Annotated in this window: 55 protein-coding genes, 2 tRNA genes and 2 pseudogenes (1 of these 59 cut by a window edge); 25 read left to right on the plus strand and 34 right to left on the minus strand. The window is 60.0% G+C overall.

Annotated features, from left to right (window positions below; genetic code table 11):
- Positions 1-232 precede the first annotated feature (232 nt).
- From QRN41_RS23050 to QRN41_RS23060, 3 genes are read left to right on the plus strand one after another with little or no spacing between them, the layout of a single operon-like run.
- The gene (locus QRN41_RS23050) at positions 233-892 is read left to right on the plus strand and encodes a paraquat-inducible protein A (protein ID WP_167417804.1); all 660 of its coding nucleotides are present in this window, start codon (positions 233-235) and stop codon (positions 890-892) included.
- Positions 879-1,502, plus strand: a complete 624-nt coding sequence (locus tag QRN41_RS23055; RefSeq protein WP_034095740.1) for a paraquat-inducible protein A — start codon at positions 879-881, stop codon at positions 1,500-1,502. Before QRN41_RS23050 ends, QRN41_RS23055 begins: the two co-directional genes overlap by 14 nt.
- Positions 1,495-3,798, plus strand: coding sequence for a PqiB family protein (locus QRN41_RS23060; RefSeq protein WP_167417803.1), 2,304 nt, complete (start codon positions 1,495-1,497; stop codon positions 3,796-3,798). Before QRN41_RS23055 ends, QRN41_RS23060 begins: the two co-directional genes overlap by 8 nt.
- Before the next feature lie 144 nt (positions 3,799-3,942).
- On the opposite strand, the gene mksF is transcribed toward QRN41_RS23060, so the two are convergent.
- From mksF to mksB, 3 genes are read right to left on the minus strand one after another with little or no spacing between them, the layout of a single operon-like run.
- A complete protein-coding gene (gene mksF, locus QRN41_RS23065; RefSeq protein WP_034095742.1) occupies positions 3,943-6,783 on the minus strand; it encodes an Mks condensin complex protein MksF in 2,841 nt (946 codons plus the stop codon).
- Positions 6,780-7,487, minus strand: coding sequence for an Mks condensin complex protein MksE (gene mksE, locus QRN41_RS23070; RefSeq protein WP_034095743.1), 708 nt, complete (start codon positions 7,485-7,487; stop codon positions 6,780-6,782). The genes mksF and mksE overlap by 4 nt, the downstream gene beginning before the upstream one ends.
- Positions 7,477-8,754 (minus strand): Mks condensin complex protein MksB, encoded by a 1,278-nt coding sequence (mksB, locus tag QRN41_RS23075; protein WP_167417802.1) that lies wholly within the window; start codon positions 8,752-8,754, stop codon positions 7,477-7,479. The genes mksE and mksB overlap by 11 nt, the downstream gene beginning before the upstream one ends.
- Positions 8,755-8,940: 186 nt before the next feature.
- On the opposite strand from mksB, the gene QRN41_RS23080 reads away from it, so the two are divergent.
- Together QRN41_RS23080 and rimI are read left to right on the plus strand one after the other, a co-directional pair.
- Positions 8,941-9,684, plus strand: a complete 744-nt coding sequence (locus QRN41_RS23080) for an energy transducer TonB (RefSeq protein ID WP_167417806.1) — start codon at positions 8,941-8,943, stop codon at positions 9,682-9,684.
- Positions 9,677-10,129, plus strand: a complete 453-nt coding sequence (gene rimI / locus QRN41_RS23085; protein WP_034095746.1) for a ribosomal protein S18-alanine N-acetyltransferase — start codon at positions 9,677-9,679, stop codon at positions 10,127-10,129. Before QRN41_RS23080 ends, rimI begins: the two co-directional genes overlap by 8 nt.
- 56 nt (positions 10,130-10,185) lie before the next feature.
- On the opposite strand, the gene QRN41_RS23090 is transcribed toward rimI, so the two are convergent.
- Positions 10,186-10,590, minus strand: a complete 405-nt coding sequence (locus QRN41_RS23090) for a serine kinase/phosphatase (protein ID WP_167417801.1) — start codon at positions 10,588-10,590, stop codon at positions 10,186-10,188.
- Positions 10,591-10,728: 138 nt separating this feature from the next.
- Here QRN41_RS23090 and can point away from each other — a divergent pair, with 138 nt between their 5' ends.
- Positions 10,729-11,373 (plus strand): carbonate dehydratase, encoded by a 645-nt coding sequence (gene can, locus QRN41_RS23095; protein ID WP_010213394.1) that lies wholly within the window; start codon positions 10,729-10,731, stop codon positions 11,371-11,373.
- Here can and QRN41_RS23100 read toward each other — a convergent pair.
- The 4 genes from QRN41_RS23100 to QRN41_RS23115 form a co-directional block, all read right to left on the minus strand.
- Positions 11,370-11,891 carry an SET domain-containing protein gene (locus QRN41_RS23100; protein ID WP_167417800.1) on the minus strand — a complete coding sequence of 174 codons (522 nt, stop codon included), beginning with the start codon at positions 11,889-11,891 and terminating at the stop codon, positions 11,370-11,372. The two genes, can and QRN41_RS23100, sit on opposite strands and share 4 nt — an antisense overlap.
- A gap of 145 nt (positions 11,892-12,036) precedes the next feature.
- Positions 12,037-13,206: a hypothetical protein gene (locus QRN41_RS23105; protein ID WP_123480750.1), complete on the minus strand. Its 1,170-nt coding sequence runs from the start codon at positions 13,204-13,206 to the stop codon at positions 12,037-12,039.
- Positions 13,207-13,311: 105 nt separating this feature from the next.
- Positions 13,312-15,015: an acid phosphatase gene (locus QRN41_RS23110; protein WP_167417799.1), complete on the minus strand. Its 1,704-nt coding sequence runs from the start codon at positions 15,013-15,015 to the stop codon at positions 13,312-13,314.
- Positions 15,016-15,251: 236 nt separating this feature from the next.
- Positions 15,252-16,670, minus strand: a complete 1,419-nt coding sequence (locus QRN41_RS23115; RefSeq protein ID WP_034095752.1) for a short-chain fatty acid transporter — start codon at positions 16,668-16,670, stop codon at positions 15,252-15,254.
- Positions 16,671-16,855: 185 nt separating this feature from the next.
- Here QRN41_RS23115 and QRN41_RS23120 point away from each other — a divergent pair, with 185 nt between their 5' ends.
- Positions 16,856-18,145, plus strand: a complete 1,290-nt coding sequence (locus QRN41_RS23120) for an MFS transporter (RefSeq protein ID WP_094065216.1) — start codon at positions 16,856-16,858, stop codon at positions 18,143-18,145.
- Positions 18,146-18,148: 3 nt separating this feature from the next.
- Here the strand turns inward: QRN41_RS23120 and QRN41_RS23125 are convergent, their stop codons facing one another.
- A complete protein-coding gene (locus QRN41_RS23125; protein ID WP_034111653.1) occupies positions 18,149-19,519 on the minus strand; it encodes a GntT/GntP/DsdX family permease in 1,371 nt (456 codons plus the stop codon).
- 311 nt (positions 19,520-19,830) lie between these two features.
- On the opposite strand from QRN41_RS23125, the pseudogene QRN41_RS26390 reads away from it, so the two are divergent.
- The 3 genes and pseudogenes from QRN41_RS26390 to QRN41_RS23135 all read left to right on the plus strand — a co-directional run.
- A pseudogene (locus tag QRN41_RS26390) lies at positions 19,831-20,517 on the plus strand (PAS domain-containing protein); the annotation flags it as partial.
- A 105-nt stretch (positions 20,518-20,622) separates the two neighbouring features.
- Positions 20,623-21,057: pseudogene (locus tag QRN41_RS26395) on the plus strand (methyl-accepting chemotaxis protein); the annotation flags it as partial.
- Positions 21,058-21,114: 57 nt separating this feature from the next.
- Positions 21,115-21,690 carry a flavin reductase family protein gene (locus QRN41_RS23135; RefSeq protein WP_034136775.1) on the plus strand — a complete coding sequence of 192 codons (576 nt, stop codon included), beginning with the start codon at positions 21,115-21,117 and terminating at the stop codon, positions 21,688-21,690.
- A gap of 15 nt (positions 21,691-21,705) precedes the next feature.
- Here the strand turns inward: QRN41_RS23135 and QRN41_RS23140 are convergent, their stop codons facing one another.
- Positions 21,706-22,515 (minus strand): AraC family transcriptional regulator, encoded by an 810-nt coding sequence (locus tag QRN41_RS23140; RefSeq protein WP_034136776.1) that lies wholly within the window; start codon positions 22,513-22,515, stop codon positions 21,706-21,708.
- A gap of 159 nt (positions 22,516-22,674) precedes the next feature.
- On the opposite strand from QRN41_RS23140, the gene ddlA reads away from it, so the two are divergent.
- Complete coding sequence (gene ddlA, locus QRN41_RS23145) at positions 22,675-23,769, plus strand: D-alanine--D-alanine ligase (protein WP_285422172.1); 1,095 nt, start codon at positions 22,675-22,677, stop codon at positions 23,767-23,769.
- A gap of 39 nt (positions 23,770-23,808) precedes the next feature.
- On the opposite strand, the gene ggt is transcribed toward ddlA, so the two are convergent.
- The 5 genes from ggt to QRN41_RS23170 all read right to left on the minus strand — a co-directional run bounded on the left by ggt (position 23,809) and on the right by QRN41_RS23170 (position 27,843).
- A complete protein-coding gene (gene ggt, locus QRN41_RS23150) occupies positions 23,809-25,638 on the minus strand; it encodes a gamma-glutamyltransferase (protein ID WP_285422173.1) in 1,830 nt (609 codons plus the stop codon).
- Between the two features lie 37 nt (positions 25,639-25,675).
- Positions 25,676-26,455, minus strand: coding sequence for a PhzF family phenazine biosynthesis protein (locus tag QRN41_RS23155; RefSeq protein WP_034111662.1), 780 nt, complete (start codon positions 26,453-26,455; stop codon positions 25,676-25,678).
- A 101-nt stretch (positions 26,456-26,556) separates the two neighbouring features.
- On the minus strand, positions 26,557-26,883 hold the full coding sequence (locus QRN41_RS23160; RefSeq protein ID WP_167417794.1) for a DUF2388 domain-containing protein: 327 nt from the start codon (positions 26,881-26,883) through the stop codon (positions 26,557-26,559).
- A gap of 105 nt (positions 26,884-26,988) precedes the next feature.
- Positions 26,989-27,065, minus strand: a tRNA-Met gene (locus tag QRN41_RS23165).
- A 226-nt stretch (positions 27,066-27,291) separates the two neighbouring features.
- A complete protein-coding gene (locus QRN41_RS23170) occupies positions 27,292-27,843 on the minus strand; it encodes an RNA polymerase sigma factor (protein ID WP_034136779.1) in 552 nt (183 codons plus the stop codon).
- Between the two features lie 261 nt (positions 27,844-28,104).
- Between QRN41_RS23170 and sctW the strand changes: the two genes are divergently transcribed.
- From sctW to sctU, 11 genes are read left to right on the plus strand one after another with little or no spacing between them, the layout of a single operon-like run.
- Positions 28,105-29,169 (plus strand): type III secretion system gatekeeper subunit SctW, encoded by a 1,065-nt coding sequence (gene sctW, locus QRN41_RS23175; protein WP_285422174.1) that lies wholly within the window; start codon positions 28,105-28,107, stop codon positions 29,167-29,169.
- Positions 29,166-31,259, plus strand: a complete 2,094-nt coding sequence (gene sctV, locus QRN41_RS23180; protein ID WP_285422175.1) for a type III secretion system export apparatus subunit SctV — start codon at positions 29,166-29,168, stop codon at positions 31,257-31,259. The genes sctW and sctV overlap by 4 nt, the downstream gene beginning before the upstream one ends.
- Positions 31,260-31,293: 34 nt before the next feature.
- Complete coding sequence (locus QRN41_RS23185) at positions 31,294-32,193, plus strand: FHA domain-containing protein (RefSeq protein ID WP_285422195.1); 900 nt, start codon at positions 31,294-31,296, stop codon at positions 32,191-32,193.
- On the plus strand, positions 32,190-33,548 hold the full coding sequence (locus QRN41_RS23190; protein WP_276574139.1) for a FliI/YscN family ATPase: 1,359 nt from the start codon (positions 32,190-32,192) through the stop codon (positions 33,546-33,548). The genes QRN41_RS23185 and QRN41_RS23190 overlap by 4 nt, the downstream gene beginning before the upstream one ends.
- Positions 33,535-33,963, plus strand: coding sequence for a type III secretion system stalk subunit SctO (gene sctO / locus QRN41_RS23195; protein ID WP_034136783.1), 429 nt, complete (start codon positions 33,535-33,537; stop codon positions 33,961-33,963). Before QRN41_RS23190 ends, sctO begins: the two co-directional genes overlap by 14 nt.
- Positions 33,960-34,418: a type III secretion system HrpP C-terminal domain-containing protein gene (locus QRN41_RS23200; RefSeq protein ID WP_285422176.1), complete on the plus strand. Its 459-nt coding sequence runs from the start codon at positions 33,960-33,962 to the stop codon at positions 34,416-34,418. The genes sctO and QRN41_RS23200 overlap by 4 nt, the downstream gene beginning before the upstream one ends.
- Entirely contained in the window at positions 34,415-35,428 is a 1,014-nt protein-coding gene (locus QRN41_RS23205) for a FliM/FliN family flagellar motor switch protein (RefSeq protein WP_167417789.1), read from the plus strand. The genes QRN41_RS23200 and QRN41_RS23205 overlap by 4 nt, the downstream gene beginning before the upstream one ends.
- Positions 35,425-36,078: a type III secretion system export apparatus subunit SctR gene (gene sctR / locus QRN41_RS23210; protein ID WP_123480738.1), complete on the plus strand. Its 654-nt coding sequence runs from the start codon at positions 35,425-35,427 to the stop codon at positions 36,076-36,078. The genes QRN41_RS23205 and sctR overlap by 4 nt, the downstream gene beginning before the upstream one ends.
- Positions 36,079-36,085: 7 nt before the next feature.
- Complete coding sequence (sctS, locus tag QRN41_RS23215) at positions 36,086-36,349, plus strand: type III secretion system export apparatus subunit SctS (protein ID WP_034095768.1); 264 nt, start codon at positions 36,086-36,088, stop codon at positions 36,347-36,349.
- 10 nt (positions 36,350-36,359) lie between these two features.
- Complete coding sequence (gene sctT / locus QRN41_RS23220; RefSeq protein WP_034136787.1) at positions 36,360-37,148, plus strand: type III secretion system export apparatus subunit SctT; 789 nt, start codon at positions 36,360-36,362, stop codon at positions 37,146-37,148.
- Complete coding sequence (sctU, locus tag QRN41_RS23225; RefSeq protein ID WP_285422177.1) at positions 37,145-38,242, plus strand: type III secretion system export apparatus subunit SctU; 1,098 nt, start codon at positions 37,145-37,147, stop codon at positions 38,240-38,242. Before sctT ends, sctU begins: the two co-directional genes overlap by 4 nt.
- On the opposite strand, the gene QRN41_RS23230 is transcribed toward sctU, so the two are convergent.
- The 19 genes from QRN41_RS23230 to QRN41_RS23320 form a co-directional block, all read right to left on the minus strand.
- Complete coding sequence (locus QRN41_RS23230; RefSeq protein ID WP_034136816.1) at positions 38,243-38,593, minus strand: hypothetical protein; 351 nt, start codon at positions 38,591-38,593, stop codon at positions 38,243-38,245.
- Positions 38,594-38,604: 11 nt separating this feature from the next.
- Entirely contained in the window at positions 38,605-38,808 is a 204-nt protein-coding gene (gene hrpT / locus QRN41_RS23235; RefSeq protein ID WP_034136789.1) for an HrpT family type III secretion system protein, read from the minus strand.
- Positions 38,805-40,919 (minus strand): type III secretion system outer membrane ring subunit SctC, encoded by a 2,115-nt coding sequence (gene sctC, locus QRN41_RS23240; protein ID WP_376782716.1) that lies wholly within the window; start codon positions 40,917-40,919, stop codon positions 38,805-38,807. The genes hrpT and sctC overlap by 4 nt, the downstream gene beginning before the upstream one ends.
- Before the next feature lie 42 nt (positions 40,920-40,961).
- The gene (locus tag QRN41_RS23245; protein WP_034136791.1) at positions 40,962-41,354 is read right to left on the minus strand and encodes a type III secretion protein; all 393 of its coding nucleotides are present in this window, start codon (positions 41,352-41,354) and stop codon (positions 40,962-40,964) included.
- A 1-nt stretch (position 41,355) separates the two neighbouring features.
- Positions 41,356-41,574 carry a hypothetical protein gene (locus QRN41_RS23250; RefSeq protein ID WP_167417785.1) on the minus strand — a complete coding sequence of 73 codons (219 nt, stop codon included), beginning with the start codon at positions 41,572-41,574 and terminating at the stop codon, positions 41,356-41,358.
- A 45-nt stretch (positions 41,575-41,619) separates the two neighbouring features.
- Entirely contained in the window at positions 41,620-42,234 is a 615-nt protein-coding gene (sctL, locus tag QRN41_RS23255) for a type III secretion system stator protein SctL (protein WP_167417784.1), read from the minus strand.
- 2 nt (positions 42,235-42,236) lie between these two features.
- Positions 42,237-42,794: a type III secretion protein gene (locus tag QRN41_RS23260; protein WP_123480736.1), complete on the minus strand. Its 558-nt coding sequence runs from the start codon at positions 42,792-42,794 to the stop codon at positions 42,237-42,239.
- Complete coding sequence (gene sctJ, locus QRN41_RS23265) at positions 42,791-43,588, minus strand: type III secretion system inner membrane ring lipoprotein SctJ (protein ID WP_034136818.1); 798 nt, start codon at positions 43,586-43,588, stop codon at positions 42,791-42,793. Before sctJ ends, QRN41_RS23260 begins: the two co-directional genes overlap by 4 nt.
- Positions 43,589-43,594: 6 nt before the next feature.
- Positions 43,595-43,963: a hypothetical protein gene (locus tag QRN41_RS23270; RefSeq protein ID WP_285422179.1), complete on the minus strand. Its 369-nt coding sequence runs from the start codon at positions 43,961-43,963 to the stop codon at positions 43,595-43,597.
- Between the two features lie 101 nt (positions 43,964-44,064).
- The gene (locus QRN41_RS23275; protein ID WP_134743006.1) at positions 44,065-44,304 is read right to left on the minus strand and encodes a hypothetical protein; all 240 of its coding nucleotides are present in this window, start codon (positions 44,302-44,304) and stop codon (positions 44,065-44,067) included.
- Positions 44,305-44,409: 105 nt separating this feature from the next.
- A complete protein-coding gene (locus tag QRN41_RS23280; protein ID WP_285422180.1) occupies positions 44,410-45,333 on the minus strand; it encodes a sigma 54-interacting transcriptional regulator in 924 nt (307 codons plus the stop codon).
- A 316-nt stretch (positions 45,334-45,649) separates the two neighbouring features.
- A complete protein-coding gene (ychF, locus tag QRN41_RS23285; protein WP_034095779.1) occupies positions 45,650-46,750 on the minus strand; it encodes a redox-regulated ATPase YchF in 1,101 nt (366 codons plus the stop codon).
- 21 nt (positions 46,751-46,771) lie between these two features.
- Positions 46,772-47,356, minus strand: coding sequence for an aminoacyl-tRNA hydrolase (pth, locus tag QRN41_RS23290; protein WP_034095780.1), 585 nt, complete (start codon positions 47,354-47,356; stop codon positions 46,772-46,774).
- 167 nt (positions 47,357-47,523) lie between these two features.
- Positions 47,524-48,120 (minus strand): 50S ribosomal protein L25/general stress protein Ctc, encoded by a 597-nt coding sequence (locus QRN41_RS23295; protein ID WP_034136795.1) that lies wholly within the window; start codon positions 48,118-48,120, stop codon positions 47,524-47,526.
- Between the two features lie 137 nt (positions 48,121-48,257).
- Positions 48,258-49,199, minus strand: a complete 942-nt coding sequence (locus QRN41_RS23300; RefSeq protein ID WP_003171603.1) for a ribose-phosphate pyrophosphokinase — start codon at positions 49,197-49,199, stop codon at positions 48,258-48,260.
- A gap of 46 nt (positions 49,200-49,245) precedes the next feature.
- Positions 49,246-49,320: transfer RNA gene (locus tag QRN41_RS23305), tRNA-Gln, on the minus strand.
- 37 nt (positions 49,321-49,357) lie between these two features.
- Positions 49,358-50,161 carry a 4-(cytidine 5'-diphospho)-2-C-methyl-D-erythritol kinase gene (gene ispE / locus QRN41_RS23310; RefSeq protein ID WP_231980936.1) on the minus strand — a complete coding sequence of 268 codons (804 nt, stop codon included), beginning with the start codon at positions 50,159-50,161 and terminating at the stop codon, positions 49,358-49,360.
- Between the two features lie 49 nt (positions 50,162-50,210).
- Positions 50,211-50,828: a lipoprotein insertase outer membrane protein LolB gene (lolB, locus tag QRN41_RS23315; RefSeq protein ID WP_123480734.1), complete on the minus strand. Its 618-nt coding sequence runs from the start codon at positions 50,826-50,828 to the stop codon at positions 50,211-50,213.
- Positions 50,829-50,832: 4 nt separating this feature from the next.
- Entirely contained in the window at positions 50,833-52,557 is a 1,725-nt protein-coding gene (locus QRN41_RS23320; RefSeq protein ID WP_034095784.1) for a tetratricopeptide repeat protein, read from the minus strand.
- A 183-nt stretch (positions 52,558-52,740) separates the two neighbouring features.
- Between QRN41_RS23320 and hemA the strand changes: the two genes are divergently transcribed.
- The 3 genes in view from hemA to prmC are tightly spaced (each overlapping or abutting the next) and all read left to right on the plus strand, a layout consistent with a single transcriptional unit that may run on beyond the window.
- Positions 52,741-54,030 carry a glutamyl-tRNA reductase gene (gene hemA / locus QRN41_RS23325; RefSeq protein WP_034136798.1) on the plus strand — a complete coding sequence of 430 codons (1,290 nt, stop codon included), beginning with the start codon at positions 52,741-52,743 and terminating at the stop codon, positions 54,028-54,030.
- A complete protein-coding gene (gene prfA, locus QRN41_RS23330; RefSeq protein WP_034136799.1) occupies positions 54,027-55,109 on the plus strand; it encodes a peptide chain release factor 1 in 1,083 nt (360 codons plus the stop codon). Before hemA ends, prfA begins: the two co-directional genes overlap by 4 nt.
- Positions 55,110-55,717, plus strand: partial view of a peptide chain release factor N(5)-glutamine methyltransferase gene (gene prmC / locus QRN41_RS23335; RefSeq protein ID WP_034095787.1) — the 5' portion only. Its footprint extends 223 nt past the window's final position; 608 of the gene's 831 nt are visible here — the first part of the coding sequence; it begins with the start codon at positions 55,110-55,112; its stop codon lies off the right edge, out of view.

Below are 55,717 nucleotides of genomic sequence, written 5' to 3' on the forward strand. Positions count from 1 at the left end.
CGTCAAGATTAAATTCCGAAACCCCAATTGCGAAAGCAGTTGGGGTTTTGTTTTGCGCGCTCGAAAAGCCGTGGGCATCATCAGCGCCGACTTCGGTGCTAGGAAGCTCTATTAGACATATCTTTTAATCAGCCCAAGAGCACCGCCAAATCGCCCGACAAATTTGCACAGTTATTTCTGAACCAGACCACTAGAATAGGCACCTAACCATTTTTAGAGTCAGAGCCCTACTATGCCTGATCCGGTTGATGCCACAGAGGTGTCGGATTTACCGCTGGACGACCTGGTGGCCTGCCATGAGTGCGACCTGCTGATGCGCAAACCCGTGCTCGCTCTTGGCGAAAAAGCCCAGTGCCCACGTTGCGGTTACGAGCTGTACGCTCACCGACATAACGTGGTTGAGCGAAGCCTTGCCTTGGTACTTGCTGCACTGTTGTTGTACATCCCCGCGAACTTTCTGCCGATCATGCAGCTCAATCTACTGGGTCAGTCTTCAGAGGACACCGTGTGGAGCGGCGTTGTCGGTCTCTTCGACACGGGCATGCAGGGTGTAGCCATCGTGGTGTTCCTGTGCAGCATGGGCATTCCCTTGCTCAAGTTGCTGTGTCAGTTAGCCGTGCTGCTGAGCATACGGTGGAACATCGGCCGCAGCTATGGCCTGCTGCTCTATCGTATTTACCACCACTTGAGAGATTGGGGGATGCTGGAGGTCTACTTGATGGGCGTACTGGTGGCGATCGTCAAGCTCGCTGACATGGCGTCCATCACGATTGGCCTGGGCCTTGGCTGTTTTGTCAGTTTGTTGATGGTTCAGGTCCTTCTTGAGGTGGTGATGTCGCCCCACCAGATCTGGCAAGCGCTGTCAGGGGAGGATGATCATGCGGGCGATTGATGCGGGCATTCTGATTTGCACCGAATGCCATGAGTTGAATAAGCAAGAGCCAGATGTCGATGAGCAAGTGTGCAGCCGCTGTGGCGCGCTGGTTCATGCTCGCCGCCCTGATAGCCTTACTCGTACTTGGGCGTTGTTGATCACCGCCGCTTTGCTCTACATCCCTGCCAATATGCTGCCCATCATGACGGTCAACTCCTTGGGGCAAGGCGATCCCAGTACCATCATGGCCGGTGTTATCCAGCTGGTGCAGCACGGTATGTACCCGATTGCGGCAGTGGTATTCATTGCCAGTATTCTTGTGCCGACATTCAAGCTGGTGGGTATCGGTCTGCTACTGTTCTCGGTGCAGCGCCATCAACCACTCTCGGCGCAACAACGTATCGTGATGTACCGTTTTATTGAATTCATTGGCCGCTGGTCCATGTTGGATATCTTCGTGATCGCCATCCTCGTGGCGGTCGTAAACTTTGGACGACTTGCCAGCGTCGAGGCCAACCTCGGCGCTGCGGCGTTCGCCAGTGTGGTGATCTTGACGATGCTTGCCGCTGTAACTTTCGATCCCCGACTGATTTGGGATAACACGGAGTCGGACGACGACCATGAGTGACTTGCCTAAAGCTAAAACCCGCCCTGCTTCCAACTGGTCAGCCATATGGGTGTTGCCTCTGATTGCCCTGATTATCGGCGGATGGCTGGGGTGGCGTGCTTACTCCCAGCAGGGCATCGAAATCCAGGTGCGCTTTGAAAGCGGCGAGGGCATCCAGGTCAACAAAACCGAAGTGGTTTATAAAGGCATGCCCGTGGGCAAGGTCAAAGCCTTGGCACTTGATGACGAAGGCAACAATCGCGGTGTGATCGCCACCATCGAGATGGGTAAGGACGTCGAGCAATACCTCAAAACCAACACGCGCTTCTGGCTGGTCAAGCCCAGCGTCAGCCTCGCGGGCATCACCGGTCTGGAAACCCTGGTATCTGGCAACTACATCGCTGCCAGCCCTGGTGATGGCGAACCCACTCGCAAATTCAAGGCGCTCTCCGAAGAACCGCCTCTGTCCGACGCCAAGCCCGGCCTGCACCTGACCGTCAAAGCCGACCGCCTCGGCTCACTCAACCGGGGCAGCCCGGTGTTCTACAAGCAGATCCAGGTGGGTCAGGTCAAAAGCTATCTGCTGTCCGAAGACCAAAGCACCGTTGAGATCAAACTCTACATCGAGCCGACTTACGCGCACCTGGTGCGCAAACACACGCGTTTTTGGAATGCCAGCGGTATCAGCATCGACGCTAACCTCTCCGGCGTCAAAGTGCGCAGCGAGTCGCTTTCCAGCATCGTGGCCGGTGGTATCGCCTTCGCCACGCCAGAAAATCGCAAAGACAGTCCACCCACCGATCCAAGCCTGCCGTTCCGCTTGTACGAAGATTTCGACGCGGCCGCCGCCGGTATTCGTGTGAAGGTCAAGCTGGCTGACTTCGAAGGCCTGCAAGCGGGGCGCACGCCGGTCATGTACAAGGGCATCCAGGTCGGTAGCCTGAAAACTCTGAAGATCGATCCGGATCTGTCCAGCGCCAATGCGGAATTGACCCTCGACCCCTTGGCTGAAGATTACCTGGTGCAGGACACGCAGTTCTGGGTCGTGAAACCTTCCATCTCCCTTGCCGGCATCACTGGTCTGGAAGCCTTGGTCAAAGGTAACTACATTGCCATCCGCCCTGGTGACAAAGGCAGTGCCCCGCAACGTGAGTTTGTCGCGCGGGCCAAAGCGCCGCCGTTGGACCTGCGTTCTCCGGGCCTGCATATGGTGTTGTTCACCGACAACCTGGGCTCCCTGGATGTCGGCAGCCCGATACTCTACAAGCAGGTCAAAGTCGGTTCGGTGCAGAGCTATCAATTCTCGCGCAAGAGCAAGCAACTGGTGATTGGCGTTCACATCGAGAAGGAATACGAGAACCTCGTCAACGGTTCGACGCGGTTCTGGAATGCCAGCGGCGTGACCCTGACCGGCGGCCTGACCGGCGGTATCCAAGTAAAAAGTGAGTCCCTGGCGAGCCTGATGGCCGGCGGTATCGCTTTCGAAACCCCGCAAGCAAACGTTCCGCTGAAAAAACGTATCCCTCGCTTCCGTCTGTTTGCTGACCGTGAGGCCGCCAATCAACATGGGACCCTCGTCACCATCAAGGTCGACCGCGCCGATGGCCTGCGCCCAGGAACCCCGGTGCGTTTCAAGGGCTTGGATGTGGGCAAGATCGAGAGTGTCGAACTGAGTGCCGATATGCAGTCGGTCATGCTCAGTGCGCGTATCACCCAAGTGGCCGATCGCGTCGCGCGCGTCGGCAGTCAGTTCTGGGTGGTCAAGCCTGAGTTGGGCCTGATGAAAACGTCCAACCTCGACACCCTGGTCACCGGTCAGTACATCGAGGTGCAACCGGCGGCGAAAAATGCCGGCCCGCAGAAAAATTTCGTCGCGCTGAATCAACCGCCGGAAGTCGTGAACCAAGAAGCTGGTTTGAGACTGGTCCTGAGCGCAGCGCGTCGCGGTTCGCTTAAGGAAGGCGTGCCGGTTACCTACCGTGAAGTCACCGTGGGTAAAGTCACCGGTTACGAGCTGGGCCAGACCGCCGACCGTGTGTTGATCCATATCCTGATTGAACCCAAGTACGCGCCGTTGGTGCGCAGTGGCAGCCGTTTCTGGAACACCAGTGGGTTCGGGCTCGACTTCGGCCTGTTCAAAGGCGCAACGGTACGCACCGAGTCCCTGGAGACTCTAGTGGCGGGTGGTATTGCATTCGCCACGCCGGAGGGTGAGCGCATGGGTAACGCCGCGCGTGCCCAACAAACCTTTCCGCTGTTCGACAAGTTCGAAGATGAATGGCTGACCTGGGCGCCCAAAATTCCACTGGGCAAATAAACCGAGGCGCGGCAATCGGGGGCAAGCCCCCTCCCACATAAATCAGGATGTGGGAGGGCTTGCTCCCGACAAGAGCCTCAACATCACCACAAAAAAGGCCGCGATCCATAAGATCGCGGCCTTTTTGCATTTCAGTGCAACCGGTCAGACTTCATCCAGCTCCGGTTCATCCGCCTGCACGTTTACCGTGGCCTTCACCACATCACGACGACGGATGTACTTCCAGTCCGCCTCGTCGATGTAGATACCATTCGGTCCGCTACCGCCTTCCAAGTCGATAGCCACCTGGGCGGAAACCTGGGGTTTCACACTCGCCAGGATCGGCACGAAGCCCAGCTGCAAACTGGTTTCCAGCAGCGCGGCCTGGTTCTTCTCATCAATATCCGCCGCTTCATCCAGGTAGTACGGCAAACGCACGCGACCGGCCTGGTCGCGGTCCATCAAGTGCAGCAACAGATACATGTTGGTCAGAGCCTTGATCGTCATGGTGGTGCCGTTGGACGCCGCGCCATCGATATCGGTGTGAATCACCGGCTGGCCGTTGACCTTAGTGATTTCGAAGGCCAGCTCGAACAGATCCTTGAGGCCCAACTGGTTATGGTTGGCGGCCACCAGGCGAGCCAGGTATTCCTTGGCTTCTTCGTTCTTGTTGTCCTGCTCGGCGCTCTGGCTGAGATCGAACACCGACAGGGTTTCGCCTTCTTCGTATTGACCGGCGCTGTGGATTATCTGGTCGATATGCTTGAGCGCTTCCTTGTTCGGTGCCAGTACGATGCGGAAGCTCTGCAGGTTGGACACCTGACGCTTGTTGATCTCGCGGTTGAACAGCGCCAGTTGGTGTTCCAGGCTGTCGTAGTCGCTGCGGATATTGCGCAAGGTGCGCGCGATATCGGTGACCGCCGCACGGCGTGCCTTGCCCAGGGTCAGGGCTTCATCGGTGCGGTGGGCATAGGCGTTGATCAGCAGTTGCAGGCGACGTTCCACATCATCCTCGCTGTCGAATTTGGCCACACCCTTGAGGCGCACCTGAGCGTACAGCGCTTCGATCTGACCATCGGCGCGCAGCAGGCCCTGCCAACTGTCCTGATAGTCATTGAGCAGCGGCAGCAGGTTGTCCATGGAATCGTCGATAGGGTCCATGAACGGCGTGCCGAACGGCAAGTCCGCAGGCAGTAACTGACGACGACGCAACGCGTCATCCAATGTGCGTTGCTTGGCTTCCATGTCGCCGATTTGACGCCCGACCAGTTGCAGCTTGGCCGACAGTTGCTGGACCCGTTCGGTAAACGCGTCGCTGGAGCGCTTCAACTCGTCCTGAGCCGCTTCCATCTGCGCCAGGCTTTCCAGCTTCTCACCTTCTTCAGCGCTCAAGGTCTGCGCGCGGCGGAAATCTTCCAAGGCTTTCTGTGCGTCCAGCACCTGCTGGTACAGCGCTTCGGTCTGGGTTTTGCTCGCGGCGCGGTCAGCCGCCACGGCTTGCTGGGTTTTGAGCTGCTTGAGTTCTTTTTCCAGGCGCTCTTTCTGGTCGCGCAACGCCGCACGGTCTGCCAAAGCCTGCAATGCCGGCGGTTCGATGTGGGAAATGTCGATAGACAACCCCGGCACTTCAAAGCGCTCGCCCTTGAAGCCATCAAGGATCTGCTCCAGGGATTTAACCCACAGGCCATCCTCATCCAGCGTGATGCCATGCTCGCCCAACGGCAGGCTGAACAGCGCACTGTTGAACAGTCGCATCAGACGCTCGACATCCTGCTGTGAGAATTCTTCCCGCAGCTTGGCGTAGCTGTTGTTGTCCGCATGGTCTAGCTGCTGCTTGACCGACTTCAAGCGCTTTTCCAGGTCACGCAAGCGCTCGTCCAAGTCTTCGGCGCTGAACTGTCGCGACTGCGCCAGCGCGCCCGCGAGTTCGTCGTGAGCATCCTTGGCCGCGAGCAATTGCTGCTCCAGCACTTTCACATCGTCCACCAACGCGAAGCGATGTTTGAGCACCGACAATTCACCCAGCCAACGCTGGATGCCGCTGATTTCCCGCTCCAGGCGCATCAGCTCTTGAGTGCCGCCGCGCTGGTCGTTCTGCAGCGCGTCCTGTTCGTTGCGGTAATGCTCGGCCTGGATGGTCAGCTCTTCCTTGCGTGCACTGGCGTAGTCCGACCAGGTGCCCAGCAACGAATCCAACAGTGGCGACAGGCGATGCAGTTTGCCGCGCAGGATGTCGCGGTGCTTCACGCCATTGGCCAGGGCTTCGACCAGCGGCCCGGCGGCCACCAGGGAGTTGTAGTCCTGTTCCATGCGTCGCACATCGCGGAAGGCTTCTTCGCACGCGGCGATGTAATCCACACTGCCGGAACGCAGGCTGTGTTCAAACGCATCGAGGAACAGCTGCTTGAGCTTGGCCGCGGTGATTTCGCGCATGTGCAGCAGGTTGATAAACAGCGCGCGGAAGGTTTTCAGGCTCTGCTCGCTGGTGGAGCGCAGCGGGATCAATGTCAGGTCCAGCGGGATCGATGTGTGACCGCCGACCAGCAAACGCCGCAGTTCATCCGGCTTGAGTTCGTAAGCCTTGAGGCCCTCGCGCTCAAGGTTGGTGAACAGTTCTTTCTGACGCAGGCAGGTGTCGTTTTTCTGGTAGTGGGCCAGGTCGAGCTTGCCGGCATAGGCAAAGAATTGGTGGCCGAAACCACCGCCCGGCCCGCGACCGACCACACCGATCACATGCGGGCCGTGGGGCAGGGAGACTTCCACGAGGATGTAGCTGGTGTCGCTGGCAAAGTAGAAACGTCGCGATTGTTCCAGGGTGTACTTGCCGAAACTCATGTCCGACATGCGTGCCAGGATCGGGAACTGCAGGGCGTTGATCGAGGCGGACTTACCCAGGTTGTTCGCGCCGTACACCGACAGCGGCTCTTCCAGCGGAAACAAGCCCAGGCTGTAACCGGCGGTGTTCAATAGGGCGAAGCGGCGGATGCCGTAGCGTTCCTTACTCATGCGTCGGTCTCCTGTTCTTCGGCAATGGCGCGGGCCAGGGCGTCTTCTTCGCTCTCGTTGTCAAACTCGCTGAGGTCCAGCGGGTCATCGGTCTGCAGCAGTTTCTCATCGCTGTCTTCGTCGATGATCACCGGCGCCGGCAGTGGCAAGACGCTGTGCACACTGGCTGCCAGGTCGCGGTCCTGCTGCACCGACAGGCACACGTCGAGGAACCGGTGCATTGGCGGCAGGAAGCGGTACACGCCGTTGTCTTCGCTGGCGAATCCGAGCTGGGTCATGCGACGCATGATTTTTTCTTCGAGTTCTTCCTGGGTCTGCACTTCGGCCTGGATAAACAGGTCGCGGTACTTTTCCAGCAGCGACGGCAGTTCGTCGCGGCCCAGGCTGCCACCGTCCAGCACGGCGATTGGGTCGCGGCCCTGGTCGGCCAGGTGCTCGACGATGATGAAGGTGAACAGCGCCAGGCGCTGCGCGGTCTTGTTGACTTGCGCGGCAGCCACGGCGGTGTCGGGCACGAAGTAGTAGAAGCCCCGAGTGTCGCAAACCAGCTCAAAGCCCAGGGCCTTGAACAACGTGCGGTACTGGTCCTGGAAGTTCGACAGTTGGGCGTACAGCTCCGGGTCGCGGCGGCTGACATGGTAACCCTTGAACAGCTCGCGGAAGATCGGCGCCAGCTGGGACAGTTCGGATAGATCAAGATGCATGAGGAGTGCTCGCAGAATGCTCGGCCGCGTCAGGCGTGGCCGGGAGCAGGGCGAAGGAGCGCAGGCTGACCTGGTGCTCGTGGGTGTGATAGTCGCGACGTTCCAGGCGTTCGCGCTTGAAGCGTTTTTCACGGGACAGGCGCGAGAACCAGTACAGCAATTCGTCGGTGGCGCCGTCCGGTTCCTGCTCCAGCAGCCAGGACATCAAGTCCGGCATCGGCAACGCGTCTTCGCAGCGTTCGAGCATCTCTTTGACCGTGCGCGGCGCGCGTTGGGCTTCGCCCTTGTGGGACTTGTGAGCCTTGGGGAACCGCGCAGGCTTGGGCTCGAAATTCGCCAGGGCATACACATAGGCTTCGACCTGGCTCGCACTGCCCAGGAATGTGCTTTGCGGTCGGGTAAACATCGGCATTGCCGCTTGCGGCAGCGCGTCCAGGCCCTTACGTCGAATCGCCGACAAGGCCAGCGCCGCGCCACGGGTCACGGCGTTGTGCCGGCGCGCTTCTTCACGCAGCGGCAGCAGCAGTTCCCGCGCATGGCGCAAGGTCAGTTGGGCGCTGGTCTGCATTTCGAGGATGCGCGCGTGGGTACGCAGCAGCATGTCATCGTCCACCAGATGGCCGAGGCGCTGCTGTTCGGTGAGCAGGCGCAACAGCACGTTTTCCACTTTGCGCACGCCTTGTTCGAAGGCGCCGTCGGCGTTCACCAGTTGGATCATCGGTTCGACGTATTCGTCCCAGGTCGCCAAGACCTCGGCGTAACGCTGGCGCAACGGGATCTGCCGGTCGCTGGTCTTGGCGCGGTCGGCCACGGCGGCCAGGGCCTGTTCGTCGTTGGCGAGTTTTTTCAGCACGTCGCGCACGCGCATGTCGAGCAAGCGCAGTTGGCGGGCCAGGTCGTGGCCGTCGCGGATGTCGAAGGCGTCCTGGATATAACCGGCCAGGCGCTCAAGGTGGCGCAGGTAGGCTTCGATCTCCAGGCACAGGCCCAGCCGGTGCTCCTTGCGAAGATAGGCCAGGAAATCGTGGATCTGCGCGTTAAGCTCGAAGCGATTCGGGCTCTTGGCCACAGGCACGAGGATGTCGAGGCGAATCCACACGTCCAACAGGCTGGTGATGTCCTGGGGCGTGCTGTCCAGTTGTTGGGCGGCCAGTTGCGCGCGCAGCTCGCCGAGGCTCAGGGTGCCTTGGTCGAAGTGTTCGCACAGTGGCTCAAGTAAGGCCCAGTGTTCGGCGAGGGCGCGCAGGACGCGCTTGGGTTCGATCATGGGAATGGCCGCTGGTTGGCGATTAAAAGTCGCGATTGTACTGCATCGCACGGGGGATTTATCCACAGCCGGTCAGTGTGCAGTGGGCGATTGTGAGCGAACAGCGGTAGAATCCCCGCTCTTTACTTATCCACAAGTGGCCGAGCTGTGCTTATCGAGTCCCGACGTCGCGCTTACTTGACCGCCATGCAGGTGGTCAATTGGCTGCCCCGTACCGAACTGCCGTTTGCCGCACCGTCGCGGCCCGAGCTGCTGCAAGCGCTTGAGCCCGACGCGGTGTTCGAGTCTTCGGGGGAGGAAGCGGCCCCGCCGGTCGCGGTGATCAAGTCTGTGCCCGAGACGCGCCCAACGTTGGAGCGGGCCAAGATCGAAGTCCCGCGGCCCTCGCCAGCGGCCAAGCCGGCTGTGGTCGAAGAGGCTGCGCCGGTGGTCAAGGCACCGGTGGTGCCGCCGCCGCGTTTTGCCCTGCAATTGCTGCGCGCCGGGCGTTGCCTGCTGCTGGTGGAGCTGCCCACCGGCGAGCGCTTCCAGACCCGCGACCCGGCCTACCTATTGCTCAAGGACATGCTGCGCGCCGCCGGCCTGCCCGATAGCCCGCAGATCGTCGGCGACCCGGTGCGCTGGCCGCTGCTGACGCGCGGCACCATGGATCAAGGCCCCGAGGCTGCGCGCGACTTCGTGCAAGGCTTTGTGGCGGCGCGCCTGGAAGACGAGCCCAGCGTGTGTGTGTGGTTGATCGGCCTGCCTGCTGTGCGTTTTGCCGGTGAAGCCAACGCCGAGGCGTGGTATCGCGAGCTGCAGGTCGACAGCCTGGGCTCGGTATGGGCCCTGCCGGGCCTGGAACTATTAATGGAAGAGCCACAGCGTAAGGCTGATGTCTGGCAAGCCATGCGCCGGCTGATGGCGCGCTGGAAAACAACCGATGAGTGAGGCTTTATCCTTCCGCCCGATGACCGAGGCCGACCTCGACGCCGTGCTGAAAATCGAATATGCGGCGTTCAGTCACCCCTGGACCCGTGGGATTTTTCTCGATGGGCTGGGCAAGTACCAGATCTGGTTGATGTTCGAAGGCGAGCAGCAAGTGGGGCACGGTGTGGTGCAGATCATCCTCGACGAGGCGCATCTGCTCAATATCACGGTCAAGCCGGAAAACCAGGGCCGCGGTCTGGGCCTGGCATTGCTCGAACACCTGATGTCCCGCGCACATGCCGCGAACGCGCGGGAGTGCTTTTTGGAGGTGCGGGACAGCAACACCGCAGCGTTCCGGTTGTACGAACGCTATGGTTTCAACGAAATCGGCCGTCGCCGGGATTACTACCCGGCCGTGGGTGGCCGGGAAGATGCGGTGGTCATGGCCTGTACTCTGGTCGACTGACCACCCGAGCCAATGTGGGAGGGGTTAAGCCGACTCCCACAGGTGAACCGCGCCAGTCAGCGTTTGCCACCTATAGGGTCGATATCCGCCAGTTCTGCCTCATCCAGTCCATTCCCACCGCCGATATCGTCCTCGTCTACAACACTTAGATCGAAATCGGCAGGTCGGTCTTCCCCGGCCTCTCGCGCATCCCGCGCGCCGTCTTCGTGGATCAGGGTTTCGGGGCTCATGTCGTCGTCGGTGGCTTCATGATCGTCGGTGGAGGCCCCGGTCATCCCGGCTTCACGCACGCGTTCATCAGGCATCAGGTGTTCGCGCTCGCCACGGGGGATTTCGTCGCCGATTTCTGCGCTAGGAGCCTCGTCGTCGAAATCCAGCTCGCGCATCGAGCCCATGCGGTCTTCGTTGTCATCAATCGGTTCGGGCTGGGTAGCGCCGTAGGGACGTCGTGATTCAGTCATGGCCAATCCTCATACTGTGGGGCATATAGTGTGTGGACAGGCACCGCGCCCGAAAGATTCAAGCTAATTGCCGCGCGGCGTGACCTGGACGAGTGGTCGTGTGTCACACAGCTGCGCATCATTCCTGAGGCTTTCCTGATGAACGAACTACAAGACCTGCTTGATAACAACGAACGCTGGGCGGATGCGATCAAACAGGAAGATCCCGAATTCTTCGCCAAGCTCGCCCGCCAGCAAACCCCGGAATACCTATGGATCGGCTGTTCCGATGCACGGGTGCCGGCCAACGAGATCGTCGGCATGTTGCCGGGCGATCTGTTTGTGCACCGCAACGTGGCCAACGTGGTACTGCACACCGACCTCAATTGCCTGTCGGTGATCCAGTACGCGGTCGATGTGCTCAAGGTTAAGCATATCCTCGTCACCGGCCACTATGGCTGCGGTGGCGTGCGGGCTTCGATGCAGGACCGCCAGTTCGGCCTGATCGATGGCTGGCTGCGCACCATTCGTGACCTTTACTACGAAAACCGTGACCTGCTGGCCCAGTTGCCGACCGAAGAGGAGCGCGTCGACCGCTTGTGCGAGTTGAACGTGATTCAGCAGGTGGCCAACGTCGGTCACACCAGCATCGTGCAGAACGCCTGGCATCGCGGGCAGAGCCTGTCGATCCACGGTTGCATTTACGGCATCAAGGATGGCCGCTGGAAGAGTTTGAACACCACCATCAGTGGCTTCGAGCAACTGCCGCCGCAATACCGCCTGCGTCCGTTGGGCGAAGCCTAAGGCCGCTTGCGTTCGCGCCATCGAGCCATGAACGCCTGCCCTTCGGCGTTCAGTGGCTCATCGCGACCGGTGATCCAACCCCGGCAGTTCAACTCGCCGCACTGGCAGGCGAATTGCCGGAACAGCACGTCTTCGGTGTTGGCGTAATCGCGGGTCAGTGGGGCGCCGGCAGGGATGTCGCACAAGGTCCAGACTTCCAGGTAATACAGGTCGAGAAACACATTCGGCGTGCAGGAGTGCGGGAACAGGCCGCTGAACCAGCCATCGTAAAGATGAATGCGCGACGACAGTTGCAGGGTATGCAAGCGCCGCTCACTCAAGGCATAGCCCGATATCTTGGCGATGCAAACGCGGCTTTCGAACGGTACGCGCGCAGTGATCCGCATGGTCAGCCCATCGGCCGATGGCACGACGTCGAAGTCGCGTGTGGAGGGGTAGTCGTTTCCAAGCGCGGGCTTGAACGGGTAAAGACAGTCACTTCTGGCGTTTTTAGCCTTAGCCATGGCCTGAGTCTTCATAACTCTCCTTGGTCAGGCTGCATCGACTCCGTTGGTGGCTGACGACCAGTCTTGCAGCAGATGGGCTCCGGGCAAGACTCGCTGATGTTGGATCCGATTTCTACTGTCAAATCTGACAGTAGAAATCGGCTGTTTTTTGTGCCTTTTACAGCGCTGGGGCCGTGATCGTGGGGGTTGGCGCCGGTTCCTTCAGCTGTTTTAGATGAGTTTTGATCGGCGGCGTGGCGCATTTGGCATTGGCTTGTTCCGGCGTCAGCTTGCGTACCGAGGTGTAGAACAGCTCACAGGTCTGCTCCTTGCGCGTGACTTGCCAGGTATTCATGCAGGCTTTGAGCAACACATTCGGGTCGCTGGCCGGTTTCTGCCCCATACCGGCCTGCCAGCAGGCGGCACTCAAATCCTGGCCCATGACTTTCAAACCTGCCTCATCGGCCTTCTGCTCGTTGCCGTCATAGGTCGCCGGGTCGGCGGCATACCAAATGTAACTGGGGTGGTTGGAGCCCAGCACCGATACGTTCTGGCCGGCGGCCGGGCTGATCTGCGCCAGGCCCAGCACGCCCACGGTTTGCCCATATTGCTGCTTGATCCAGTTACGCACCGGTGCGCCGAACGCCACCATCGGCAGCGCTCCGTTGGGCAACAGGCTCAGCTCCTTGACCATACGCGTCTGGTAGTCGGTGAAGTAGCTGTAGACCGCCTCCAGGTCTTTACCGGCGTTGGACGGTGCGGCGATGGGGGCGATATCGATAATGGTCTGATAGGCCGGAGTCTCGGTGGCGGGGACGCCGTTATCAGTGAGCAGCGTCGCCCAGCGGTCGGTAGTGGCCGATTCCAGGTAGTCCTGGGCCTGAGTCAACGAGTAGTCCGGCGGGAAGTGCAACAACTCGATGCTCTTACGGTTCTCCAAGGCCATGCCCAGCGGCAGGAACAGGTACCAGTTATAGGCCCACTTTCCGTCGCTGTTGAGTTTGCTGGCGCCCTGATACGCCAGGTCGGCGGTGTCGAGCAGGGTGGTCAACGGTTGACCATAGGTGTCCGGCACACCGCTGAACGTCGCCGTGAGCTGGCCGTCATGGCTTTTCACGCTGACTTTGGCGCGGCTGTAACCGTCGCGTTGCAAGCTCTGGTTCAGGTAATGCTCGGCGGTCTGCTCCAGTGTCCATGGCCGAAAACAGATCACATTGCAGTTATTGGGAAACGCGAATAATTGGGTGACGCGTTGCGTGCTGCCCAAAGATACTTCGATATCGGCCTGCACGACCGCACTGGCCATCAGTGCGGCCAGGGTCAGGGACAGCCTGGTCGATTTGAACATAATTGATTCCTTGTCAGCGAAAGCCCGTCTGCGCGGGATGAAGGCCCACTTGCACACAGTAGCGGCTGACCAGGAAAACCGCGTGCTAAATCGCCAAGGGTGTCGCTATTGGATAAGAAACTGTAGGGCGTTGCTTAGATCGCCCATCGGTGCCTGACCGCGCGCAACCATAGCGTCATCGCGCTGCTTGAGGCCGGGCAGGGTCTCCAACTGGAATACCCGGGTGATCAGGCGCAGGATCGATGCGGTGTCGTATACCGTATGGTCCACGGTGCCCTTGCGCGCAAACGGCGACACCACCAGCGCCGGCACCCGACTGCCCGGCCCCCAGCGGTCGCCCTTAGGCGGCGCGACGTGGTCCCACCAGCCGCCGTTTTCATCGACGGTCACCACCACCACCATGTTTTTCCATTGGGGGCTTTCCTGCAGCACCTTCAAGACACGCGCGATATGGCGATCGCCCGAAGCCACATCGGCATAACCGGCGTGCATGTTCAGGTTGCCCTGGGGCTTGTAGAACGTCACCGCCGGCAGCTTTCCGGCTTGTGCATCGGCCAGGAACTTGTTGGTACTGGACTCATCGCCCAACCCACCATCACGTAGACGTTTGCTGCGTTCCGCCGGGTTCTGCGGCCCCTGTTGCTTGAAGTAATTGAACGGCTGATGGTGGTACTGGAAATTAGGGATCTTCGGGATACCGCCCGAGTCCTTGAACTGATCCAGCGTCGCCTGCCACGCCCCGGCGTACCAGGCCCAGTCGATATTCTTCTGCGACAGCTTGTCGCCGATGTGTTCGTGGGTCTGCGGCACCAGCACGTTGGGCAGGTCGGGCTTGGAGTAGTCCGGGTTTTGCGGGTCGCGTATCCAGGTCGGCCAATAGGGCGGGGCCAGGGTATTGACCGCGTAACCGTCCGGGGTCAGTGCGCTGGGACCGAACTGCGGCGGGCCGCTCATCGCGCTGGCCGGGGAATTGTCCAGCGGCTTGAGGCGCGTGTCGGTGGGGTCATCGCTTTGCAACGTGGCGATCTGCGATTTAGCCACCGATTGTGCGGCGTTCGGGTACACCGGCGCGGTGGCGCTGATCAGGTATTGGTGGTTGAGAAACGAACCGCCAAACGCACCCTGGAAGAAGTTGTCGCAGAGCACGAACTCTTTGGCTACATCCCACAGGCGCAGGGAATAACGGCTCTGGGCGTAATGGCCCATCACCAGCCCGCCGGCGTCGGCCCAGGCGACAAAACCGTCGTTCTTGCCACCGTTGATCTGCATCTGGTTCTGGTAAAACACATGCCATAGATCGCGGGTTACAAGGCTCAACGGCAAGTCTTCGGCATTCGGGCCCTTGAGGGCGAACGGTGCGTTGGGCAGGTTTTCCTGGAATTGCACTGCGTTGGGGTAGGTCACCCCGTCCACGCTTTGCGGCCCGACCTGCAGCACACCGCCCCAGGCTGGAGGCAGGGTGGCCAACAGGCTGCCGTCGCGGTCGCGTTGCTGGTATTGAGCGGCAGACAGCGCCGACAGCGGTTTCTCCACGCCGGGGAAATCCGCAAACAAATTATTGAAGCTGCGGTTTTCGGCGTAGATCACCACCACGGTTTTAACCTGATCGCGCAGGGCTTTGTCTAGCTCCTGCGGGGTCAGTGGCCGTGTCTGGGGTGGGTTTGGCTCTTCGCCGGTGTGGCCGCAGCCGCTCAAGGTAGCGCCCACCCCCAGTACCGCCGCGCCTCCCAGGAAGCGCCGACGGCTGGTGTCCACGGGCGGTTGAGTTACGGAATCGTTGGAGGGGCGGTCTTCGTGCTCGTCGCTCATTGCGGGGGAGTCCTGGCGAGATATTGCAAGATGTTTCGCAGGACGGTAGCAGGGGGAGATGACGGAACCAAGACAACAGCGCGACCTGCCGGAGCTGCGAGGCCCTGTGGGAGGGGGCTTGCCCCCGATGACGGCCTGACAGTCGACTAAAGTTTCGCATCAGACCGAGTACATATACCGGCTGGCGCGCCTGACCGACTGCGCCCGTTGCAATAACTGGCGCAGTCCCCATTCGCCTACGGCATCACCGGTGGCAAATACGCCAGCGTGGTCCCCAGTGCCCACAACAAAAACAACACCAGCGGCGTGTGCACCAGCAATTGCACGAACGAGAAACCGATCAAATCCCTCGCTTTAAGCCCCAGCACGCCCAATAGCGGCAGCATATAGAACGGGTTGATCAGGTTCGGCAGCGCTTCGGCGGCGTTGTAGATCTGTACCGACCAGCCCAGGTGGTACTGCAGATCGTTGGCCACTTGCATCACATACGGTGCCTCGATGATCCACTTGCCGCCGCCCGACGGAATAAAGAAGCCCAGCACCGCCGAGTACACACCCATCAGCAGCGCGTAGGTGTCGTGGGAGGCAATGGAGGTGAAGAACGTTGAGATATGGTGCGCCAGGGTCTGGCCGTCGCCGCCCTTGACCACCGTCATCAGCGCGGCGATCGAACCGTACAACGGGAATTGGATCAACACCCCGGTAGTGGTTGGCACCGCGCGGGCCACGGCATCCAGGAAGCTGCGCGGGCGCCAGTGCAACAGCGCACCGACCATGATGAACAGGAAGTTATAGGTATTGAGCCCCGAGATGGCACTGATCGCCGGCTTGGTCGAGAACTCATGGAACAGCCAACCGGCGGCCAGCAGCGCCAGCAGAATGGTCAGCAGCGGGCTGTGTTCCAGCCATTCGCCGGGGCGCGTCGGCGCCTGTGGCTTGGGCAGGTTGAAGGCCGGGTCGACGCCGCAGGCCTGGGCGTCGCGGGCGCTGTTCGGGCCGGGGGCGGTGGCGTAGGCGATGATCAGCGACACCACGATCAGCGCCAGCAACAGCACACCGGACTGCCACAGGAAGATCGTCTCGGTGAAGGGGATCATCCCGGTGATCGCCAGGATCGATGGCGGCAAACTGCCTGGGTTGGCCTGCAACTGCGCGGCCGACGACGACAACCCCAGGGCCCACACGGCGCCCAGGCCCAGGTAGGCGGCCGCACCCGCCGCGCGGTAATCCATGCGCAGATCAGTGCGCCGGGCCAGGGCGCGTACCAGCAACCCGCCGAACACCAGGGACAAGCCCCAGTTTAGCAGCGACGCGACCATGGAAATCAGCGCCACCCACGCCACGGCCGAGCGGCCGTTCTTGGGGATGCGCGCCAGCCGGTCAATCAGGCGCACCGCTGGCGGTGAGCTGGCGACCACATAACCGCCGATTACCACAAAGGCCATTTGCATGGTGAACGGGATCAGGCTCCAGAAACCATCGCCAAAGGCTTTGGCGGCGTCGGTCGGGGCGGCGCCCATGCCCAGGGTCGCCACGGCCACGATGATCACCGCCAGTGCGGCGAACACCCAGGAGTCCGGGAACCAGCGTTCGGCAAAGTTGGAGCAGCGCAGGGCAAATCGGGCATAGCGGCTTTCTTCGATAGCGTCGGCCACGAGTCATTCCTCTTGTCGTTATTATGGGTTTGGCAGTTTTCCGGCATGTTCCGCTACGGCCATTGATATGGGAATGCAGTTATCTTCATCGATCCATGAGGAAAACAAATATATCTGCCGCGATTGCCATGATCCGGTTCAACTCATAACCTGCACGCCATTTTGTTTGTCTGCCGAGCCATTCCATGACTGCCACCTCTGTCGCACAGGCGCAGCGCTTTTCCCGCTCCGACTACAAAACCCTGGGCCTGGCCGCCTTAGGCGGTGCCTTGGAAATCTATGACTTCATCATCTTTGTGTTTTTCGCGCTCACCCTGAGCCAACTGTTCTTCCCGCCGGAAATGCCCGAATGGCTGCGCCTGCTGCAAAGCTTCGGCATCTTTGTCACCGGCTACCTCGCGCGCCCGCTGGGCGGCATCCTGATGGCGCATTTTGCCGATCACCTGGGGCGCAAACGGGTATTCAGCCTGAGCATCTTGATGATGGCCTTGCCTTGCCTGCTCATCGGGATCATGCCCACCTATGCCCAGATCGGCTATTTCGCACCGCTGATCCTGCTGGCGCTGCGAGTGCTGCAAGGCGCGGCGGTGGGCGGTGAAGTGCCCAGTGCCTGGACCTTCGTCGCCGAGCACGCGCCGCGTAACCATCGCGGGTATGCCCTCGGTTTCCTACAGGCGGGGCTAACCTTCGGCTACCTGCTCGGCGCCCTGACCGCAACGCTGCTGGCGCAAGTCTTTACAGCTGCTGAGATCCTCGACTACGCCTGGCGTTTCCCCTTCCTGCTCGGCGGCGTATTCGGAGTAATCGGCGTTTGGCTGCGCCGTTGGCTCAGTGAAACGCCAGTCTTCCTGGAGATGCAGGCGCGTCGCCAGGCCGCCGCCGAACTGCCGCTGCGCACCGTATTGCGTGACCACCGCGCGGTGCTGCTGCCAGCGATGATCCTCACCTGCGTCCTCACTTCGGCAGTGGTGGTGCTGGTGGTTATCACCCCGACCATGATGCAAAAAACCTTCGGCATGAGCCCCAGTCACACCTTTGCGTTAAGCGCGCTGGGCATCGTGTTCCTCAATATCGGTTGCGTGCTCGCCGGCCTGCTGGTGGACCGCATTGGGGCCTGGCGCGCGGTGCTGGTCTACAGCCTTTTGCTGCCGGTGGGAATTGCGTTGTTGTACGCCAGCCTCATCGCCGGCGGTATGTGGCTGGGTGCGGCGTATGCCGTGGCGGGCTTGAGCTGTGGCGTGGTGGGCGCTGTGCCGTCGGTGATGGTTGGTCTGTTTCCGGCGCCGGTGCGGGTATCGGGTATTTCCTTTACCTACAACATCGCCTACGCGCTGTGGGCCAGCACCACCCCGTTGATGCTGATCGCATTGATGCCCACCAGCCCGTGGATTTGCGTGGGCTACTGCGTGGTGATGGGGGCGGTGGGAGTGGGCAGTGTGGCGCTGTTTGGCAAGCGCCACACCTTGATGGCCTGAGGGTCAGGTCAAGAAGTGCCAGAGCAGCAACGTACCGACCAGGCCGACCACGGAAACGATGGTCTGCAGCACTGACCAGACCCAGATAGTCTGCTTGAGCTGCAGCCCGAAGTATTCGCGTACCATCCAGAACCCGGCATCGTTGACGTGGCAGAAGAACACCGAGCCGGCACCGATCGCCAGGGCCACCAGTGAGCTTTGCGTCGCCGCCAGGCCCGCCATCATCGGTGCCAGGATGCCCGCGGTTGTGGTGGTGGCGACGGTGGCCGAACCCGTGGCTTGGCGCAACGCCACGGCGATCAGCCAGGCCAGCAGCAGATAGGGCATGTGTGCGCCTTCGGCAACTTTGCTGATGGTCTGGCTCACGCCAGCGTCGAGCAGGGTTTGCTTGAGGCCGCCACCGGCACCGATGGTCAACAGCAACACCGCAATCGGCGCGAGGGCCTTGCGCAAGGTATTGCCGACCTCAGCCCGCGGCATGCCGGCGGCCCAGCCCAGGCAGATCACCGCGCCAATCACGGCCAGGCCGAGGGCGATCAGCGGTTCGCCGAGGAATTTGAGCGTCAGGCCGGCGCTGCTGTCGGCGGGCAACGCAACCTTGGCCAAGGTGCTGCCGAGCATCAGAATCACCGGCAACAGGATGATCAGCAACGACACGCCAAAGCCCGGCTGGCGCGGGGCCTTGGGCGGTGCACTGAACAGCGCGCCGATATCGGCTGGTTCATCCACATGCAGGCGCTTGGACAACCAGTTGCCATAGATCGGCCCGGCCAGCATCACCGCCGGCACCGCCAGGCAAAAGCCCAGCAACATGGTCAGGCCCAGGTCGGCGTGCAACGCGCCCACCGCTATCAACGGCCCCGGATGGGGCGGCATCAGGGCGTGCAACGTGGTCATACCCGCCAGCGCCGGGATGGCGATTTTCAGCAAAGGCTGGTTTGAACGCTTAGCCATGACAAAGATGATCGGCACCATCATCACCAAGCCCACTTCGAAGAACAGTGGCAAGCCGATCACCATCGCTACCAAGGCCATGACCCACGGTAATGACTTGCCCTTACCCAGCCCCAACAGCGTGGTGGCGATACGGTCGGCCGCGCCGGACTCGGCCATCAGTGCACCGAGCATCGAGCCCAGGGCGATGATAATTCCAGCCTCCCCAAGGATCGCCCCGGCGCCTTTACTGAAGGCCTTAGCCACCTCTTCCGGCGGCAGGCCGGCGCCGACCCCAGCGATAAAGGTGCCGATCAAAATCGATAGGAACGGCGGTAACTTGGTCGCGCTGATCAGCACGATGATGCTGGCGATAGCCAGTAAAACGCAAAACATAAGGCGAGTGTCGTGAACCATCCACGCAGCAGTCGATAACTCCAAAACGGAACTCCTTATCGAACAGGTTGGGGGAATTGTTTCTTTTTGTTTCCTGCGTGCAAAAGCATACCTGATCGACCGATGGCGCCACAGGAAGCTGCGCTGGATCAACGATGTTTCATCTTTCCAATATTTAGGGTTCTACGTGCTTCGTTCGGGCTTCAGAAAACCCCGGCAGCGCCGATGCAGCTCAGATCTATTTCCCTAATCGCCATCGGTGAACCATGTTCAACACCCGTTTGAAGCAAGAGCTGGCAGCTCTTCGCGAAGAGTTGTCCAGCTTGAATCAGGTCAAGGAGAGCCTGGAAAGCGAAATGCTGTGTTTGACGCTGGATGCCGATGGCCGGGTGGAATGGGCCAATAGCAATTTCCTGCAGGAGCTGGTTTACCAGGCGAGCGCGATTCTCGGACGCCCGATTGAAGAGTTGGTACCGGCTCACGTACGTCAGGACTCGTTCCAACTGCGCTTCAAGAATGCGCTGACACGCGGTGAGCATTTCGCCGGCACCGTGCGCCTGATGCGCGGCAATGGCAAGGAAGCGTGGCTGCGCTCGATTGTGCAGCCTGTACGCGACGCAAGCGGGCGGATCAAGCGCTTTTCGATCTTCTCCAGCGACCTTACCCGCACCATCGAAGCCTCGCGCGAGCATGAAAACCTGATCGGCGCGCTGGTGCGTTCCACGGCCGTGATCGAATTCGACCTGGGCGGGCATGTGCTCACGGCCAATGACCGCTTCCTCAATGGCATGGGTTACACCCTGGCGCAGATCCAGGGCAAGCATCACCGAATGTTCTGTGAACCACAGGAATACAACAGCGAAGCCTACGCGCAGTTCTGGCAGCGTCTGAACGCCGGTGAGTTCGTCGCGGCGCGCTTCAAGCGAGTCGACAGCCATGGCCGCGCGGTGTGGCTGGAGGCCACCTACAACCCTGTGCTCGACGCTAACGATCGGCTGTACAAAGTGGTCAAGTTCGCCACGGTGATCACCGATCAGGTCACCCGCGAACAGGCGGTATCCGACGCCGCCAATATTGCCTACAGGACCTCCGTGCAAACCGACAACAGCGCACAGCGCGGCACCGCAGTGGTGACTCAGGCGGTGGGCGTGATGCGCGACCTGGCCCAGCATATGCAACAGGCCGGAGAGGGCATCGAGGCGCTGAACGCTCAGTCCCAAGTGATCGGCAGTATCGTCAAGACCATCAGCGGTATCGCCGAGCAGACAAACTTGCTGGCACTCAACGCGGCGATTGAAGCGGCGCGCGCCGGAGAGCAGGGCCGGGGCTTCGCGGTGGTGGCCGATGAGGTGCGCCAGTTAGCTTCACGCACCAGTAAAGCCACCGAGGAAATCGTCGGCGTGGTGCGCCAGAACCAAGACATGGCGCGCGATGCGGTCAGCTTGATGACCGATGGTCGACTGCAAGCCGAGCAAGGCCTGGCCCTGGCGGCGGAGGCGGGCACAGTGATTGTGGAAATCCAGGACGGCGCGCAGAAAGTGGTCAGCGCGGTAGGACAATTCGCCAATCAACTGTCGAGCTGACCCTTGGGGCTTGTGCTTGAGGTATCGTAGGTTTTTTCGCTTAAAGAGCCGATCTGCATGAGCCCTGCACACTGCCGTCCTGTCCCGCTGCCCAAGGCCTACCGCTTGCTCAATCACGGCCCAACCGTGCTGGTGAGCGCCGCCCATGATGGCCAGCGCACCATCATGGCGGCCGCCTGGGCCATGCCGGTGGATTTCGAACCGCCGAAAGTCGCGGTGGTGTTGGACAAAGCCACCTGGACCCGCCAACTGCTGGAAGGCGCCGGCACCTTCGCAGTGCAGGTGCCGTGTGCGGCCCAGGCCGACCTGGTGCAAACCGTCGGCACGACCAGCGGCCGTGACCTCGACAAGTTCGCCGCCTATGACCTGCGCACCTTCACAGGTGAGCACACCGACGCTCCGTTGCTGGAAGGTTGCGTGGCATGGCTGGAGTGCCGCCTGCTCCCCGAGCCGCACAACCAGCAGACCTATGACCTGTTCCTCGGTGAAGTGGTGGCCGCCTATGCCGATGAGCGCGTGTTCAGTGACGGCCACTGGCACTTCGATGGGCATGACGAGCTGCGCACCCTGCACCATGTGGCGGGCGGGCATTTCCTGACCATCGGCCAGCCGATCGATGGGCGCCTGTTGTAAACCTGACCAGCGCGTTCAACGTCCCAGCATCTTTACCCAGCGCGACGGCGGCATGCCGTAGGTGCTGCGAAATTGCCGGGTCATATGGCTCTGGTCGGTGAAGCCGGCGGTCAGCGCAGCGTCCACCAGGGGTTGGCCTTGGGCCAGCAAGCTGCGCACCAAGTCCAACCGGCGCATGGTCAGGTAACGGTAGGGACTGGTGCCGAACAGCAAGCGAAAATCCCGCGACAACGCCCAGCGGTCGCGTCCGGCGTGTTCGGCCATTTCATCCAATGTGATGCTGCGTCCCAGGGCGCTGTGGATAAATTCCCGCGCCCGTTCGGCAGCCACGTAGTCGAAGGTTTTGCGGCTGACGATTGCCCCCGCCGCAGCGCTCAGGGCCTGGGCCAGGTCGAACAGTGCATCCTGTTCCTGCAACGGGTCGACCGGGCATTCCAGGTTTTGCAGCAGCACGTCGCTGGCGCGGAACAGCCGCGGGTCGGTGGACACACCACCAGGCACAAACGGCAATGGCTTGCCGCCGAGAATCTGCTGGATCAGCGCCGGCTCGACATAAATCATGCGGTACTTGAAGCCTTCCTCGCTGCCGGCGCGGCCGTCGTGGACCTCATCGGGATGAATCACCATGGTCGTACCCGGAAGGCCATGGGTCATGCCGCCGCGGTAATGAAAACTCTGCACCCCCAGCAACGTACGCCCGATGGCGTAGGTGTCATGGCGATGCGGGTCGAAGGCGAAGCCGGCGAAGTACGCCTCGATACGGTCCAGGCCGCTGGCGTGCGGCGCACGGTGGAGCCAGTCGAGCGTGGAGGTCGGGTTACCCATGGTGACTTGTCACAAAAAAGAGGTGGAAACACGTTAACCCAGTGTGGGCGAGCTGTCTGCCGGGGTCTTGTACGATTGTGCAGAGAGCGCCTACCGCGCGTTTGGCAATCGCTGAGCGCCCATGGTAAGAAGCCTTACGTTTAACACTGAGGTCGGGTCATGGGTAAGGTGCGGGTAGGTATTATTTTCGGCGGCCGTTCGGCTGAGCATGAAGTGTCGTTGCAATCGGCCCGCAACATCGTGGATGCCCTCGACCGTACGCGCTTCGAACCGATCCTGATCGGCATCGACAAGGCCGGTCACTGGCACCTCAACGACACCTCGAACTTCCTGCTCAATCAGGAAAACCCGGCCTTGATCGCCCTCAACCAATCCAATCGCGAACTGGCAGTGGTGCCCGGTAAAGCCAATCGCCAAGTGGTGGAAACCTCCGGCCAGGGCGTGCTGGAACATATTGACGTGATCTTCCCCATCGTCCACGGCACCCTGGGTGAGGATGGTTGCCTGCAAGGTTTGCTGCGCATGGCCGATCTGCCGTTTGTCGGCTCGGATGTGCTGGGTTCGGCGATCTGCATGGACAAGGACATCAGCAAGCGCCTGCTGCGTGACGCCGGTATTGCCGTCACACCGTTTATAACGCTCACCCGTGGCAATGCGGCGCGCACCTCGTATGAAACGGTAGTGAAGACGCTGGGCTTGCCGCTATTCGTCAAACCGGCCAATCAGGGCTCCTCGGTGGGCGTAAGCAAAGTCAGCAGCGAAGCCGAGTACCGTGCCGCCGTCGAACTGGCGCTGGGTTTCGATGAGAAGGTGTTGGTGGAGTCCGCCGTTCAAGGCCGTGAAATCGAATGCGCGGTATTGGGCAACGACAACCCTATCGCCAGCGGTTGCGGCGAGATCGTGGTGAGCAATGGGTTCTATTCCTACGACAGCAAATACATCGACGACCAGGCCGCTCAGGTGGTGGTGCCGGCCGCGATCAGCCATGACGCCAGCGAACGCATTCGCCAGTTGGCAGTGCAGGCGTTTGAAGTGCTGGGCTGCTCGGGGCTGGCGCGGGTCGATGTGTTTCTCACCGACAAGGGCGATGTGGTGATCAACGAAATCAACTCACTGCCCGGCTTCACCCGCATCAGCATGTACCCCAAGTTGTGGCAGGCCGCGGGGATGAGCTACAGCGAGCTGATCACCCGCCTGATCGAACTGGCGATGGAGCGGTATGCGGCGCGCAAGGGGCTGAAGATCAGCCGCTGAGTGAGCCTGTTGCAGTGAGAGTGGGCTTGTCCCTTCCAGTCAGTCGCCCAGCGCTTGGCCTTCGCGCCGAGGATCGGCGCCGCCGTTCAGCGAGACCTTGCCTTGCGTGTCCCGCATGCGAACGATGGCCTGTACGCCGCTGGTCATCTCGATCTCGCTCAGCGTGTGGCCCTTGTCTTTCAGCGTTTGCTTGAGCGTCGGGCTGAACAGGCCGGCCTCCAGTTCGGTCGCGCCATTGCGACTGCCGAAATTGGGCAGGTTGATTGCGGCCTGAGGATCGAGTTTCCAGTCGAGCATGGCCACCAGCGACTTGCTCACGTATTCGATGATTTGCGAGCCGCCGGGAGAGCCTACGGTGGCCAGCAGCTCCCCGCTCTGGCGGTCGAACACCAAGGTCGGCGCCATGGACGAGCGCGGCCGTTTGCCGGGTTGCACGCGGTTGGCCACAGGCTGGCCATTCTCTTCGGGGATAAATGAGAAGTCAGTCATCTGATTGTTGAGCAAAAAGCCCTGGACCATCAGGTGGGATCCAAACGCGGCTTCCACGGTGGTGGTCATCGACACCGCACCGCCCAGGTCATCCACGGCCACCACTTGCGAGGTGGAGATGCGCAGGGGCGAACGATCCGGCGCATACGCCACCTTCAGGCCGGCCGGTTGACCGGGCTTGGCTACACCCATGCTGCGCTCGCCGATCAACGTGGCGCGCTGGGCCAGGTAGTCCGGGGCGATCAGGCCGGCGACCGGAACCGGTGTGAAGTCGGTATCGGCCACATACAGGGCGCGATCGGCAAACGCCAGGCGCCCGGCTTCGGCGAGCAGATGCACGGCCTCGGGCGTCGGTTCCAGCCCGGCGGGCGACGGGCTCTTGAGCGGCGTCATCGATGCGATGGCCCAGCGTGGGTCACGGGCTTCCAATGCCTGCAAGGTACCCAGGATCTGCGCCACGGCAATCCCGCCGGAGGACGGCGGCGGCATGCCGCACACCCGCCATTGTTTGTAATCGCTGCACAGCGGTGCGCGCTCTTTGGCGACGTAGCGTTGCAGGTCGGCCTGAGACAGGCTGCCTGCGTTGCGATGGCCCTGGACCTTGCGCACGATTTCATCGGCGATCGGGCCGGTGTAGAGCGCGTCCGACCCTTCCTTGGCGATGCGCTTGAACACCTGGGCCAGTGCCGGGTTTTGCAGCAGGGTACCGGTGGCTTTGGGGCTGCCGTCGGCGTTCAGAAAGTACGCCGCCATGTCCGGCGATTGGGCGATATACGGGTCGGCGGCAATCAGGCTGTGCAAGCGGGGTGAGATCGCGAAGCCTTGTTCCGCCAGACGGATCGCCGGCTCGAACAGTTTGGCCCACTGCAAGTGGCCGGTCTTTTTGTGCGCCATTTCCAGTGCGCGTAAAACCCCCGGCGTACCGACCGAGCGTCCGCCGATCTGCGCTTCGGGAAACGCCATCGGTTTGCCGTCGGCGTTGAGAAACAGTTGACCCGTCGCGCCGGCCGGTGCGGTTTCGCGGCCGTCGTACGCGTGCACCGTTTCGCCATCCCACAGCATGATGAATGCGCCGCCACCGATGCCCGAGGACTGCGGCTCCACCAAGGTCAACACCGCCTGCATCGCAATCGCGGCGTCAATCGCCGAGCCGCCCTGGCGCAACATCTCGCGTCCGGCTTGCGCGGCCAGCGGGTTGGCGGCGGCAGCCATATGGCGTTCGGCGTGACGGGTGGTGAGGTCGGTGCGATAACCCGAGCCCAGCTCCGGCGCCGGTGGTTGTTCGTTGACCGAGGTATGGCAGGCCGTCAGGGCCAGGGTTGCGGCGATGACCGTCAGTTGACGGCGAGAAATCGAAAACACGCGCTGAACTCCGTTCATGGTGAGCAAGATCCGTTGTCCTTTAGGTATGGCTTTTTTACAGGTAAATCGTGCCTTGCATGTACAGCGCGGCCTTGCCGGAGATAATCACGCGGTCGCCTTTGCACTGGCAGTGCAACTGGCCTTTGCGCAGGCCGCCTTGCTCGGCCGTCAGGTGGGATTTGCCCAGGCGCTCGGCCCAGAACGGGGCCAGCGAAGTGTGTGCCGAACCGGTGACCGGATCTTCGTTGACCCCCACATTCGGCCCGAACCAGCGGGAGATGAAGTCAAACCGCGTGCTGCGCGCGGTCACGGCGATCCCGCGTTTGGGTAGGCCCTTGAGGCGTGCAAAGTCCGGAGTCAGCGCGGCCACTTGAGCCTCATCCTGCACCAGCACAATGAAGTCATCGGTGTTGAATACGTCGGCATGCTCAATGCCCAGCGCGGCCAGCATACCGGCGGGTGGCTCGCACGGGTGGGGCACTTTGGCCGGGAAATCCATCGCCAGTTCGTCACCGTTGCGTGTCACCCGAAGCTCGCCGCTGCGGGTGGCAAAACGCAGCACGTCAGAGGTGTCCGCCAGTCGATGAATCAACACCCAAGCCGCCGCGAGCGTGGCGTGACCACACAGGTCCACTTCGACTTCGGGGGTAAACCAGCGCAACTCATAGCCATCGCCACGGCGCACGAAGTAGGCAGTTTCCGAGAGATTGTTCTCGGCGGCGATCGCTTGCAACTGCTCATCAGGCAACCACTCAGTGAGCGGGCAGACTGCGGCCGGGTTGCCGCCGAAGGGCTGTTCGCTGAAGGCGTCGACTTGATAAATGTCCAGTTTCACCGCAGGGCACTCCGTGTGGGGGGAGGCTGGACACTAACAGTGGGTCAAGGGAGCGTCAAAATACAGTTGGGGAGTTTTTTTGTGCGCATCCTCAACCGGTATCAGTTCAAGACAGCGATGGCCTGGGCCAATTGGAAGTCACTCATGTGTGGCGCTGGGTGGGACGCTTGATAGGCGCGTACCGCAGACTCAAATTTCGCGCCGCGAATCTCGCCGTCCGAGCCGATGAAGGCCAGGGCGTCGTTTTTGGCGTTGATGAATTTTTCGAAAGGCAACATCGTCAAATCGGTGGTGCCGATACTGAAAAGGAGGGGTATGCCGATCGTCATGATGGTGGCTCGCTCGCTAGGGCTTTTTTCTTCAAGGGCATGGGTGAGCAGTGGCAGGGCGGATAGCGCGAATGCCAAAAGCAGGGGATGAGAAGGCATCGAACAATGAACTCCTGTTGTATAGGGGGGAGGATATTAACCGAGCGATACTTTTTCGTGGGCACGAAAAAACGGCCTACCTTTCGGTAAGCCGTTTTTAGTACTTGGTGGCTACACAGGGACTTGAACCCCGGACCCCAGCATTATGAATGCTATGCTCTAACCAACTGAGCTATGTAGCCAAGTGGCGCGCATTATTCGCGCAGAACGACAATGCGTCAAGCGTTTATTTTGAATTTTTATCTACACTTTCAACTGTTTAACCGAAACAGGGCTAAACGGCGACGAGCGGTGAGGTGGAAAGCGGCATCGGTTGCCCGGCAAGCGTTTCCACCGGGCACTGTGAGGTAGGTTTCTGAAGCGGATATTCGGTTGGGCGATATCCCTGCCGCCCAACGATGGCTCCGGTTACGGCTGACGCGGGCTGTGGGTGACGCGCTTGAGTTGTTCGCGAGCCCGAGACAGGCGGGAGCGGACGGTGCCGATAGGTATGTCCAATACATCGGCGGTGTCTTGGTAGCTACCGTCGGTTTCCAGCGAGGCGTAGAGCGTTTTACGCATTTCCGTCGGCAGATGATCGATGGCATTCAAGGTTTTTTCCAACCGGCGGTTGACCTCGAATTCCCAGTCCAGATTGTTGTTTTCATCCTGGCCGTGCCACAGCGATTCGTCGAATTCACAGTGGACCGGCTTGGCATACATGCGCCTGAAGTGATTGCGAATCAGGTTCTGGGCGATGCCGCACATCCAGGTGCTGAGTGTTGCGATGCCGCTGTAGCGTTCACGGTTACGCCAGGCTTCCAAGTAGGTCAATTGCAGAAGATCGTCCGCATCCTCCGGGTTGAGCACCCGCTTGTGGATAAAGCGTCGGAGTTTTTTTTGCTCGTCGTCTGTCAGGTGATGCATGAATTGAGGCGAGCTGCCAACGAGGTGAGCTAAAGCTTCAATAGGGATATTCATGTTTTTTTCCTTTGGGTAGACGCAGTCGAAACATGTCGACAGGACCCCTTTAGCACTGCCTGTGCCAAACGGAAAAAAACGCGTAAAACCATGATTTATATAATTAAATATTTTGAAAGGTTTGAGATTTGTGCAACCTGCCGCACGGCGGTCTACAGGCTTGTGCAAGTCCTTTCAAATTTGTCCTGAGCTCGTTTTTGATGGAACCGTTCAGGCAGGTCTTGCCACACAGGGAAACACTCTTCCTGTGCTGGTCAGTCCATGAAAGTCGAATCCAAAAATGATGTGCAAGCGCCCCAACGCTTGGATCAACCGGTTCTAAGTCCCGCTACTGTGGCGACGCCCGAGAAGGCGGCCGACGATCTTTCGTTCTTGTTCAGTCAGGAAGTGGACGCCAATTTCCGACCGTTGGCCGAGCGCAAGTTGGGGCTTCGCATCCCTCCCCTCGAACATATGGTGCAACTGTACGATCAGTTGGGTCATCCGGCCCAGGCGACCATGGCATCGATCGCGCGCCGAATCAGGATGCAATTGCTGAAGAAGGCCACTGTTGCACAGTTGCTGGAGCTGACGGGGCGAGACCCGGCCCGGGCTTTTGTGGTGCTCAAGTATGTGGCGGCCCATGCGGACAGCGAGGCGCGTCCGGTCGAGGCTGACTTGGCGCGCGATGCGATTGCCAGGCTGGAAATCCGTTTCAAGGGGGAGATCCAGGCCGGGCTGAACATCGCCTCGGCGCTGCAGGAGGCGGGTATCGATCCGCAGGAGCGCCAGGCCCTGCGTACGCTCTACTACGCCAGCGTAGTAGCGCGGCAATCGCTGGCGACAATGATGCAGGCCTTGCTGGGCGTTTATGGTGGCGAGCGGTTTCACGACGGGCTCAAGATCATGCGTAAAGCCTTGGCGGACGATATTGCCGCGCTGGTGTCGTCAAGCCCCACGACCGTATTGCGCACCTTACTGTTGGGCCTGCAAAGCTGCGGACAGTTGAGCGGTGTATTGGCTGGCTGCCGTGCATTGATTGAGCGCCTGGGTATCGCGCATGACGCCGTGGAATTACTGCAGCGCCTATTGGGTTACGCCGGCAGCGGCATCGGGACCAGTGAGTTCTTGCGCTTGGGCAATGATCTGGGCGGTGGGCCGACCCTTGAGCAACTGGTCGCCCTCAACGCGCTTTATCCACTATTGCAGCAGATGCCCCTGGCATTGTGGCCGGACAGTCAGACCCGCCATGAGACCCTGCATGCCCTCATGTTAGTGATCGATGAGTTGGACCGCGGTGTACGTGGGCCCACACGCTTCGCTGGCGAGCCGAGGGCCGCGACGTGACCGCATTGTCGGCCATCAACCGTGTTTTGCTTAAAGTGGCCCAACGCGCCGAAGTTCTCGGCGCGGTGGTGGTCATGGCTATCGTATTCATTTTTATCGTGCCGTTGCCCACCTGGCTGGTGGATATCCTGATTGCGCTGAACATCTGTATCTCGTGCCTGTTGATTGTTCTTGCGTTGTACTTGCCGGGGCCGCTGGCGTTTTCCTCGTTCCCGTCAATTCTGTTGCTGACCACCATGTTCCGACTCGCGCTGTCGATCGCGACCACGCGCCTGATCCTGCTGGAGCAGGATGCGGGCGACATTGTCGAGGCCTTCGGCAACTTCGTGGTGGGAGGCAACCTGGCGGTGGGCATGGTGATCTTCCTGATCCTTACGCTGGTCAACTTCCTGGTGATTACCAAGGGCTCGGAGCGGGTGGCCGAGGTTGCGGCGCGCTTTAGTCTGGATGCGATGCCAGGCAAACAGATGTCCATCGATAGTGACTTGCGTGCCGGCCTGATCGACGGTGCGCAGGCACGCGACAAGCGTGAGCAGTTGTCCCGTGAGAGCCAGTTGTTCGGCGCCATGGACGGGGCAATGAAGTTCGTCAAGGGCGACGCTATCGCAGGCTTGATCATTGTGGTGGTCAACCTGTTGGGCGGTTTCTCCACGGGCATGTTCCAGCATGGGTTGAGTGCATCGGACTCGATGGCGTTGTACTCGGTGCTGACCATCGGCGACGGGTTGATCGCGCAGATTCCTGCGTTATTGATCTCCCTGACGGCCGGCATGATCATCACCCGCGTGGCGCCGGAGGGGCGCAGAGGCATCAGTAATATGGGGGCCGAAATCGCCCGCCAAATGACCAGCGAGCCCAAAAGCTGGGTGATTGCATCGGTGGGGATGCTGGCGTTCGCCGTAGTGCCTGGGATGCCGACAGGGGTGTTTATCCTGATCTCGCTGATCACGGGAACCTTGGGCTATTACCTGATGCGCCAGCGTCAGAAACAGGCAGAACCTGCCGCTGAAACCACCGACGTCGTGCGTCCTGAAGAGAACGGCCGAGAGGACTTGCGCGGCTTCGATCCATCGCGACCGTACCTGTTGCAGTTCCCCCCGTCCCTGCGCGGAACGCCGGAAGTGACCGATCTTATTCACGGGATCCGACAGTCGCGAAATGCACTGGTGGCCAATATCGGCCTGACGCTGCCGCCCTTCGAAGTCGAGCTGGATGATTCATTGCCCGACGATGAAATGCGTTTCTGTGTGCATGAAGTGCCGATGGTCAAAGCGTCGCTCGTCAGCCTTCTGGCGGTCGATCGCAAAGCGCTGACGGTGGAGCCTGAGCATGGCATACCCGGGTCGGTTGAGCGTGACGAGCAGAACTGGATCTGGCTGCCACCGAATGACCCGCTGCTCGACGACCCGCAATTGGAGCGTTTCACCGCGACGGCCTTGATCATCGAGCGCATGAAGCAAGCCATGATGCTCAGTGGGCCGCAGTTCCTTGGGATCCAGGAGAGCAAATCAATCCTCAGTTGGCTGGAGCACAACCAGCCGGAATTGGTGCAGGAACTGCAACGCATCATGCCGCTGTCGCGCTTTTCGGCGGTGCTGCAGCGCCTGGCCAGTGAGGGAGTGCCGTTGCGGGCGGTGCGGCTGATCGTCGAGTCGCTGATCGAATACGGTCAGCATGAGCGGGAGCCGGAAGCCCTGGCCGACTACGCGCGTATTGCCCTCAAGGCGCAGATCTTCCACCAGTACAGCGAAGCCGATGGGCTGCATGCCTGGCTGCTCTCGCCCCAGAGTGAAAACATTTTGCGTGAAGCCCTGCGCCAGACCCAGACCGGTGTGTTCTTCGCGCTGGACGACGAACACAGCGCGGCATTGATCAACCTGCTCAATCAGGCCTTTACCGTGAGACCCAAAAGCAAAAGCGTGCTGCTGGTAGCGCAAGACCTGCGCAGCCCGCTGCGTACCCTGCTGGTGGAGGAGTTCAACCACGTTGCCGTGTTGTCGTTTGCCGAGTTGGCGAGTACCTCCAAGGTCAAGGTAATGGGGCGCATCGATCTGGGCCAGGACGAACTGATGCGTGGTGCGGTGGCATGAGGATCTCGCCATGGCCTGTGTGGAGGGCTCTATGATGTTTGAGCTGCGGGTACTTGATGGCCTGAGTCAGGGCGCTGCGTTGCCATTGTTTGGTGAGCAGTGGAGCATCGGCGCTCATGTGGATGCTGACCTGGTGCTTAACGGTCCGGGGATCGAAGAGCAGCATGCGCGTCTTCGTTTTACTGACGCTAATTGGTTGGTGCAGGCAGAGGCGGGGCTGCTGCGAGACGCCGAAGGGCGCATGCTGGCGCAGATCGCGAACCTGGAGCTGAACGTACCGTTTTGGGTGGGCGAGGTGCAGCTGTGTGTCACCTTGGCCGATCAGCCCTGGCGCCAACCTAGCGCGCCGGCATCGGTGTCGCCGCCCCCGGCCCCTGAACCGGCACGGGGGTTCACGCTGTCGTCCATCCCGCAAGCACAGCAAAAGCGCCTGATCAGCGTGGTGTTGGTGGTCACGGCCATCATTGTAGTGATGGGCATGATTTCAACCGGGGAGCCCGAGGCTCAGGCTTCCTTGATGCCGCCGGTAGTCCAAAAGCACGAATTGGCCACGCCGTTTGAAGTGCGCCAGCAACTGTTGAAGATGCTCGGCGAGCGTGAGTTGAACCAGCGCGTCAGTCTGCAAGTGATCAATGGTCAGGTTGCCCTCAGCGGTGATGTTTCCCAGGAAGAGGTGGAACTGGTGGCGCGCATGCTTGCCCGTTTTGGCGAGCAGTTCGACAGTGCCGTGCCGGTGATCAGCCGTGTGCGCGCGCGCGATGGGGCACTGCCTTTCAAGATTGTGCAAATCGTCGGCGGGCCCAATGGCCATGTGGTCCTGGAAGAGGGCGGCCGACTGTTTGTCGGAGACGAAGTGGAAGGGCTGCGGCTGGTGCTGATCGACAACAGCAAGGTGGTCTTCGATGGCGCCCAGCGTTATGAGGTGCGTTGGTGAGTTTGGATGTGCAAGCGCGGCTTGAGGTTTGGCAACAGCGTCAGGCCCAGTCACTGGCCAGCTTTGCGCCGGTGACGATGCGCGGTCGCATCCAGCGCGTTAACGGCATGCTGCTGCAGTGCCGCTTGCCGCAGGCGCGTATCGGCGATCTGTGCCAGGTGGAAAAAAGCCCCGGCGACTACATGCTTGCCGAGATCATCGGCTTCGATCAGCAGGACGCGGTACTCAGTGCCCTGGGTAATCTCGAAGGCGTGCGGGTGGGGGCCGGCGTGGAACGCCTGGGTGTTTCCCATCGGGTGCAGGTCAGCGAGGCGCTGCTGGGCCAGGTGCTGGATGGCTTTGGGCGGCCGATCACGGGGGAGGGCCCCAGCGCCTTTGTCGAGGCTGACTTGCCGGACACCAGCGCTGTGTTATGTGAGGCGCCGTTGCCCACCGAGCGACCCAGGATCAACCGGGCACTGGCCACCGGCGTGCGTTCGATCGATGGCCTGATGACGTTGGGCGAGGGGCAGCGCGTAGGCCTGTTCGCCGGGGCCGGTTGCGGCAAGACCACCTTGCTGGCCGAGATCGCGCGTAACGTCGAATGCGATGTCATCGTGTTCGGCCTGATCGGCGAACGGGGTCGGGAATTGCGTGAGTTTCTCGATCATGAACTGGACGAACAACTGCGCGCCAAAGCGGTACTGGTGTGCGCCACCTCCGACCGTTCCAGCATGGAGCGCGCCCGCGCCGCGTTTACCGCCACGGCGTTGGCGGAAAGTTTTCGTCGCAAAGGGCAGCGGGTATTGCTGCTGATTGACTCCTTGACTCGATTCGCCAGAGCCCAGCGCGAAATCGGCCTGGCTGCCGGCGAACCCTTGGGACGCGGAGGCTTGCCACCGTCGGTTTACAGCCTGCTGCCTCGCCTGGTGGAACGTGCCGGGCTGACCCGCGACGGCGTGATCACGGCGATCTATACGGTACTGATCGAGCAGGATTCCATGAACGATCCGGTGGCCGATGAAGTTCGCTCGCTGCTCGACGGCCACATCGTGCTGTCACGCAAATTGGCCGAGCGCGGGCACTACCCGGCGGTGGATGTGCTGGCGAGCCTTTCACGGATTTTGAGCAACGTCGCGGCCCCTGAAGATATCCAGGCCGGCACCGGGTTGAGACGATTGCTGTCGGCCTACCAACAGATCGAGCTGATGCTCAAGTTGGGGGAGTACCAACCCGGCAGCGACCCGCTCACTGACCTCGCGGTGGACAGCCGTCAGGCGGTCGATGGTTTCCTGCGCCAGGATCTGCGCGAGCCTACGCCGATGGCGCACACGCTGGAGCGACTCAAGGAGCTCACCGCCCATGTCCCATTCTGATGTATTGCAGGGTGAGGTGGAGACGCTGCGACGTCTGCGCCGGCATCGAGCCGACCGTGCCGAGCGCGCGCTACGCGAGGCCAAGCGCGCCCAGCAGGCGCTGCTCGCCCATATCCAACGGGCCAAGGACGCCCTTGAACAGACTCGACAGGAAGAGGCGCGCAAAAGTGCTGAATTGCTCAGTCAGCATCAGGGGCAGGTGCTGAGCCTGAAGGAGTTGAAAGCCTGGGGCGCGCGGGAACGCTCGTTATCTGCCAGTACCCGGCGCGAACAAGGCCAGTTGGTGCAACTACAAGATCAGCAAGGCGAAAAGGAACGCCGCGTTGGCAGCGCTCAGAAGCACGTCACCGAGTGTCTGCGGCAAGTGGAAAAACTTCAGGAGTTATCGCTCCTTCTGGCTCAGGAGCCGACATGACCCAGGTTTCAAATAAACCCACCGAGCGGCCGCGTCCCAGTGAAGCGCGTGAGGAGCGCGACCCCGGCGCTATGGGTGTAGTGGCTTGGGAACAGGGGCGATTGTTCGCTCAGCTGTTTGCCGATAACGATGAAGGCTTTGGGTCAGGAGCGTCCTTATCAGGCGTCAAGACATCCACCGATGCCGTCATGATGCAGGCCCTCGCCGAACAGTTGGCCCCTCGTATACAGGCCGGCTCCCACTGGCCGCTGCAGGCGGTGTTGTATTTACCCCGGCTGGGGCGGATCAACGCCAGCGTGCGCCGTGAGCAGAACGCCTGGACCATCGAACTGGAAGCGGAACATGACGCCACGGCGCGCTGGCTCAGCGGCGTGCGACAACAGTGTGAAGAGCGGTTTTCGGGAGAGCTGGGGCGGCCGGTCAATCTGCTTCTGCCGGCTGTCGGGTGCGCATGATAGTGCCGACCTTAACTTTACCTTCGATCAGGGCCACCACGGTTGCCGCGCGCCGTCGCCTGGGGCGCGGCCTGCGTCTGGCGTTTCAGGTTGCCGGCCAGAACGGTGAATTGCGACTGGAGCCTGGGCGAGCGCCCACACGGCCCGAGGTCTTTTGCTTCGAGACCGCGTGTGGCGTGCTGGCGTTCGCGCAAGCAGGGCCGGTGCTCAGCCTGCTGGGCGAGTGCCCGGTGACACTGGCCCCTTCCGGCAACGATCCGGATTCTTGGTTTTGGGCTGTGTTCCAACACCACCTTAGCCCGCAGGTGAGTGCGCTGTTGGGGCATGTGCGCTTGCTGGAAACCGACCGTCCCAAGGGGTTTGGTTGCCGACTCTGCATCACCCTGGGGGCCTCTCGGGTGGACAGCTTTGTGTGGCTGACGCCTGACAGCTTCCTGGCGTTGTGCGAGGCCGGACCCTGGCGCGACACCGCCGAGCCGATGCCGGCGCGATTCCAGCTGGCAATTGCCGTGACCCTTGGGCGCTTGCAGTTACCGATTGCACAGGTGCGCGGCCTGCGCACAGGCGATGTGCTGATGCTTGAACAGCCGTTTTTTCAAGCCCAGGGCAACGGGTATCTACAGGTCGGCAAACAGCGACTGCATGGCTGTATTGACGATGCCAGCGGGGCTTTGTGCCTGACCCTTACTTCTATCGAGGACACGTCTGTGGACGAAGAATTTTCAGCCCCTCATTACTCGGGATATGAGGAAGATGAGCCCGTGGTGGATGTGTTTGGCCACGAACCGTTCGATGAATTGAGCATGGCGTTGAACGTGCGCTGCGGCACGTTGAACCTTACGTTGGGTGAGCTGCGTAATCTTGCGCCCGGCTCGGTGCTAGGTATTGCCGGTTACGCGCCGGGAATGGCGGGCCTCTATTACGGCGACCGCCCCATCGGTCAGGGGCAGTTGGTGGAGGTTGACGGACGCCTGGGGTTGCAGCTGTCCCGCGTGATGTTCGGCCGATGATACTTCAGGGGCTAGACCCCCTCGTTCTCGCGCTTTTTCTTGGGGCGCTGTCGCTGATGCCCCTATTGTTGGTCATCTGCACATCGTTTTTGAAAATCGTGATTGTGCTGATGATTACCCGAAATGCCATCGGCGTGCAGCAGGTGCCGCCCAGCATGGCAATCAATGGCATCGCGTTGGCCGCGACGTTATTTATCATGGCGCCGGTGGGGTACGAGATCGCTGAGAGCGTCAAGGCATCGCCTTTGGACATGAGCAACGTGCAAACGGTACTGCAAACGGGTGGAGAAGCCATCAAACCGTTGCGTGCCTTCATGCTGCGTAACGTGGACCCGGATGTGCTGACCCATCTGCTGGAAAATACGGCGCGGCTATGGCCTGCGCAGATGGCGCAAGAGGTGCAGCGCGAGGACCTGATCCTGTTGATCCCAGCCTTTGTGCTGTCGCAGTTGCAGGCCGGCTTCGAGATCGGCTTCCTGATCTACATTCCCTTTATCGTGATCGACCTGATTGTCTCCAACCTGCTGCTGGCGCTGGGTATGCAGATGGTCTCACCCATGACCATTTCCCTGCCGCTCAAACTGCTGTTGTTCGTGCTGGTTTCCGGCTGGTCGCGGCTGCTCGACAGCCTGTTCCTCTCCTACCTCTGAGTGGCTTATGGACCCGATCGTGCTGTTCAAGCAAGGCATGTTGCTGGTGGTGGTGTTGTCGGCGCCGCCGTTGATCGTGGCGGTGGTGGTCGGTGTGCTGACGTCTCTGGTGCAAGCATTGATGCAGGTCCAGGACCAGACGTTGCCCTTTGGCATCAAGCTGGTGGCGGTGGGTATCACACTGATCATGACCGGACGCTGGATTGGTGTGGAGTTGATCCAACTGATCAACCTGACCTTCGATATGATCGGCCGCTCGGCCCTGAACTGAGGCCCCGCCTGTGCTGCTCTACCTTGAATTCCTGCCCAGCCTGCTGATCGGCATGGCGCGTATTTACCCCTGTGCCATCCTGGTGGCGGCGTTTTGTTTCCAGCACATACGCGGGATGCCTCGGCACACCATTGTGATGGTCATGGCATTGATGCCTGCGCCGGGTATTCACGCGGCGCTGCAAGGGCAGGATTACTCGGCGCTTATGCTCGGCGGGCTGGTGCTCAAGGAGGTGGCGCTCGGGCTGTTGCTGGGCGTGTTGCTGGCGATGCCGTTCTGGATGTTCGAAGCCGTGGGGGCGTTGCTGGACAACCAGCGCGGTGCGTTGGCCGGTGGCCAGCTCAACCCTTCATTGGGGCCGGATGCCACGCCGATCGGGCATCTATTCAAGCAGCTGGCGATTTTTCTGCTGATGGTCAGCCTGGGCTTGGGCGCGTTGACCCAGGTGATCTGGGACAGCTACTTGATCTGGCCACCGACCGTTTGGTTTCCGCTGCCCGCACCGAATGGCATGAGTGTATTCGTCGGCCTGCTGGGCGATACCTTCACGCACATGATGTTGTACGCCGCGCCCTTCATAGCGGTGCTGTTGTTGCTGGAGTTCGGCATCGCATTATTGGGGGTTTACAGTCAGCAGCTGCAGGTGAGTACGCTGGCGCCGCCGGTCAAGTGTCTGGCAGGTATTGGTATTGTGCTGTTGTACTTTGCATTGCTGCAGGACCTGATCGTGGGGCGCATGCTCCAGCTCGGCGAGCTTAAACACTCGCTGGGGCTGATGTTCAAGGCTACGGGCTCATGAGTGACTCGGGGGAAAAAAAGCACCCGGCGTCCGCCAAGAAACTGCGCGACCAACGTAAGAAGGGCCAGGTCGCCCAGAGTCAGGACGTCCCTAAGTTACTGGTACTCACGGCCATCAGTGAGATCGCCTTGTTGACCGCCGAAACCAGCCTTCAGCGCTTCCAGCAATTGATGGCGTTGCCGATGTCGCGCTTCAACGAGCCGTTTGTACGGGCGTTGGAAGAAGTGATGGTTGAAGGGCTGGTGATGTTCGCGTCGTTTGCCCTGTTGATGGTCGGGGTAGCGATCACGACGAAGCTGATCAGCAGTTGGATGCAATTCGGGTTGTTGTTCGCCCCGGAGGCCCTGAAGCTCGATTTCAATCGCGTCAATCCGGTCAGCCAGCTCAAACAAATGTTCTCTGCCCAGTCGGTGATGAATCTGTTGATGAGCATCGCCAAGGCATTCCTGATTGGCCTGGTGGTGTACGTGGTGGTCTGGCCTTCGCTGGGTGCTCTGATCAACCTGGCAACCAGCGATTTGCCCAGTTACGTGTTGGGGCTGATCGCCCTGTTTCGTCACTTGCTGCATGCCTGTCTCGGGTTGTTATTGGTGCTGGCCCTGATCGACCTGGCTTTACAGAAGCATTTCTTCGCCAAGCGTATGCGCATGACCCAGGTCGAGGTCGTCAAAGAGTACAAGGACATGGAGGGCGACCCTCATGTGAAGGGCCAGCGTCGTGCGTTGGCGCAGCAACTGGCCCAGGAGGAACCCAAGGTCAAGCTGCCCAAGCTGGAGGAGGCCGATATGCTGGTGGTCAACCCGACGCACTTTGCGGTGGCCCTGTATTACCGCCCAGGTAAGACGCCGCTGCCGCTGCTGATCAGCAAAGGTACGGACGCCGACGCCCGTCGACTGATCGTTCGGGCGAAGGCTGCCGAGGTGCCGGTGATCCAGTGCGTTTGGTTGGCCCGTACGCTCTACGAGAAAAAACTGGGTGCCAGCATTCCCCGCGAAACCTTGCAGGCCGTGGCGTTGATCTACCGGACCTTGCGTGAGCTGGATGACGAAGCCAAACGCGAAACCCTGGAGTTGCCGGAGCTTGAGCGGCGCTGATCAGCGGCTGGAGGTCGTGTCCAGTGCGCTGAGGTTAGTCAGCGATAACATCCGGCTGAGGATCTTGTCCAGCGCGTTACGCGCCGTAGGCAGCGCGTGCCAAATCACCAAAGCGTTTTGGGCGTCGAGGTAGGCAAAGCAGCCATCGTACAGAGATGCATGCTCAAAGCGTCGCTCCAGAACCCGTTGCAGTTGCCCGGATTGCAGCGCTTCACGCGCGATGAGCAAAGCCATCCCTGGCTGCTTGCCGGCTTGCAGTGCGCATACTTTGATTCCGGGAGCGAGTTGTAGGTGAGCAGCAGCGCCGCTCACCAGATTGTCCAGAAACACCTGGCGTTGTGCGTCGGGCATTTCTTTTGCGCTCATCGTTCCAGGGAGACCGTTTGATAGTCTTTTCGCTCCCCGGCGGGGCCAGGCTCGACACGCATCTGCGGTGGCCACCAGATCACCATTTTGTCCTTGGTCGATTGCGGGCGAGAGCACGAGTCGCCCTTGCAGGTGGGGGTGCAGCCGGCGACGAGCAACGCGGTGGCGATCAGGGTGACGCAGAGTAGGCGGTGTTTCATGGCATAGCCTTTTGAGCTGGAGTGATCAAAGAAGGGCGCGGCACGCTACGGTGTTCATCCTTCACCACAGGGCGCATGGCGATAAAAACCTCGGCTTCTTCACCCGGCTTGAGCCAGGCACGCGGCCACACGCTGACGGCCAAGGTCTGGGCGTTGCTGCATTCCTTTTCGTCGATACGCACATTGCGATTGAACTGGTTGCGCAGCACGACGACTGCCACGTTGTACTCGGGGCCGGCATACCATTGGCTACGCTCGGTGTTCAGAGCCAGCAAGTCGCGGGTGCTGCACAGCGTATTCAAGCCCAGCGGCATCGGTGCGGCCTTGAAGGGCTTAGGCACTTCACCGCTGACCAAATGCGCCAGGGTACTGATGATATCGCTGCGCTTGATCACCGGCGGGTGAGGGGCATTGCGACGGGCCAATGGCGCAAGGGCCTTCTGCAATTCAACCTGGTCGGCCTGGGGCAAGTAGCGTGACGGGTCGGACTGATCGCCGATGACCCGTGGTGTCAGGATGAACAAGCGCTCTCGCCGGTTGTTCTGCCGTTCGGTCGAGGAGAACAGCGCCTTGCCCAACAGCGGAATATCACCCAGCAGCGGCACCTTGTTGTGTTTGTCGGTGTTTTCAGTGACATGGAAGCCACCGACCACCAGCGAACGTTTCTCCGCCATCACCGCCTGGGTACTAACCTTGCCGCGGCGCACATCAAGGTTGCCTGGGATGGGGTTGGACTCGTCGAAGTTGCCGTCTTCGATATCCACCGCCAGATGGATCTGATGGCCGCCACGGCTGGTGATCACACGGGGCACCACCTGGAAACTGGTTCCCACAGTGACGGGCAAGATGGTTGCATTCTCTCTACCGGGCGTCAGGTACTGCGTGCGGTTGAAGTCGATCACCGCAGGTTGGTTTTCCAGCGTGAGCACCGAGGGATTGGAGACCATGGTCGCCAGGCCCTTGGCCTCCAGGGCACGAATGTCCGCATAGAAGCGATCGCGGTGTTCGATCGACAACTGTGACGACGTGCCCGGTGCCAGATTGGCCCCGCCGCGGAACCGGCTGTTCTGGAACCCCCAGTTGACCCCGAACTCCCGCAATTGCGTGCGCTCGATATCGAGGATGATCGCGTCGATTTCCACCAGCTTGCGCGCCACATCGAGTTGGGTGATCAGCTCGCGGTACATGGCCTGGCGTTCCGGCAAGTCGTAAATCAGCACCGCGTTATTGCGCAAATCGGCTTCAACCCTGATCCGACTGTTGGAAACCGGGGCGCGCGGGGTGAGCGCGGGGCCGGTGTCCAGTGATGTCGGGTTGGCGTTAGCACCGAGCATCTGGCCCAGCAACGGGTTGCCTAACCGGGGAATGTTGGGTGTGAGCGGCGCGGGGGGGGAGGCTGGGCGCTGGCTCAGACTCGAGAGCCCCGAAAGCTTCGAAGTGGAGCGTGGTTCCAGCAGCCCGCGTAAAATGCTGGCGACACCGGGAATGTTGAGTTTTTCTCCGCGGTAATCCACCTGGCGGTCCGTTGCATTGGCAAACTTCAACGGGTAACTCAACACGCTCTGTTTTTCATCCGGTGAGCGGCGCTGGCTGCTGAACTGCTTGATCTGTTCGATATAGCGCTTGGGGCCGGAGACGAGTACGACCCCGTCTTCGGGCAACTCTCCCCAACCGAAACGGCTATCGAGCAGTCCGATATCGGTCAACGCCTGCTTGAGGTCGGAAATCGTCTCTGATGAGACCTCCAGGCGTGCTGACTCCTGCTGATCCAGCGTGCTGATGTAAAGCGTGTTGTTGTAGAGGTACCACTGGAAACGGTGTTCGACACCTAGTCTGTCCAGTAGTGACTGTGGGGTGTTCGCGCGGATCTTGCCGTTGACGTCCCCCTCCAGCAGGCCCTCGATGTGCAGTTGCGTGCCAAAGGTCTGGGCGAAGTCTTCGAGGACTTCCCGTAGTGGTTTGTGTTCGGCCTCATAGGCGTAGGCGGTGTTTTTCCACTCCGGGGGAATGGCGGCCAGGACGCTTTGCGCAGGTATCAGCAACCAGGGGAGTGTGAGCAGGCAACGCCAGGTGGCAAGCCTTGACGATGTTCCGGGCAAGGCAATAGGCATGCGGTTATAGCTCTGGGTCTTGTTGTACATAGAGTTCTCTGGTTAATACGACAGCGAACGTAACGAAGTAGGTTTGGATTGATGAGCCGGCAGGGCAAGGCGCGCGACCGTCGAGCGCCACGTGTCGCGTTGGTTGAGCAGGGCTTCGAGGCTGTTGAGCAACGATGTCTCGTGCGGGTCGGTGCGCAGGCATTGGACCAACCAGAGCGCGCCACTGTCAGGCGCTTGGGCAAGCGAGCCTTGAAAGTGATTCAGGCTGACCGCACCCAGTCGCAGCCAACAGTGCAACGGTGCGTGATCCGGCCGACGGGACGTCAGTTGAACGCAGATCAACACGGCGTCGCCGTGACGTTTCAGGATAATTTCATCGTTGTTCTCGAGGACGAGCATCTGTTCTGAGTCGCCGCCCAACCAGTCAATAAGTTGATCTTCCAACTTATGGCACACCGTCCAGTGCGGTTTTGAACAGCATGTAGTTGACCCGGCTGTGCTCGTTGAACGCCCAATCGGAGTGATGCCTTTTAAACATGCTCTCGTAAAACATCAGCATGTCCTCTGAGGTCTCCGCAGGGGACTGCTCGATGGTTTTATAACGCAGGGTGTCAGCCTTAACTTGGCCCAGAAGCTCACGTTTGAAGCCGTTATAGAAGTCCATAATTCTCTCCTGATAGACCTCACCTCTGTGGTCAGTGCTGGCTATTCAGTTCCAAGTTGATTGCGCCAGGCCAGCCAGTGGAGCCCGATCACCTTCTTTGGAAAACGGGGCAAGCATGGAGGCCCAATTGATGTGAAAGTCGCCTTCGTCGGTTTTCAGAACGAGGGTTTGAGTGCTGATGGTGTCGTCTGGCTGAACTCTCCAACGCGCGGCGTCATGGCGGCTGAGGCAATGTTTGAGTGCCTCGATTTCCCGTGGATGACACAACAGGAGCGCATTCACCTCCGGTACCTGGCTTGCCAGCAATTGCTTGAGCAGCGCTGCCAGGCGTTGTGGCTGCGGCGTCTCGTCAAGCAGGTGCCTGATCGCCTGGTTGACGACCCCTGTGATGTACCGCTCCAGGTTGTCGCACAATGCTTTTTGCTCGTTTTCCCATCGATGCAGCTGTGCGTTGGCGCGTTGCCAGAACGCCTGGCCCGCCTGCTCCAAAAGCGCCTCGCGGCTGAGTTGTGCGCGGTTGAGCAACGCGTCAGCCTGAGCCTTGGCGCGGGTTAACAGGTGTTCGGCTTGGGTGCAGTCAGCGAGCACCTCTCTGGGAATCAGCCCGTGCGACAGGCTATGGGCGTCGGGCGGCAGCGTGATTTTGCGTCGGCAGAGCATCGTCAGTCGTCCATTGCGTGGGGCGCAGGCACCACGCGAGTGCTGGTGGGTGTTGTCATGCGCCACACCACGGCTTGCCACAGGGTATCCAGGCGACTCGCATCGCCGACGTATGGGCGGTGGCTTCTTTCCAGTTCGAGCACACGCGCAAAGCAAAAGCGCAATCGAAGGCGTTGCCAGACGGGAGGCTCAACCCATGCACGCAGCAGTTGCAAAGGATCGTCTGCAGGTAACAGTGTTTGCGGGGGCAAGGCCTTGGCAATTCGCTTGCACCATAGGTGATGATCCTCCTGCAAGGCGGTGGTGGTTTGCGGCCTACAAATGCTGTCAATCAAGTCGAGCACGAAATCGAGTTCCGAGACCGACGCCAAGGCCAGCTTGAGCAGCGTGGGGTGAGGAGCAGGGGGCAGGCCTGGGGTAATCCCTTCGACGGTACAGTTCACTGGGGCGTCGATAAGGCGCAGCGCGTTGATTACTGGGTCGCCGAGGGTATGCCAGTCATCGTGCGCCGACCTCCAAGGACGCGCCCACCATTGCGCCCAGCTCAGGTGTTCACTCACGGGTGGGTCGCTTGCGAATTATCGGAGTAGCCGGCCGCAGCTTGGATTGCCCGCTGTCGCCGGTTGCGCAGGAAGAGTAACGCGGCCGTCGTCATCACGATGGCAACCAACGTAAGGGTCATGCTGGCGCGCCAAAAACCGAGGTCATCTGCGGGTATCAAGAACGGTCCGAAATACGTCAGCTGCCGTTGCTCTTGATAGACGATTGAAGGCACGAAGACCACCGTGAGCTTTTGCGGGTTATCCACCGCCGTGGACATTCCCGGGATGCTGCTGGCAACCATTCGGCGAACCCGAGAACGGATATTATCGGGGTCTAGCCGCGGATCATGCTTGATGAAAACCGAAGCAGAGGCCGGTTGCACCGGTTCTCCCGGCGCGATGCGCTCTGGAAGCACCACATGCACCCGGGCGATGATGACACCGTCAATGTTCGACAAGGTCGCCTCAAGTTCCTGGGACAGGGCATAGATGTACCGAGCCCGCTCCTCCAGTGGTGTTGAAATGACGCCGTCCTTGCGAAACGTATCGCCCAATGTGGTACGTGCGACCTTGGGCAATCCGACCGCCTCCAACGTACGCACGGCACGACCGATGTCGATGGCATTGACGACCACGACAACACCGTCTTTAGCAGGCACTTTTTGTGCGCGGATATGTTTGTCAGCCAATTCAGCAATGACCTCGTTGGCTTCCTGTTCGGATAATTGGCGGTGGAGTTCGACGCGCTCACTGCAACCGTTCAGCATGAAGGCGAGCCATAAAAGCAGCAGAGCGGGGAGGAGGGACTTCATGCCCATCTACTGCAAATTGCTGATTTTATCGAGGCCTTGGGCGGTTTTCCCGACACTCTTGACCAGGATGTGAGTCAGCAGCAAGGTGTTGGAAAGGTGGCTAGGGTAGTCCCGCATTGCACGCTCGTTATTTTTTTTACTGAGGGCGCGCAAACTTTTGCCCATGCGTTCTGTTGAGTGGGCGAGCGCGTCTGACGCGTCTGCCAGCAGGCTGCTCCGTTCAGCCCGATGCGTGGTGGTAGCCAGGGGGGTTGGCTGTGCCAGGGCTGAGGTGAAGAGATGGATATCGGCAGGCGGTGCGGGTGAATATTCAACTGATCTGTGTGCGCTGCCAGTGTCGTCATGCTCTGCGGAAAAAACGGTTTTGATTTGCATGCCAGACCTTTTGCATCAAGGGCTCAGGAGGGCGACGCTGGGTCAGCGTCGCCGGTGTAGAAAACTTCCCCGAATGATTGCCTCGGGGAAGCTGGCCATTCTTAACGGTAGGTATCAGCAACACTCTTCAAGCCGGTTTGCCACCTAGCTTCTCGAGCCAACTCTGCGATCTTTTTGTTGTCTTCTTTAGACCCTTCGGTGGTTTGTTCCAAACTCGGTGCGCCTGAGCCATAACCATTGCCAACCGGATAAGGGTTATAGCCAGTGTTGGAGGGTATCGTCATTGGGTGTTCTCCAGAGATGCCTGCAATAAAGATAGTGGGTTTACCAGTTTGATTCATAATATTTGAATCGCTGCTGGCACTAACTATGTGGCCGTTGATGTGGATGGCGTTCCTGAAGTTTTTCGTGCAAATGTTTCGAGTTATTAGTTGATTGCCTGGGGGTTAATCCAACAAAATATGAAGTTGTTTCATTCGGTAGTAAAGCGTGCGTTTGGCCACGCCTAACTCGACTGCCACACGGTCCACATTGTGTTCGTGCCGCTGCAGAGACTCTTCAATCAGCGTCTTTTCAATCTGTTGAAGGCGGCCCTTGAGGCCTATCTCGACCCCTTCATCCGGCATGGCCGGCCCACACAGCGGTGGCAGTCCCAGTACGCAGCGCTTGGCGGCCGAGCGCAATTCACGCACGTTACCCAGCCAGGAATAGCCAAGCAGTTGCAGCAGCAGCGTGCAGGGTGGTGAAGGTGGTGGGCGTTTGAATCGCTCGGCCTCCTGCCTGAGCATGCTCAAGAATAAAGGGATAATGCGTTCACGGCGCTCACGCAGTGGTGCGAGCTGGATGGTGACCACATTCAGGCGGAAATAAAGATCACGCCTGAACGCTCCTCGCTCGACCATTTTATGCAGCAGCTGCTGGGCAGACGCTATAACACGCATATCCACCGGAATGAAGCGGGTTGAACCCAAGCGCTCAACGCCACGAGCCTCCAGTACTCGCAGCAGCTTGGCCTGGAGCGAGAGCGGCAAGCTGTCGATTTCATCCAGGTACAAGGTGCCCAGGTGCGCGGCTTCGATGAAGCCTGCCCGTGATTGCACGGCGCCGGTGTACGCGCCGCTGTTGACTCCAAACAGTTGACTCTCCGCCAGGGTCTCCGGAATGGCTGCGCAATTGACCGCGACCAGGTTGCCCCGTCGCCCTGATAGCCGATGAATGCGTTGTGCCAAGGTATCTTTGCCGGTGCCGGTTTCTCCCAGCAACAGGATGTCAACGTTGAGGGGGGCAGTGCTGCTCAAGACATGTTCAATGTCAGCGTCTTCAATGAGTGAAGTGCTTGTTTCGTTTTCCATGTGGTCAAGCGCCGACATCGGATTATTACTCCATACTCGCTCTTGCTTCACTGTCGAAAAGACAACGTGCAGGCTCTGCACAATAGAGCGAATTTTATAACAGTTATCACCGGTCCTTAGGGTGATTAGTTGCCGAAGTCATGTGGGATAAGTTTGATAGTTTTCGGGCGCTGAACGTATTAAGTAGAGCGGTGCAGGGGAGAGTAGGCAGAGTCTGAAAACTGTTTGTATTTAGACTGATCTGTTGTGTCAGAGTATTCGTAAAGTCGTCGCCCACAAAAAAGCCGATGCAGTGCATCGGCTTTTTATATTCGGCGTAAACCGCGAGTAGCGATTACACGTTGAAACGGAAGTGCATCACATCGCCATCTTTAACGATGTATTCCTTACCTTCCAAACGCCACTTACCTGCTTCCTTGGCACCGGCCTCACCCTTGTACTGGATGAAGTCGTTGTAAGCGATCACCTCAGCACGGATAAAGCCTTTTTCGAAGTCGGTGTGGATCACACCGGCAGCCTGTGGTGCGGTGGCACCAACCTTGACGGTCCAGGCGCGGACTTCTTCGACACCCGCGGTGAAGTAGGTTTGCAGATTGAGCATTTCGTAACCGGCCCGGATCACGCGGTTCAGGCCAGGCTCTTCCAGGCCCAGGGCCTCGAGGAACATGTCTTTTTCTTCGCCGTCTTCAAGTTCGGCGATTTCCGCTTCGATCTTGTTGCACACCGGAACAACCATGGCGCCTTCTTCGTCGGCAATGGCCTTGACCACGTCGAGCAGCGGGTTGTTCTCGAAGCCGTCTTCAGCCACGTTGGCGATGTACATCACAGGCTTGGTGGTCAGCAGGTGGAAGCCTTTGATCACAGCTTTCTCGTCGGCACCCATGTTCTTCATCAGGCTGCGCGCAGGTTTGCCTTCGGTGAAGTGGGCGATCAACTGCTCAAGCAGCCCTTTCTGGACCACGGCATCCTTGTCGCCGCCCTTGGCGTTACGCGCAACTTTCTGCAGTTGTTTTTCGCAGCTGTCGAGGTCGGCGAAGATCAGTTCCAGGTCGATGATCTCGATGTCGCGTTTCGGGTCGACGCTGTTGGAGACGTGAATCACGTTCTCGTCTTCAAAGCAGCGGACCACGTGGGCGATGGCGTCGGTCTCACGGATGTTGGCCAGGAACTTGTTACCCAGGCCCTCGCCTTTCGACGCGCCGGCCACCAGGCCCGCGATATCGACGAATTCCATGGTGGTCGGCAGGATGCGCTTGGGATTGACGATGGCCGCCAATGCGTCCAGGCGCGGATCGGGCATAGGCACGATGCCACTGTTGGGTTCGATGGTGCAGAAGGGGAAGTTCTCCGCCGCAATACCGGACTTGGTCAGGGCGTTGAACAGGGTGGATTTGCCGACGTTGGGCAGGCCGACGATGCCGCAATTGAATCCCATGGTGTTTCCCCTCGGTAAGAGTCAGGCCTTCTGGCTGTGCAGGTTTTTCATCGCACGGTTCCATTCACCGGCGAGGATATCCGGCAGCACGCCGAGGGCAAAATCGATGCTGGCATCGAGTTTTTCCTGTTCGGCGCGTGGCGCACGACCCAGGACGAAATTTGAAACCATACTGGCAACGCCCGGATGGCCGATGCCGAGCCGCAGGCGGTAAAAGGTATTCTGATTGCCCAGCTGCGCGATGATGTCGCGCAGGCCATTGTGACCACCATGCCCGCCGCCCTGTTTGAGCTTGGCGACGCCGGGTGGCAGGTCCAGCTCGTCATGGGCCACCAGGATTTCTTCGGGTTTGATCCGGAAGAAACCCGCAAGCGCCGCGACAGCCTGGCCGCTGCGGTTCATGTAAGTGGTGGGAATCAGCAGACGAACATCCTGACCTTGATGCGAGAAGCGTCCGGTCAGGCCAAAATACTTGCGATCGGCCACCAGGTTGACACCTTGGGCGTGGGCGATGCGCTCAACAAAAAGGGCCCCCGCGTTATGCCGGGTCTGTTCGTATTCGGCGCCTGGATTTCCCAGGCCAACGATCAGTTTAATGGCAGTCACGACAGGGGCCCTTCCTTTGGAGTTGTGGATAACATCGCCGCGACCTGCATGCGGCGAAAGTGGACGACAAAGATCATTTACTCAAGAGTAAACGCCGCGTTATCGCCCGCTTTCTCGCTACGTTTCGGTCCGCGATGTTTCCTCAAGCTCCGGCAAGACAGAGTGAATTACTCTGCAGCGCCTTCTTCAGCTTCTGGAGCAACGCGTGGAGCGTGTACGTTGGCAACTGCTTTGTCATCACCGTGAGCCAGTGCAACGAACTCAACGCCTTTTGGCGCCTTGATGTCGGACAGGTGAACGATGGCGCCGACTTCCAGAGCCGACAGGTCGACTTCGATGAACTCAGGCAGGTCTTTCGGCAGGCAGGTCACTTCGATTTCGTTCAGGACGTGAGAGATCTCGCCGCCTTTCTTGACCGGAGCTTCTTCACCAACAAAGTGCACAGGCACGATAGCGGTCAGTTTCTGGCCAGCTACAACGCGAACGAAGTCGGCGTGCATGATGAACTGCTTGGAAGGGTGACGCTGCATTGCTTTAACGATGACGTTCTGCTTGGTGCCGTCGACGTTCAGCTCGATAACGTGGCTGTAGGCAGCTTCGTTTTCGAACAGCTTGGCGATTTCTTTGGCCAGAATGGTCACGGATTCAGCAGGCTTGCTACCGCCGTATACAACAGCAGGAATGTTAGCGGCGTGACGCAGGCGGCGGCTCGCACCTTTCCCCAGGTCAGTACGCGCTTGGGCGTTCAGAGTAAATTCAGTCATTTTGTATCTCCAAAATAGCCATCATCGAGTGGCGTTTGCGACCAGCGCCAAACTCGATATGGGCAAAAAAGCCCCGCCCCAACACAATGCTGGGGCGGGGCGCTTTTCGTCAGTGCTTTGTTACGAAGGGGTAACCCTTAACGGAACATCGCGCTGATCGATTCTTCGTTGCTGATGCGGCGAACCGCCTCAGCAACGACCGGTGCGATATCCAATTGACGGATACGCGCACAGGCTTGAGCGGCGGCGGACAACGGGATGGTGTTGGTCACCACCAGTTCGTCCAGCACGGAATTCTCGATGTTCTCGATCGCTCGGCCCGACAGCACAGGGTGTGTGCAGTAGGCGAAGACTTTAGCCGCACCGTGCTCTTTCAAGGCTTTCGCCGCGTGGCACAGGGTGCCGGCGGTGTCGACCATGTCATCAACCAGAATACAGGTACGCCCTTCGACATCACCGATGATATGCATCACTTCAGAGTGATTGGCTTTTTCACGGCGTTTGTCGATGATCCCGAGGTCCACGCCCAGGGATTTGGCAACAGCCCGTGCACGCACGACGCCACCAATGTCCGGGGACACAATCATCAGGTTTTCAAAGCGCTGGTCTTCGATGTCATCCACCAGAACGGGGGAGCCGTAGATGTTATCTACCGGAATATCGAAGAACCCCTGGATTTGGTCAGCGTGCAGGTCAACCGTGAGAACACGGTCGATGCCTACCACGGTCAGCATGTCAGCCACGACTTTCGCGCTGATAGCCACACGCGCGGAACGCGGACGGCGATCCTGACGGGCATAACCAAAGTAAGGGATTACAGCTGTGATTCGAGTCGCTGAGGAGCGGCGGAAGGCATCAGCCATCACGACGAGTTCCATCAGGTTATCGTTGGTCGGAGCGCAGGTCGGCTGAATAATGAAGACATCTTTACCGCGGACGTTTTCATTGATCTCGGCTGTAATTTCGCCGTCGGAGAATTTACCGACAGAGATGTCACCGAGAGGGATATGCAGCTGACGTACGACACGTCGAGCCAGATCGGGGTTAGCGTTCCCCGTAAAGACCATCATCTTGGACACGCGCAGTACCTAGAGGCTGAGGGTAACCTGGATGAGTATAGGAAAATGGCAGGGGCGGCTGGATTCGAACCAACGCATGGCAGGATCAAAACCTGCTGCCTTACCGCTTGGCGACGCCCCTGTATCTGTTGCAACGAGTACCCAGTACTCGATTCCTTTTAGAGCAGACTTTGCAGCTTGCGATGCAACATCGAAACGTTGCTTCCCTTTGCTACAAACCCTGTAAGGGTCTCTGTAAGAAGGGCCGAGACTTTATCAGCTTCAGCTTTGCTTGGGAAGCCCCCAAACACACAACTTCCAGTTCCGGTTAATTTTGCTTCGGTAAATTTACCTAGCAAATTCAAAGCGTTACGTACCTCTGGATAACGCCTTGCTACAACCGGTAAGCAGTCATTTCGACTGTTTCCCTTGGGAACGGGGCGCACTTTAATGGGAGGAGAGTTACGTGTCAACAGCGGATCTGAAAAAATTTCTGCTGTACTTACAGAGACTTGCGGGACAAGGACCACATACCAAGGCTCTTCGGGCTCTACAGGGGTCAGTTTTTCCCCTACGCCTTCGGCAAAAGCCGCGTGCCCGCGAACGAAAACCGGGACGTCGGCCCCCAGCGTCAGGCCCAGCGCAGCCAGGCGATCAGGGTCCCAGCCGAGCTGCCACAAGTGGTTCAGGCCCAGCAGCGTAGTCGCGGCATTCGAGCTGCCACCGCCGATCCCACCGCCCATGGGCAAAATTTTATCGATCCAGATGTCGATGCCGAGTGAGCTGCCGGATTGCTCTTGGAGTTTTTTCGCGGCTCGCACGATCAGATTGTTGTCGTGGGGCACGCCTTCGAATTCGGTATGCAACTGGATCACGCCGTCGTCGCGTACGGCGAAGGTCAGTTCGTCGCCGTAATCGAGAAATTGAAACAGCGTCTGCAGCTCGTGGTAGCCGTCTTCACGGCGTCCAAGAATATGCAGCATCAAATTGAGTTTGGCCGGAGAGGGCAGGGTCAGTTTTTCTGCGGTCACGTTATTGCCCCAATTTGCGCGGTTGCCAGTCCTTGATCACCAGCGTGACGTCCAGGTCCGTGCCGTGCAATTTGATGCGTTCGGGCAGCCAATAGCCGTTCTGTTGTACGTAACTGAGGTACTCAACTTGCCAGCCATCCTGTTCAAGGGTGGCCAGACGACTGTCGCCGTTAAGGCTCAGGCGGCTCTTGCTGTCCGGTGCGGGCAAACCGCGCACCCACCAGACCAGATGAGACACCGGCAGTTTCCAGCCAATCTGTTCTTCCAGCAGAGCTTCCGGGGAGGTCGCTTCGTAGCGCCCCTGATTGGCCACTTCGAGGCTCACCTGGCCCGGACGCCCGGTCAGCCGCGCCGCACCTCGGCCCAATGGGCCCGAGAGGCGAATATCGTAGTAGTCCTGGCGTTGCAGCCAGAACAGCGTACCGCTGCCGGAATCTTTCGGCGCGCGTACGCCAACCTTGCCTTCGATCTGCCAGCCATCGATGCTGGCCAGTTGGCTCTTGTGCTGCTTCCATTGCGCCGGGTTGCCCTGGCCTTCAACGGATTCACGGGCGCCAAAGCCAGCGCAACCGGCGAGCAAGGCGATAAGACTGAACACTACAAAGTGGCGCAAAAACATAAGTTTAAAGGGTCTCGGATCCGGTCAGGCGCTTGATGGTGCTGCGCAGGATGGGGCTTTCGGGTTGTTCCTTGAGGAACTTTTCCCAGATTTGACGGGCTTCGCGCTGCTTGCCATTGGCCCACAACACTTCGCCCAAGTGGGCCGCGACTTCCTGGTCGGGAAAGCGCTCCAACGCCTGGCGCAGCAGGCGTTCGGCTTCATCCAGATTACCCAGGCGGTAATTCACCCAACCGAGGCTGTCGAGGACGGCCGGGTCTTCCGGATTGAGTTTGTGCGCTTGTTCGATCAGCGCCTTGGCCTCGTCGTAGCGCGTGGTGCGATCGGATAAGGTGTAACCCAGGGCGTTGAGGGCCATGGCATTGTCCGGGTCGCGCTTGATGATCAGGCGAAGGTCTTTTTCCATCTGCGCCAAGTCATTGCGTTTTTCCGCCTGCATGGCGCGGGTGTACAGCAGGTTCAAATCGTCGGGGAATTGCAACAGGGCTTGTTGCAGCACTTTCCAGGCGCGATCACCCTGACTATTGGCCGATAAGGTCTCAGCCTGAATCAGGTATAACTGGATGGCATAGTCCGGCTCGGCATCCCGCGCGGCGGCCAGGCGTTTTTCCGCCTCATCGGTGCGGCCGTTGCTCATCAGGATATCGGCCTGGCGCAGTTGGGCCGGCAGGTAATCGTTACCGGAGCCGACCTGAGCGTATTCGAGCAGGGCTGCCTGCGGGTCGTTGCGCTCTTCGGCAATGCGGCCCAGGTTCAGGTGCGCGGAATCCACATGGCTTTCCCGGGCGATCAGCTCTTCCAGGTACCCTTTGGCCTCGTCCCAGGCTTTGGCTTCCAGGCATACCAGGGCCAGGGAATAGCGCAGTTCATCGTCGTCCGGATATTGCTGGACCAGATTGGCGAACTGCACTTTGGCGTCCTCCATGCGGTCCTGCTCCACCAGCATACGTGCGTAAGTCAGGCGCAGGCGCTTGTCTTCCGGGTACTTCTTGATGCTTTTTTCCAGCAACGGAATCGCTTCCTTGCCGCGATTGAGATTCTGCAGCAAGCGTGCGCGCAGCAGAATTGGGGCGATTTCCCCCTCATCCGGCGGGTTTTGTTCCAGCAGCTTCAGCGCTGCTTCGGCTTCGTCATCCTGTTGCAGCAGCAAGGCCTTGCCGAAAATCAGCTGGCTGTTTTTAGGGTGCTTCTGTAGCAGTCGGTCGAAACTGTTCATCAGGCCATTGCGGGTGTCCTGGTCGGTGTCGGCGGCCGACAGCGCCAGGAAGTCGAAATGGGTGTCACCCTTGCCCTGCAGGACTTTCTCCATATACACCATGGAGTCGTCATAGCGCCCGGCCCGCGCCAACTGAATGGCCGCCGCCCGTTGTGCTTCCAAGTCGTCAGGGGCGTTTTTCGCCCAGATCAGCGACGTGTCCAGCGCCGCCTGATCGGCCCCCAAGTACTCGGCGATGCGAAACGCGCGCTCGGAGATCCCCGGGTCCTGCGTATTGATGGCCTGGGTCACGTAGTTATCCAGCGCAATATCGAAGCGATTGCGCTGGCCGGCCAGCTCCGCGGTCAGCAGGCTGTACACCGTTTCTTCGCTGAACGATGAGTAAACCTTGGGCTTTTCAGGGGCGGGGGTGCTGTCTTCTGTCGGCGGCGTACCGTCCGGCTGCACGGGGGCCATGGCCTGGCAGCCGCTGAGGAAGACAAAAGCAAGGAGCAACGCGGAAGATCTATTCATATAGGAAGAGGACGACTAACCTGCGGTCGGATCATCATGACACAAGCCTTCGGCCAAACATAACCGAGTCTCAGTGCGTGTCTTTTATAGGCACAAGGTATAGGGACAATAGACGACGGTGGTTGTTCTGAATCTTTCGAAGTAGGACAATCGCCGGCTTCCCGACATCATCAGCGATATTGAATGGCCTTCCTCGCACTCGGTATTAACCACAAGACTGCCTCTGTAGACGTGCGCGAGCGCGTGGCGTTTACGCCTGAGCAGTTGGTTGAGGCCTTGCAGCAGCTCTGCCGGCTCACCGACAGTCGCGAAGCTGCGATCCTTTCGACCTGCAATCGCAGTGAGCTTTATATAGAACAGGAACATCTCTCTGCGGATGTCATCCTGCGCTGGCTGGCCGATTATCACCATTTGAGCCTCGACGAGCTGCGCGCCAGCGCTTATGTGCATGAAGAGGATGCGGCAGTTCGTCACATGATGCGTGTGGCGGCCGGTCTCGATTCGCTGGTGTTGGGCGAGCCGCAGATCCTGGGCCAGATGAAATCCGCCTACGCCGTGGCGCGCGAAGCCGGCACCGTCGGTCCGTTGCTGGGTCGGCTGTTTCAGGCCACGTTCAACTCCGCCAAGCAGGTGCGCACCGACACGGCGATCGGCGAAAACCCGGTGTCCGTGGCGTTCGCGGCCGTCAGCCTGGCCAAGCAGATTTTCAGTGACCTGCAACGCAGCCAGGCGCTGCTGATCGGCGCCGGAGAAACCATCACCCTGGTCGCTCGTCACCTGCACGACCTGGGGGTCAAGCGTATCGTGGTGGCCAACCGTACCTTGGAGCGCGCCAGTATCCTGGCCGAACAGTTCGGCGCCCATGCGGTGCTGCTGGCGGATATTCCGGCCGAACTGGTGCGCAGCGATATCGTTATCAGCTCCACCGCCAGTCAGTTGCCGATCCTGGGCAAAGGCGCGGTTGAGAGCGCGCTGAAGCTGCGCAAGCACAAGCCGATTTTCATGGTAGATATCGCCGTTCCTCGGGATATCGAGCCCGAAGTCGGCGAGTTGGACGATGTTTATCTGTACAGCGTCGACGATCTGCACGAAGTGGTCGCCGAGAACCTCAAGACTCGTCAGGGCGCAGCCCAGGCCGCCGAGGAAATGGTCAGCACCGGCGCCGAAGATTTCATGGTGCGCCTGCGTGAATTGGCGGCGGTGGATGTGCTCAAGGCGTATCGTCAGCAAGGTGAACGCCTGCGCGACGAAGAACTGCTCAAGGCCCAGCGCTCGCTGGCCAACGGCGGCAGTGCCGAAGAGGTGTTGATGCAGTTGGCGCGTGGCCTGACCAACAAATTGCTCCATGCACCCAGTGTGCAACTTAAAAAATTGACCGCCGAAGGCCGCCTCGATGCGCTGGCCATGGCCCAGGAACTTTTTGCCCTCGGAGAGGGCGCGTCAGACAGCTCTTCGGATAAAAAACTGCAATGAAAGCGTCACTGCTCAATAAACTGGACGTGCTCCAGGACCGTTTCGAAGAACTGACCGCCTTGCTCGGCGATGGCGAGGTCATCGCCGATCAAGCCAAATTCCGTGCCTATTCCAAGGAATACGCCGAAGTTGAGCCCGTGGTCGCCACCTATAAGAACCTGCTGAAAGTGCAGGCCGACCTTGAAGGCGCCCAGGCGCTGCTCAAGGACAGCGACCCGGACATGCGTGAAATGGCCGTGGAAGAAGTCCGCGAGGCCAAGGAAAAACTCGCCGAGCTGGAAGGCGACCTGCAACGCATGCTGCTGCCCAAGGACCCCAACGACGGACGCAACGTGTTCCTCGAAATCCGCGCCGGCACCGGTGGCGACGAGGCGGCGATCTTCTCCGGCGACCTGTTCCGTATGTACTCGCGCTACGCTGAGCGTCGCGGCTGGCGTGTGGAGATTCTGTCCGAGAACGAAGGCGAACACGGTGGCTATAAAGAAGTCATCGCCCGCGTCGAAGGCGACAATGTCTATGGCAAGCTGAAGTTCGAGTCTGGCGCGCACCGTGTGCAACGGGTGCCGGCCACCGAGTCCCAGGGCCGCATCCACACCTCGGCCTGCACCGTCGCGGTGCTGCCCGAGCCGGATGAACAGGAAGCCATCGAGATCAACCCGGCCGACTTGCGCATCGATACCTATCGTTCGTCCGGTGCCGGCGGCCAGCACGTCAACAAGACCGACTCGGCGATCCGTATCACCCACTTGCCGTCGGGCATCGTGGTGGAGTGCCAGGAAGAGCGCTCCCAGCACAAGAACCGGGCGCGTGCCATGTCCTGGCTGTCGGCCAAGCTCAACGACCAGCAGACCAGCGCCGCCGCCAATGCGATCGCCACTGAGCGCAAGCTGCTGGTGGGCTCGGGCGACCGCTCCGAGCGCATTCGCACGTACAACTTCGCCCAGGGCCGAGTGACCGATCACCGGATCAACCTCACCCTGTATTCCCTGGACGAAATCCTCGCCGGCGGCGTTGAAGCGGTGATCGAGCCGTTGCTCGCCGAATACCAGGCCGATCAATTGGCGGCCATAGGTGAATAAATGACCATCATCGCCAGCCTGTTGCGCGCCGCCGACCTGCCGGATTCGCCCACCGCGCGCCTGGACGCCGAATTGTTACTGGCTGCGGCCCTGGGCAAATCGCGCAGCTATCTGCACACCTGGCCGGAAAAAATCGTCAGCAGCGAAGACGCGCTGACGTTTGCCGGCTACCTGCAACGCCGCCGCGCGGGCGAGCCGGTGGCCTATATTCTCGGCCAGCAGGGTTTCTGGAAACTCGACCTTGAAGTGGCGCCGCACACGCTGATCCCGCGTCCCGAGACCGAAATGCTGGTGGAAGCGGCGCTGGAATTATTGCCGGCCACGCCTGCCCGCGTGCTTGACCTGGGCACTGGCAGCGGCGCGATTGCCCTGGCCCTGGCCAGCGAGCGCCCGGCCTGGCAAGTGACTGCGGTCGACCGCGTGCTGGAAGCGGTGGCCCTGGCCGAACGCAATCGCCAGCGTCTGCACTTGAATAACGCCACGGTACTCAACAGCCATTGGTTCAGCGCCCTGCACGGGCACTCCTACGATCTGATCATTAGCAACCCGCCGTATATCGCCGACAACGATCCGCATCTGGTGGCCGGCGACGTGCGTTTCGAGCCCGC

Source organism: Pseudomonas sp. efr-133-TYG-23 (assembly GCF_030209215.1).
GTDB classification, from domain to species: Bacteria; Pseudomonadota; Gammaproteobacteria; order Pseudomonadales; family Pseudomonadaceae; genus Aquipseudomonas; species Aquipseudomonas rhodesiae.

Bases quoted from the DNA above. Each gene is read 5' to 3' on its own strand.
- QRN41_RS23050 (WP_167417804.1), top strand. From the start codon at position 233: ATGCCTGATCCGGTTGATGCCACAGAGGTGTCGGATTTACCGCTGGAC.
- QRN41_RS23055 (WP_034095740.1), top strand. From the start codon at position 879: ATGCGGGCGATTGATGCGGGCATTCTGATTTGCACCGAATGCCATGAG.
- QRN41_RS23060 (WP_167417803.1), top strand. From the start codon at position 1,495: ATGAGTGACTTGCCTAAAGCTAAAACCCGCCCTGCTTCCAACTGGTCA.
- mksF (WP_034095742.1), bottom strand. From the start codon at position 6,783: ATGAGTAAGGAACGCTACGGCATCCGCCGCTTCGCCCTATTGAACACC.
- mksE (WP_034095743.1), bottom strand. From the start codon at position 7,487: ATGCATCTTGATCTATCCGAACTGTCCCAGCTGGCGCCGATCTTCCGC.
- mksB (WP_167417802.1), bottom strand. From the start codon at position 8,754: ATGATCGAACCCAAGCGCGTCCTGCGCGCCCTCGCCGAACACTGGGCC.
- QRN41_RS23080 (WP_167417806.1), top strand. From the start codon at position 8,941: ATGCAGGTGGTCAATTGGCTGCCCCGTACCGAACTGCCGTTTGCCGCA.
- rimI (WP_034095746.1), top strand. From the start codon at position 9,677: ATGAGTGAGGCTTTATCCTTCCGCCCGATGACCGAGGCCGACCTCGAC.
- QRN41_RS23090 (WP_167417801.1), bottom strand. From the start codon at position 10,590: ATGACTGAATCACGACGTCCCTACGGCGCTACCCAGCCCGAACCGATT.
- can (WP_010213394.1), top strand. From the start codon at position 10,729: ATGAACGAACTACAAGACCTGCTTGATAACAACGAACGCTGGGCGGAT.
- QRN41_RS23100 (WP_167417800.1), bottom strand. From the start codon at position 11,891: ATGAAGACTCAGGCCATGGCTAAGGCTAAAAACGCCAGAAGTGACTGT.
- QRN41_RS23105 (WP_123480750.1), bottom strand. From the start codon at position 13,206: ATGTTCAAATCGACCAGGCTGTCCCTGACCCTGGCCGCACTGATGGCC.
- QRN41_RS23110 (WP_167417799.1), bottom strand. From the start codon at position 15,015: ATGAGCGACGAGCACGAAGACCGCCCCTCCAACGATTCCGTAACTCAA.
- QRN41_RS23120 (WP_094065216.1), top strand. From the start codon at position 16,856: ATGACTGCCACCTCTGTCGCACAGGCGCAGCGCTTTTCCCGCTCCGAC.
- QRN41_RS23135 (WP_034136775.1), top strand. From the start codon at position 21,115: ATGAGCCCTGCACACTGCCGTCCTGTCCCGCTGCCCAAGGCCTACCGC.
- QRN41_RS23140 (WP_034136776.1), bottom strand. From the start codon at position 22,515: ATGGGTAACCCGACCTCCACGCTCGACTGGCTCCACCGTGCGCCGCAC.
- ddlA (WP_285422172.1), top strand. From the start codon at position 22,675: ATGGGTAAGGTGCGGGTAGGTATTATTTTCGGCGGCCGTTCGGCTGAG.
- ggt (WP_285422173.1), bottom strand. From the start codon at position 25,638: ATGAACGGAGTTCAGCGCGTGTTTTCGATTTCTCGCCGTCAACTGACG.
- QRN41_RS23160 (WP_167417794.1), bottom strand. From the start codon at position 26,883: ATGCCTTCTCATCCCCTGCTTTTGGCATTCGCGCTATCCGCCCTGCCA.
- QRN41_RS23170 (WP_034136779.1), bottom strand. From the start codon at position 27,843: ATGAATATCCCTATTGAAGCTTTAGCTCACCTCGTTGGCAGCTCGCCT.
- sctW (WP_285422174.1), top strand. From the start codon at position 28,105: ATGAAAGTCGAATCCAAAAATGATGTGCAAGCGCCCCAACGCTTGGAT.
- QRN41_RS23185 (WP_285422195.1), top strand. From the start codon at position 31,294: ATGTTTGAGCTGCGGGTACTTGATGGCCTGAGTCAGGGCGCTGCGTTG.
- sctO (WP_034136783.1), top strand. From the start codon at position 33,535: ATGTCCCATTCTGATGTATTGCAGGGTGAGGTGGAGACGCTGCGACGT.
- QRN41_RS23200 (WP_285422176.1), top strand. From the start codon at position 33,960: ATGACCCAGGTTTCAAATAAACCCACCGAGCGGCCGCGTCCCAGTGAA.
- QRN41_RS23205 (WP_167417789.1), top strand. From the start codon at position 34,415: ATGATAGTGCCGACCTTAACTTTACCTTCGATCAGGGCCACCACGGTT.
- sctR (WP_123480738.1), top strand. From the start codon at position 35,425: ATGATACTTCAGGGGCTAGACCCCCTCGTTCTCGCGCTTTTTCTTGGG.
- sctS (WP_034095768.1), top strand. From the start codon at position 36,086: ATGGACCCGATCGTGCTGTTCAAGCAAGGCATGTTGCTGGTGGTGGTG.
- sctU (WP_285422177.1), top strand. From the start codon at position 37,145: ATGAGTGACTCGGGGGAAAAAAAGCACCCGGCGTCCGCCAAGAAACTG.
- QRN41_RS23230 (WP_034136816.1), bottom strand. From the start codon at position 38,593: ATGCCCGACGCACAACGCCAGGTGTTTCTGGACAATCTGGTGAGCGGC.
- hrpT (WP_034136789.1), bottom strand. From the start codon at position 38,808: ATGAAACACCGCCTACTCTGCGTCACCCTGATCGCCACCGCGTTGCTC.
- sctC (WP_376782716.1), bottom strand. From the start codon at position 40,919: ATGCCTATTGCCTTGCCCGGAACATCGTCAAGGCTTGCCACCTGGCGT.
- QRN41_RS23250 (WP_167417785.1), bottom strand. From the start codon at position 41,574: ATGGACTTCTATAACGGCTTCAAACGTGAGCTTCTGGGCCAAGTTAAG.
- sctL (WP_167417784.1), bottom strand. From the start codon at position 42,234: ATGCTCTGCCGACGCAAAATCACGCTGCCGCCCGACGCCCATAGCCTG.
- sctJ (WP_034136818.1), bottom strand. From the start codon at position 43,588: ATGAAGTCCCTCCTCCCCGCTCTGCTGCTTTTATGGCTCGCCTTCATG.
- QRN41_RS23270 (WP_285422179.1), bottom strand. From the start codon at position 43,963: ATGCAAATCAAAACCGTTTTTTCCGCAGAGCATGACGACACTGGCAGC.
- QRN41_RS23275 (WP_134743006.1), bottom strand. From the start codon at position 44,304: ATGAATCAAACTGGTAAACCCACTATCTTTATTGCAGGCATCTCTGGA.
- QRN41_RS23280 (WP_285422180.1), bottom strand. From the start codon at position 45,333: ATGTCGGCGCTTGACCACATGGAAAACGAAACAAGCACTTCACTCATT.
- ychF (WP_034095779.1), bottom strand. From the start codon at position 46,750: ATGGGATTCAATTGCGGCATCGTCGGCCTGCCCAACGTCGGCAAATCC.
- QRN41_RS23295 (WP_034136795.1), bottom strand. From the start codon at position 48,120: ATGACTGAATTTACTCTGAACGCCCAAGCGCGTACTGACCTGGGGAAA.
- ispE (WP_231980936.1), bottom strand. From the start codon at position 50,161: ATGCTGCATATTCTTGGACGCCGTGAAGACGGCTACCACGAGCTGCAG.
- lolB (WP_123480734.1), bottom strand. From the start codon at position 50,828: ATGTTTTTGCGCCACTTTGTAGTGTTCAGTCTTATCGCCTTGCTCGCC.
- QRN41_RS23320 (WP_034095784.1), bottom strand. From the start codon at position 52,557: ATGAATAGATCTTCCGCGTTGCTCCTTGCTTTTGTCTTCCTCAGCGGC.
- hemA (WP_034136798.1), top strand. From the start codon at position 52,741: ATGGCCTTCCTCGCACTCGGTATTAACCACAAGACTGCCTCTGTAGAC.
- prfA (WP_034136799.1), top strand. From the start codon at position 54,027: ATGAAAGCGTCACTGCTCAATAAACTGGACGTGCTCCAGGACCGTTTC.